46 protein-coding genes and 1 other RNA gene are annotated in these 50,819 nt (G+C 40.1%); 7 read left to right on the top strand and 40 right to left on the bottom strand.

Translation table 11 applies throughout. The annotated features are described in order from the left end of the window. Positions 1 to 80 precede the first annotated feature (80 nt). Positions 81 to 905: an ammonia-dependent NAD(+) synthetase gene (gene nadE / locus V7266_RS14530; RefSeq protein WP_335468605.1), complete on the bottom strand. Its 825-nt coding sequence runs from the start codon at positions 903 to 905 to the stop codon at positions 81 to 83. A gap of 124 nt (positions 906 to 1,029) precedes the next feature. Here nadE and V7266_RS14525 point away from each other — a divergent pair, with 124 nt between their 5' ends. Further along, a complete protein-coding gene (locus V7266_RS14525) occupies positions 1,030 to 1,542 on the top strand; it encodes an acyl-CoA thioesterase (RefSeq protein ID WP_335468604.1) in 513 nt (170 codons plus the stop codon). A 55-nt stretch (positions 1,543 to 1,597) separates the two neighbouring features. Here the strand turns inward: V7266_RS14525 and V7266_RS14520 are convergent, their stop codons facing one another. The 4 genes from V7266_RS14520 to V7266_RS14505 form a co-directional block, all read right to left on the bottom strand. Beyond that, positions 1,598 to 2,572, bottom strand: a complete 975-nt coding sequence (locus tag V7266_RS14520) for a cation diffusion facilitator family transporter (RefSeq protein ID WP_335468603.1) — start codon at positions 2,570 to 2,572, stop codon at positions 1,598 to 1,600. 15 nt (positions 2,573 to 2,587) lie between these two features. Then, the gene (locus V7266_RS14515) at positions 2,588 to 2,821 is read right to left on the bottom strand and encodes a hypothetical protein (protein ID WP_335468602.1); all 234 of its coding nucleotides are present in this window, start codon (positions 2,819 to 2,821) and stop codon (positions 2,588 to 2,590) included. Positions 2,822 to 2,955: 134 nt separating this feature from the next. Next, positions 2,956 to 3,957, bottom strand: coding sequence for an AI-2E family transporter (locus V7266_RS14510; protein WP_335468601.1), 1,002 nt, complete (start codon positions 3,955 to 3,957; stop codon positions 2,956 to 2,958). A 99-nt stretch (positions 3,958 to 4,056) separates the two neighbouring features. Beyond that, positions 4,057 to 5,082, bottom strand: a complete 1,026-nt coding sequence (locus V7266_RS14505) for a polysaccharide deacetylase family protein (RefSeq protein WP_335468600.1) — start codon at positions 5,080 to 5,082, stop codon at positions 4,057 to 4,059. 312 nt (positions 5,083 to 5,394) lie between these two features. On the opposite strand from V7266_RS14505, the gene V7266_RS14500 reads away from it, so the two are divergent. Then, a complete protein-coding gene (locus tag V7266_RS14500) occupies positions 5,395 to 5,613 on the top strand; it encodes a hypothetical protein (protein ID WP_335468599.1) in 219 nt (72 codons plus the stop codon). A gap of 76 nt (positions 5,614 to 5,689) precedes the next feature. Next, entirely contained in the window at positions 5,690 to 6,331 is a 642-nt protein-coding gene (locus tag V7266_RS14495; protein ID WP_335468598.1) for a DUF2085 domain-containing protein, read from the top strand. Positions 6,332 to 6,373: 42 nt separating this feature from the next. On the opposite strand, the gene V7266_RS14490 is transcribed toward V7266_RS14495, so the two are convergent. The 7 genes from V7266_RS14490 to V7266_RS14460 form a co-directional block, all read right to left on the bottom strand. Further along, on the bottom strand, positions 6,374 to 7,558 hold the full coding sequence (locus tag V7266_RS14490) for a CaiB/BaiF CoA transferase family protein (RefSeq protein WP_335468597.1): 1,185 nt from the start codon (positions 7,556 to 7,558) through the stop codon (positions 6,374 to 6,376). A 96-nt stretch (positions 7,559 to 7,654) separates the two neighbouring features. Continuing rightward, the gene (locus V7266_RS14485) at positions 7,655 to 9,223 is read right to left on the bottom strand and encodes a fatty acid--CoA ligase family protein (RefSeq protein WP_335468596.1); all 1,569 of its coding nucleotides are present in this window, start codon (positions 9,221 to 9,223) and stop codon (positions 7,655 to 7,657) included. A gap of 48 nt (positions 9,224 to 9,271) precedes the next feature. After that, complete coding sequence (locus tag V7266_RS14480; protein WP_335468595.1) at positions 9,272 to 10,705, bottom strand: NAD-dependent succinate-semialdehyde dehydrogenase; 1,434 nt, start codon at positions 10,703 to 10,705, stop codon at positions 9,272 to 9,274. Between the two features lie 2 nt (positions 10,706 to 10,707). Further along, entirely contained in the window at positions 10,708 to 11,913 is a 1,206-nt protein-coding gene (locus V7266_RS14475; RefSeq protein ID WP_335468594.1) for an iron-containing alcohol dehydrogenase family protein, read from the bottom strand. A gap of 266 nt (positions 11,914 to 12,179) precedes the next feature. Next, entirely contained in the window at positions 12,180 to 13,808 is a 1,629-nt protein-coding gene (locus V7266_RS14470) for a flavin-containing monooxygenase (protein WP_335468593.1), read from the bottom strand. Between the two features lie 75 nt (positions 13,809 to 13,883). Further along, positions 13,884 to 14,819 (bottom strand): alpha/beta hydrolase, encoded by a 936-nt coding sequence (locus V7266_RS14465; protein WP_335468592.1) that lies wholly within the window; start codon positions 14,817 to 14,819, stop codon positions 13,884 to 13,886. 355 nt (positions 14,820 to 15,174) lie between these two features. After that, on the bottom strand, positions 15,175 to 17,154 hold the full coding sequence (locus tag V7266_RS14460; RefSeq protein WP_335468591.1) for a sigma-54-dependent Fis family transcriptional regulator: 1,980 nt from the start codon (positions 17,152 to 17,154) through the stop codon (positions 15,175 to 15,177). Positions 17,155 to 17,415: 261 nt separating this feature from the next. On the opposite strand from V7266_RS14460, the gene V7266_RS14455 reads away from it, so the two are divergent. Further along, complete coding sequence (locus V7266_RS14455; protein ID WP_335468590.1) at positions 17,416 to 18,306, top strand: LysR family transcriptional regulator; 891 nt, start codon at positions 17,416 to 17,418, stop codon at positions 18,304 to 18,306. Between the two features lie 474 nt (positions 18,307 to 18,780). On the opposite strand, the gene V7266_RS14450 is transcribed toward V7266_RS14455, so the two are convergent. Further along, positions 18,781 to 19,650 carry an MFS transporter gene (locus V7266_RS14450; RefSeq protein WP_335468589.1) on the bottom strand — a complete coding sequence of 290 codons (870 nt, stop codon included), beginning with the start codon at positions 19,648 to 19,650 and terminating at the stop codon, positions 18,781 to 18,783. 128 nt (positions 19,651 to 19,778) lie between these two features. Continuing rightward, complete coding sequence (locus V7266_RS14445) at positions 19,779 to 20,204, bottom strand: carboxymuconolactone decarboxylase family protein (RefSeq protein WP_335468588.1); 426 nt, start codon at positions 20,202 to 20,204, stop codon at positions 19,779 to 19,781. Positions 20,205 to 20,542: 338 nt separating this feature from the next. On the opposite strand from V7266_RS14445, the gene V7266_RS14440 reads away from it, so the two are divergent. Then, positions 20,543 to 21,379: an NAD(P)-dependent oxidoreductase gene (locus V7266_RS14440; protein WP_335468587.1), complete on the top strand. Its 837-nt coding sequence runs from the start codon at positions 20,543 to 20,545 to the stop codon at positions 21,377 to 21,379. 153 nt (positions 21,380 to 21,532) lie between these two features. Here V7266_RS14440 and V7266_RS14435 read toward each other — a convergent pair whose 3' ends face one another. The 7 genes from V7266_RS14435 to V7266_RS14405 form a co-directional block, all read right to left on the bottom strand. After that, complete coding sequence (locus V7266_RS14435; RefSeq protein WP_335468586.1) at positions 21,533 to 22,309, bottom strand: enoyl-CoA hydratase/isomerase family protein; 777 nt, start codon at positions 22,307 to 22,309, stop codon at positions 21,533 to 21,535. A gap of 116 nt (positions 22,310 to 22,425) precedes the next feature. Then, positions 22,426 to 24,498, bottom strand: a complete 2,073-nt coding sequence (locus V7266_RS14430) for a (Fe-S)-binding protein (RefSeq protein ID WP_335468585.1) — start codon at positions 24,496 to 24,498, stop codon at positions 22,426 to 22,428. 220 nt (positions 24,499 to 24,718) lie between these two features. After that, entirely contained in the window at positions 24,719 to 25,690 is a 972-nt protein-coding gene (locus tag V7266_RS14425; protein ID WP_335468584.1) for an electron transfer flavoprotein subunit alpha/FixB family protein, read from the bottom strand. Between the two features lie 25 nt (positions 25,691 to 25,715). Continuing rightward, complete coding sequence (locus V7266_RS14420; RefSeq protein WP_335468583.1) at positions 25,716 to 26,480, bottom strand: electron transfer flavoprotein subunit beta/FixA family protein; 765 nt, start codon at positions 26,478 to 26,480, stop codon at positions 25,716 to 25,718. 27 nt (positions 26,481 to 26,507) lie between these two features. Then, positions 26,508 to 27,656 carry an acyl-CoA dehydrogenase family protein gene (locus tag V7266_RS14415; RefSeq protein WP_335468582.1) on the bottom strand — a complete coding sequence of 383 codons (1,149 nt, stop codon included), beginning with the start codon at positions 27,654 to 27,656 and terminating at the stop codon, positions 26,508 to 26,510. 17 nt (positions 27,657 to 27,673) lie between these two features. Beyond that, positions 27,674 to 28,525 (bottom strand): 3-hydroxyacyl-CoA dehydrogenase, encoded by an 852-nt coding sequence (locus V7266_RS14410; protein ID WP_335468613.1) that lies wholly within the window; start codon positions 28,523 to 28,525, stop codon positions 27,674 to 27,676. A gap of 162 nt (positions 28,526 to 28,687) precedes the next feature. Continuing rightward, positions 28,688 to 29,881, bottom strand: coding sequence for a thiolase family protein (locus V7266_RS14405; RefSeq protein WP_335468581.1), 1,194 nt, complete (start codon positions 29,879 to 29,881; stop codon positions 28,688 to 28,690). A gap of 225 nt (positions 29,882 to 30,106) precedes the next feature. Here V7266_RS14405 and V7266_RS14400 point away from each other — a divergent pair, with 225 nt between their 5' ends. Then, on the top strand, positions 30,107 to 30,922 hold the full coding sequence (locus V7266_RS14400; RefSeq protein ID WP_335468580.1) for an IclR family transcriptional regulator: 816 nt from the start codon (positions 30,107 to 30,109) through the stop codon (positions 30,920 to 30,922). 114 nt (positions 30,923 to 31,036) lie between these two features. Beyond that, positions 31,037 to 31,444, top strand: coding sequence for an LAGLIDADG family homing endonuclease (locus tag V7266_RS14395; RefSeq protein ID WP_335468579.1), 408 nt, complete (start codon positions 31,037 to 31,039; stop codon positions 31,442 to 31,444). Between the two features lie 333 nt (positions 31,445 to 31,777). Here V7266_RS14395 and ssrA read toward each other — a convergent pair. The 19 genes from ssrA to V7266_RS14300 form a co-directional block, all read right to left on the bottom strand. Beyond that, positions 31,778 to 32,112: a transfer-messenger RNA gene (gene ssrA / locus V7266_RS14390) on the bottom strand. 165 nt (positions 32,113 to 32,277) lie between these two features. After that, on the bottom strand, positions 32,278 to 32,745 hold the full coding sequence (gene smpB, locus V7266_RS14385) for an SsrA-binding protein SmpB (protein WP_335468578.1): 468 nt from the start codon (positions 32,743 to 32,745) through the stop codon (positions 32,278 to 32,280). A gap of 88 nt (positions 32,746 to 32,833) precedes the next feature. After that, positions 32,834 to 35,200 (bottom strand): ribonuclease R, encoded by a 2,367-nt coding sequence (gene rnr, locus V7266_RS14380; protein ID WP_335468577.1) that lies wholly within the window; start codon positions 35,198 to 35,200, stop codon positions 32,834 to 32,836. Between the two features lie 24 nt (positions 35,201 to 35,224). After that, complete coding sequence (locus V7266_RS14375) at positions 35,225 to 35,974, bottom strand: alpha/beta hydrolase (RefSeq protein ID WP_335468576.1); 750 nt, start codon at positions 35,972 to 35,974, stop codon at positions 35,225 to 35,227. Between the two features lie 156 nt (positions 35,975 to 36,130). Further along, complete coding sequence (locus V7266_RS14370) at positions 36,131 to 36,334, bottom strand: hypothetical protein (protein ID WP_335468575.1); 204 nt, start codon at positions 36,332 to 36,334, stop codon at positions 36,131 to 36,133. A 132-nt stretch (positions 36,335 to 36,466) separates the two neighbouring features. Further along, positions 36,467 to 36,700: a preprotein translocase subunit SecG gene (gene secG, locus V7266_RS14365; protein ID WP_335468574.1), complete on the bottom strand. Its 234-nt coding sequence runs from the start codon at positions 36,698 to 36,700 to the stop codon at positions 36,467 to 36,469. A gap of 106 nt (positions 36,701 to 36,806) precedes the next feature. After that, positions 36,807 to 37,358: a DUF6241 domain-containing protein gene (locus tag V7266_RS14360; protein ID WP_335468573.1), complete on the bottom strand. Its 552-nt coding sequence runs from the start codon at positions 37,356 to 37,358 to the stop codon at positions 36,807 to 36,809. Between the two features lie 143 nt (positions 37,359 to 37,501). After that, positions 37,502 to 38,800 (bottom strand): phosphopyruvate hydratase, encoded by a 1,299-nt coding sequence (gene eno / locus V7266_RS14355; protein ID WP_098530335.1) that lies wholly within the window; start codon positions 38,798 to 38,800, stop codon positions 37,502 to 37,504. A gap of 27 nt (positions 38,801 to 38,827) precedes the next feature. After that, positions 38,828 to 40,360, bottom strand: a complete 1,533-nt coding sequence (gpmI, locus tag V7266_RS14350; RefSeq protein ID WP_335468572.1) for a 2,3-bisphosphoglycerate-independent phosphoglycerate mutase — start codon at positions 40,358 to 40,360, stop codon at positions 38,828 to 38,830. Then, positions 40,353 to 41,114, bottom strand: coding sequence for a triose-phosphate isomerase (gene tpiA, locus V7266_RS14345; RefSeq protein ID WP_335468571.1), 762 nt, complete (start codon positions 41,112 to 41,114; stop codon positions 40,353 to 40,355). The genes gpmI and tpiA overlap by 8 nt, the downstream gene beginning before the upstream one ends. A 130-nt stretch (positions 41,115 to 41,244) precedes the next feature. Continuing rightward, positions 41,245 to 42,429 carry a phosphoglycerate kinase gene (locus V7266_RS14340; RefSeq protein WP_335468570.1) on the bottom strand — a complete coding sequence of 395 codons (1,185 nt, stop codon included), beginning with the start codon at positions 42,427 to 42,429 and terminating at the stop codon, positions 41,245 to 41,247. Positions 42,430 to 42,564: 135 nt separating this feature from the next. Then, on the bottom strand, positions 42,565 to 43,572 hold the full coding sequence (gene gap / locus V7266_RS14335) for a type I glyceraldehyde-3-phosphate dehydrogenase (protein WP_335468569.1): 1,008 nt from the start codon (positions 43,570 to 43,572) through the stop codon (positions 42,565 to 42,567). Between the two features lie 48 nt (positions 43,573 to 43,620). Next, a complete protein-coding gene (locus tag V7266_RS14330) occupies positions 43,621 to 44,643 on the bottom strand; it encodes a sugar-binding transcriptional regulator (protein WP_335468568.1) in 1,023 nt (340 codons plus the stop codon). Positions 44,644 to 44,776: 133 nt separating this feature from the next. After that, entirely contained in the window at positions 44,777 to 45,028 is a 252-nt protein-coding gene (locus tag V7266_RS14325) for a glutaredoxin family protein (protein ID WP_335468567.1), read from the bottom strand. Between the two features lie 14 nt (positions 45,029 to 45,042). Then, positions 45,043 to 46,368, bottom strand: a complete 1,326-nt coding sequence (gene rpoN / locus V7266_RS14320; protein WP_335468566.1) for an RNA polymerase factor sigma-54 — start codon at positions 46,366 to 46,368, stop codon at positions 45,043 to 45,045. A gap of 225 nt (positions 46,369 to 46,593) precedes the next feature. Then, positions 46,594 to 47,472, bottom strand: coding sequence for a transglutaminase family protein (locus V7266_RS14315; RefSeq protein ID WP_335468565.1), 879 nt, complete (start codon positions 47,470 to 47,472; stop codon positions 46,594 to 46,596). Then, entirely contained in the window at positions 47,469 to 48,473 is a 1,005-nt protein-coding gene (locus tag V7266_RS14310; RefSeq protein WP_335468564.1) for an alpha-E domain-containing protein, read from the bottom strand. The genes V7266_RS14315 and V7266_RS14310 overlap by 4 nt, the downstream gene beginning before the upstream one ends. A gap of 23 nt (positions 48,474 to 48,496) precedes the next feature. After that, positions 48,497 to 49,933, bottom strand: coding sequence for a circularly permuted type 2 ATP-grasp protein (locus V7266_RS14305; RefSeq protein WP_335468563.1), 1,437 nt, complete (start codon positions 49,931 to 49,933; stop codon positions 48,497 to 48,499). A gap of 59 nt (positions 49,934 to 49,992) precedes the next feature. After that, the gene (locus tag V7266_RS14300; protein WP_335468612.1) at positions 49,993 to 50,262 is read right to left on the bottom strand and encodes a MerR family transcriptional regulator; all 270 of its coding nucleotides are present in this window, start codon (positions 50,260 to 50,262) and stop codon (positions 49,993 to 49,995) included. Positions 50,263 to 50,819: the final 557 nt, after the last annotated feature.

The following is a 50,819-nucleotide window of genomic DNA, read 5'->3' as shown; positions in this document are numbered from 1 at the left end:
CTTCGAGAATTGTCCAGCTCCAGGCGCCATCGGCTCGAGGTCACAAGCCGATAGGCGGGCGCCTTGCGCTTTTCTGATAATTACTCTTTCCACCATTCATCAAACATGCTGGCCGGGAGTCTACGTTTATGCTCGGTGAGAATATAACGCTTCTCGACTTTATCGGCGATTTCCGGCGATACCGGCTTTCCTTCCAGATAATCATCGAGTTCATCATAAGTAATTCCTAATTCAGTCTCATCTGCTTGTCCTGGTTTTTGATCAAGAAGATCGGCAGTCGGTACCTTTAAGTACAGACGTTCATCTGCACCAAGCTCTTTAAGGAGAGCCTTCCCTTGCCTTTTAGTTAATCCGGTTAGCGGCAGGAGATCTGCACCTCCATCTCCATATTTAGTAAAAAAACCCGTTACGGCTTCCGCAGCGTGATCTGTGCCAATGACGAGCAGACCCTCCATGCCGCCAACCGCATATTGGGCAATCATTCTCATTCTCGCTTTGACATTGCCTTTATGGTAATCACTTAATGGATTTCCTTTAATACTGGCGTTATATTCCGTTTGGACCTCATCCACTGCACTTTTAATATTAAATACTTCCTCGCGGTCCGCCCTAATAAAAGCTAATGAACGCTTAGCATCTTCCTCGTCTTGTTGAACTCCATATGGCAGGCGGACAGCAATAAAGGCAGCCTCTGTTCCTTCTGTACGCAATTCTTCGACAGCTAGCTGAGCAAGACGACCCGCTAATGTGGAATCTTGTCCGCCGCTAATTCCCAATACAAAGCCCTTTGCCTTCGTTTTGACTAAATAACTTTTTAAAAAGTCGATTCGCTTCCGAATTTCTTCCTTTGGTTCGATGCTGGGATTCACATGTAATTCTTTCATAATTTCTGCTTGTAAACTCATTTGTTGACCTCCTAACCAATTAATTGATATATGTAATGTACCACATTTCACTTCATTTCACTAAAATGAAACAAGAAAAATCAGATTGTGGATAAAATAAATAGGACAAACTTGGAGGGATCATATGGAAGCAAAAACATGTAATGAAACAAGAGTGGTTCGAACAAGCAGAATTTTTCCAAACGATGTAAATAACCATAATACCCTGTTTGGCGGCAAGTTGATTAGTGATATCGATATGATTGCATCCATTTCAGCGGTACGTCATTCCAGGGCAGAGTGTGTAACGGCCTCCATTGATTCAGTGGATTTCCTTAGTCCAATTACACCGAAAGATTCTGTATGCATTGAAACCTTTGTATCGTCCACAGGAACGACTTCAATCGAGGTTTTTGCTAAGGTGATTGCTGAAAATCTTATGTCCGGCGATCGAAAAATCGCTGCAACAGCATTTTTAACCTTTGTTGCCTTAGACCAAAATGGAAAACCAACAAGAGTTCCCGCGATCATCCCTGAAACGGAAGAAGAGAAAAAGCTTTACGAAACTGGTAAAGACAGAGCCGAAAAGCGGAAAGAACATCGAAAAAGCAGCAAAGAATTGGCCAGCGTCTTTACCACACATAGACCATGGGAATAAGAATAGCGGAAGCGCAACATTTAAAAAAGGTTCACGATCGGCTCGTGAACCTTTTTTATGTTTGTTTTGAGGGTTCTGGCTTTTGCCACGTCATGATGTCATCTGCTTCATCAATTTCAATTGTGACATCAACGACGCCTTTTTCTGCCATAATTTTCTCATGTATTCTGTCCTTAATATCATCGGCGGCGGCAACCGTTAATTGAGGGTCAATCTCAATTTCCAGCTCCACATGCAAGTCTTCTCCCTCTTTGATAACTGTTATATCTTGAATATCCTTTACATCCGGGTCCTCCATCACGAGTACACCGATTTTATTTTCCATTTCCTCATCAGCTTGCCCAATAACCCCGGCTGCATTATCTAAAAACACCTTTCCAACTACAAAGAGCATCATCACACCAATTAGAACAGAGGCAACACCTTCTGATTGATGGAAAGGGGTATAGTGGGCTATAACTACAGCAATTATGGCTAACAAGCCGCCTAAAGTCGCTACCATATCCTCCATAAACACGAGCTTCGTGGCCGGCTTGGCTCGTCCCAGATTTGCAAATGCCATCGTAAATACGTTAAGACCTTTTGCCTCGATCTCTATTTCGTGTAAAATTTCTTTCATCGCTTTAAACAAGACAAAGGTTTCAAGCAAGGTGGCTAACACCAACACAAGAATATTAATCAGAAAACCACTGGACTCCGTTGGATGAACAATATGGTGGTAGCCCTCTTTTATGGTTTCAAATGCCATAACCCCTACAATTAACACTGCCCCTAAAAGAACCAGGTTAACTAAGCGGCCAAATCCATTTGGATATTTCTCTGTCGGTGCCTTTTTACTTAGTGCCGACCCCACAAACACAAAAAACTGATTGGCTGCATCGCCAAGGCTGTGCATCGTTTCGGCAAACATCGCCACATTTCCTGTAAAAAGAAAGGCTGCACCTTTGATAATGGCAATAATCGTATTGATAATTGCTGCAAGAAAGGCTGATTTATTTCCTCGTTTTAATAACTGAAATAGTTCTCCCATTACATCCTCATTTCTTTATACGTTTTTTAACACCAAGTATAAACGGTTGTTTCGTTCATTTTTTTCTGGAGCCGATGTTAAATCATATTTTTTCAATAAATGGAACACTTCATTCAGCAGTTCCTGTGAATGTTCTTGCGAAAAAAACCGTTGGAATAATTCTTTCATGTCCCCGGGTAAAAAAGCCATTTGGGATTCGTATTTATTTTTTACATCTTCCTGTGTGTGATTCAGTTTACATTCGCTCATTTTCTCTTCCCCTTCCGTATGTATGTACGTTTAGAATAACAGAAAAGATTCAAAGACAAAAAGCGGAAGCACCTTGAACCAAAGCGACAAAGCAAAATGGGCCTAAAAAAAAAGCCCATTTAATGGACTTTTGGTTACACCTTTTTATGATCGGTCACTTCTAATACATCCAAAAGGAAAACGAAGACTGGAATACCAATAATTAATCCCCAAACACCAAAAAAGTGCTCAGAAAAAATCAGGACAATAAAGGTATAGAAAACAGGAAGATTCGTTTTTGAACTCATTAAATTTGGATTTAAGATATAGGCCTCAATTCCATGAATGATAAAAATCGCGATCCCAACATAAAGAACTTTCATTAATCCGCCGATACTATAAGCGATGATCACGAGCGGAATGAGTGAAATAATAACCCCGGCAACTGGAATTAATCCTAAGATAAAAACCATAATAGATAAGCCGCCTAACTGAGGAAAGTCCAACAGCCAAAGGGAAATGGTGGTTAAAATACAATTGACCACCGCGATAATTAATTGTGCTTCGATCACCTTACCAAATGTCCCAACAAACTTCCGGGCAAAAAACTCTACTTCTTCATAAATGGAAGAGATTTTACTGTTTCTAAATTTCTTGGTAAATTCAATTAAACGCGGCTTTTCCAGTAAGCAGAAAATACTGAGCAGCAAGGCCAATAAGACTTGTAAGGTCACACTGCTAATATCGGTAAAGTACTTAATCAAAAATGTAAATCCTTGCTCTAAATAGCTGGAAATCTTAATTTCTTCCATCCTGTTCACGATATAATTCAGGATAATATTATCGTGCTTGGATGTGTAAAAAGCGGTTAACTGCTTGATTAAGGCCGTAATTTCTTGAATAATCATCGGTAAATACATGACTACACAATAGGAAAGCAGCCCGACAATGCAGGCATAAGATAGGATTACGATTAACCGCCGATTCAGCGGAATCTTTTTTTCAATGAATTGAACTAAACGATTCATTAAAAAGGTGAAAATAAAGGTAAGTAATATTAAATTAATCATCGATCTCATTGCATATAAAACGAGGGCAATGAGGACAAATATAGAAATTCTTTTAAATCCACTGCTCTGCATAAGTTTATTTATCATAGATACTGATCGAACCCCATTATGTTTACTAGTAAAAGTTTTTACACTTTTTTTAATTATATCAAATCTTTACCGTATTTTGTCGGTTTTAGTCTTCTTTTATGGTTTAAATTGTACCGGTGTCATCGAACTGTCAATAGCTTTACTCATCCAGCCCTGCTTCGATAGAATATCAAGCAGCTGCGGCAGATGAGCTAGCGTTTGCTGCCTTTCGTGCAGAAGAATAACAATGGGCCCTTTATGGTTAACCAGCTGATTTAATTGTGAAATGACACTGTTTACATATCTTGCATCTTTATAATCCCAATCCCTGCTGTCAATATTCCAATCCCACATCAAATATCCTTGATCATGGACAGCCTTTCGGTATTCCTCCGTCATATACGGAACACTGCCATATGGGGTTCTCATGATATAGGAATCTACCCCGGAAATTTCTTTTAACGTATTACGGTTTTGCGTTAATTCGGCAATGATTGATGCCGCAGATGCATAGAAAATCTTCGGATTATGTGATACGCTGTGCAAGCCTACCGTTTCTCCGGACTGCACCATTCGTTTTACTGCATTTGGATAACGGCGAATATTGCCATCTATCATAAAAAAGGTTGCTTTGTAATGATATTTTTCCAACAGAGCAATAATCTGAGCGGAATATACGGACGGGCCGTCATCAAATGTTAAATAAACGGTTTTCTGCGGAACTGGATTAGCTGGCGGTGTATTTGGTTGTTCAGACTGTGCTGGTTTTGATTCCTTTGTTGGCTGCTCGGAAGAAGCTCTAGCGTTTGTGGCAGGTATTGCCGCGGCAGGTTCTGTAGATGTCGTTTCGTTTACATTACTTTTCTCTTGTTCTTGTTGATTTCTCCAAGCAATCGCTTGCTCTTGCTGCTTGTGCATTCGTTCCTTTTCAAGTCTAAAATCATCGGTGTCCTTACTAATTTCCTCCGGTGCTGGTCCTTTTGCTTTAGCGCGGTTAATAGTTTCATTTTTTGAATGATTAATAGGTTTATTTACCGTTCTTTCCTGAAAATGATGGCTCAAGAATACCCCTGTGCATAAGAATCCAATAGCCAGCAGGACGACAAGTGTCCCTTTGGACCAACCTCTTTTTAGATTCCCCATTTTACAACCCTTCTTTGATGTTTTTTTCACTTCCCCCATTATAGACGAAATTTCCATTTATTTGTTTCAATTCTATTAAAAATATTACATTTCTATTAAATCGCACTTTTGTCTTAGGTAATTTGTCACTCTGAATATTACAGGTTTTACCAACACATTATACCAATTAAAATTCAAAAAGAGGAGATATATAGAAAAGAAATTTTCTTAAAGGAAGACAGGCAAATTACACTATCGTTTAACATACATATCATTGAAACAAGATTTTTCTCCTATTCCCTAATCATATGCATCTTGCTGGAGGTGAAATGAGTGTCAGGTGGACAAAAAGCACTTTTTTATATTCTATCGATACTTATTCCGATTGTTGGGATTATTGTCGGGATTATTTGGATGAATGATCAGGATCCGGAAAAGAAAGTTGTGGGGAAGAACTGTTTAATAATTTCAATTGTTGTGATGGTGTTAAGCTGTATTTGTTGGTTTGCTGCATCGGCCTTGTCTATTATGCCGGCATTTTCGGGATATTAATTCATTTTGTCGCCAAAAAGCTAAGAACCCAATTCAGGCGGTTTGAATTGGGTTCTTTTTAAGGAGTGATATTGGATTGCTGGATGAACTATTGCATTTTCTAGGCGGTGCGATTTGCCACCAAATAAAAGATCGGTCACTTTTGGCATCGGGAAAGACACTTTCCGTCTGCGCACGTGATACGGGTATTTATTTAGGAATTTTTTCGACTCTTGTTTATTTATTTCTTTTTAAACGGAATAAGATTATTACCATTCCGTCTATAAAAGTAAGCTTTTTTCTTCTATTATTTATGGTCCCAATGATGATTGACGGATTAGGGTCTTATGCTCATTTATTTGAAAGTAATAATGAACGGCGTCTACTAACAGGACTTGGATTCGGATTTATACTCCCTTACTTCATTTTTCCTATACTTTTTGGAAAGTCTCTTACTCCTGGTAGTAAACCAGTAGTAAAAAACACGACTGATATTTTAGTGCCACTGATTTTTTGTAGTCTTATAGGTTTTCTAGTTTATGGGAGTTATATTCCTTATTACATAATAGATATCTTAATTATATTTACAGTTGTTATCTGGTTTAGTTTTTGGACATCGCTTTTGTTCTTGTTCATTAAAAAGGGGCTACTTAAATGGTCACTTTCCGTCCTTAGCAGTGCAGCATTCCTTTCTATCCTCTCATGGCTGCACTTCTTCATAGTAATATCATTCGCCTAGACCTTTCATGATCAAAACCCGCCATATGTCTTACTTTCAAAATTATATTACATTCCCACTTTTTAGGTTTTCAATTTGTGCTCTGGAGTAACCAAGTTCCTCTAAAACTTCGTCTGTGTGTTCTCCAAGCAAAGGCGGGTGGCGTCGAACATTAGACGGAGTATGCGATAATTTAACTGGAAATCCCGGCACTTTCAAATTCTTTACATTAGGATGTTCGATGTCAATCATCATTTCCCTTGCACGAACCTGAGGGTGATTGAGAACTTGATCAATCGTGTGGATGGGACCACATGGAACCCCAGCATGATCCATCCTTTCGAAAATATCCTTGCTTTCCATCGTAATCAGTCTCTCCGACATACTATGAATAAGTTCTTGACGGTTGTCTACTCGCTTCGCATTTGTTTCAAAACGAGCATCTTCCATTATATCAGTCCACTCGAAAGCCTGGCAGCACTTTGTCCATAATCGATCATTGGCTACAGCCAGAATGATATCCATGTCTTTTGCCCTAAACGATTGGTATGGAACAATTGAAGGATGAGCTGATCCCATTCTTCCAGCCGGCTTACCCGTTGCCAGATATCCAGTTGCCAAATGATTCAACAAGACCACTTGTCCATCAAGCAAACTTACATCAACCAATTGTCCTTTTCCTGTTCTTTGTGCAGAGAATAATGCACTTAAAATCCCATAAGCTGCAAACATCCCTGTTGTTAAATCGACAATGGACATACCTGCTTTTGCCGGTCCTGAATTAGCATCACCTGTGATACTCATTAACCCCCCAAACCCTTGTAAAAGAAGGTCGTAGCCGGCCCTATTCTTTTCCGGGCCTGTTCTGCCAAATCCTGAGATAGAACAATACACCAAACGGGGATTTATTTTTTTCATAGTTTCATACCCATAACCCAGTTTATCTAGTGTGCCTGTTCGAAAATTTTCTACTAGAACATCAGCGTCTTTCGCTAATTTATAGATAATTTCTTTTCCCTCTTCACTTTTTAGATCGACCGTAATGCTTCGTTTATTTCGGTTTGAACTAAGATAATAGCAACTTTCATCATTCCATGTAGGAGGAGTGAAGCGCCTTGACTCATCTCCTTGCCCAGGCTGCTCAACCTTTATCACATCGGCTCCCATATCTCCAAGCAGCATGGTACTAAACGGACCTGCTAATGTTCTTGATAAATCGAGGATTTTAATTCCTTCTAATGCATGCATCGATGTCTACTCCTTACCCAGTCTTTTTTTGTAGAGGTTCTTATGGGAAAGTTCTTCTTTGGTCTAGGATTAATTTGCTCCTAGTCACCATCTAATTTAGCCAATTAACATCGCACCTCTCATTTTTTCAACCTGCTGTTCTTTTAAAACTCTTCTTAAAATTTTCCCCGTACCACTTTTCGGCAGTTCCTCGATCATTTCAATGACCGAAGGAAGTTTATATTTTGCTAGATGTTCCTTACAGTAGGCATGCAGTTGTTCCTCTGTTATAAAAGGGTTTTTGGTGACAACATAAGCTACCACTGCCTCACTGCGATCGGAATCAGGTATCCCAAAGACCGCTGCTTCCACTATGTCGGGATGATGATAGAGGGCTTCTTCGACTTCCCTCGGGTAAACGTTATACCCTCCTACTATAATCAAATCCTTTTTCCGATCGACAATATAGAAATATCCATCTTCATCCATTGTTGCCAGATCACCTGTATAAAGCCAGCCATCTTTAATCGCCCTTTTTGTCTCTTCAGGCATTTTATAGTAGCCTTTCATGACATTTGGACCGCGGACAATCAACTCTCCTACTTCTCCAACAGGAACTTCTTCGCCTAGCTCATTCACAACTTTGTTTTCCACATGGATGATGGATGTCCCAATCGAACCTGGCTTACGTTCACGATCAAGAGGGTTAAAGGTAGTTGTTGGCGATGTCTCGGATAATCCGTATCCTTCTAAAATAACCACATTAAATTTATCTTCAAAATTCCTTAACAAGGAGACAGGAAGGGAGGCTCCGCCTGAGAAGCAGAACCTTAGTGCTTCAAGATGCTCCGGGTTTCCTTCAGAGAATTGATAGAGAAAACTATACATCGTTGGTACGCCAAAAAATATAGTTGGTTTATACTTTTTACCTAAACGAAAAATTTCCTTAGGGCTGAACTTCGGTACAATCAGAATAGTTGCCCCGCATACAATCGGTGCATTCAAGCAATCAGTTAAACAAAAAGCATGAAACATTGGCAGTACTGTAATAATTCGGTCATCGCTGGTCATTTTTAAATCATGGCTTACATCCATGGCATTACTATACAAATTTTTATGGGTCAGCATAGCACCTTTGGGTTTTCCAGTTGTTCCGGATGTATAAAGAATAACAGCTACATCTTCCCCATGAATTTCAGGTTCTTGAAAGTTCAAATTCCCGGAAGCCATTAGATTAGTAAACGATTTCAATTTAGAGTAAATAGAAAGGCTTTCTAAATTCTCTGTCTTTTGCTCCGTCTCAACATAGACATAGTGCTCTACTTTTGACAGTAATGTTTGCTTTTGCTCCAGTAATGGGATAAGCGATTTCAAGGCAACAACAGCCTTAACATCACCATTATTTAGGATATATCCTATTTCGTTGGCCGTATAAATAGGATTAATCGGAATAACAGTCGCACCCAATCGGAACGCCCCATGCAAACTAATCACAAATTGAGGAGAGTTATCCAACAATAATGCAATATGGTCTCCTTTCTTGATCCCTAATTTTTCTAACCCCGAGGCAAATTGTGTAATCGCTTGATTCAATTCAGCATATGTACTTGATTGGTCCTTAAAGTAATAAGCAATCTTGCTGCCGGAGTATTTTGCATTTTCATGAAGCTTTGTTGAAAAACTCATCTAGCTTTCTCTCCTTTGCCAACTTATCTTATTAAAATCATTCGTTTTTTACCGATTTTCACTACGAATTGCTACTGAAACTAATTTGGTTTCAAGATAGTCTTCCAAACCATACCGACCGCCTTCTCTTCCTAATCCGCTTTGTTTAACTCCTCCAAACGGCGCTTGAACAGCAAATGGTGCCGGGTCATTCACACCTACCATTCCATACTCAAGTCTCTCTGAAACGCGATGCACTCTTGACAGGTCATTCGTATAAAAATAAGAAGCCAGCCCAAACTCTATGTTATTGGCCTTTTCGACAACCTCATCTTCATTGCTAAAGCGAATTATTGGCGCTACAGGACCAAATGTTTCTTCATAAGTAATTTTCATCTTTTCGTTTACCTCAGCCAAGACAGTTGGGAGATAAAAATAACCATCATTATATTCATTTTCAGTTAGTGCTTTACCGCCGCAAAGAATGGATGCACCTTTACCAACAGCATCCATTACATGATCATGTGATTTATCAACACCCTCCTGATTCACTAATGGACCTAACTGGGTATTTTCGTTTAATCCATCACCAATTCTCAAAGAGGCAACTTTATCCGCAAAGCGGCGTGCAAATGTGTCATAAATGGAATCATGTACGTAAATACGATTCGTACAAACGCATTGTTGACCAGCAGCTGAAAACTTACTGCTAATAGCGCCTTCAATGGCAAGGTCGATGTCTGCATCTTCAAATACGATAAACGGAGCATGTCCGCCAAGTTCCATCGACACTCGTTTTACAGTGTCTGCAGATTGACGAATTAATTTCTTGCCAACTTCTGTAGAGCCCGTAAATGTAATTTTTCGTACATCATTACTGGCCATCAGTTCTCCAACAATGTCAGAAGAATTCCCCATGACAAGGTTTACAACGCCTGCAGGAAGACCTGCTTCGTCAAAAATTTTAAAAAGCTCCAGTGATGACAATGGCGCCTCACGAGAAGGCCTTAAAACAACTGTACAACCAACCGCCAATGCGGGACCTAATTTTCTTGCTCCCATTGATAATGGAAAATTCCATGGTGTAATTGCCCCAACAACCCCAATTGGCTGCTTTAGAACAGAAATTCTTTTATTTGGTGCAGATGCAGGAACCAGATCCCCATATACACGGCGGGCTTCTTCCGCATACCATTTAAAGAAAGCAATCGTACTTCCTACTTCATAACGGGCATTATGAATCGTCTTCCCCATTTCTTTCGTAATCGTTTGGGCAAGGTGCTCTTTTTTTTCTACTAAAATATCAACTATTTTATGCAGGTAAGCAGCCCGCTGTTCCCCCGTTAGACCAGACCATGCCGGAAAGGCATTTTTGGCGGCTTCAATAGCGCGTTGTGTTTCTTCTTTTCCAACTAAAAATACTTTATCCACCACTTTACCGTTTGCAGGATTTTTGACTTCTAATACGTGCTCCGTTTCTATCCATTTTCCATTAATATACATTATTAAGCTGATTCCCCTTCTTGATATAATGGTAAAACCTTATTATAGATTTTAATAACATCTTCTTTGAAAACTTTTCGCGGATTATTTGGAATTGTCCCTTTATCTTCCATTGCATCATGCGCTAAACGATCGACCATTTCCTTTGTAAATTTAATTCCTAAATAACTAAAATCTTTTGGTATATTTAATGATTGATTAAAATCATTTAGTAAGTCTACTAGTCGTTCCGCTGCTGATTTATCATTTTCAAACGTTAAAGAAGGATCAAAGATTCTAGCAATATCTGCATATTTTTTATAGTTTGAGATTAGATTATGTTTCATAACATAAGGTAATAGAATCGCATTCGCCAGACCATGTGGAACATGGTAAATTGCAGACATCGGATGGGAACAAGAGTGAACAAGCGCAACACCCCCAAGACCAAAGGCCATGCCAGCGATGGTACTTGCTAGATGTACTTGTGATCTTGCTTCAAGGTTATTAGAATGTGCATAACTTGGCGGCAAATGATCTTTGAGCATTTTAATTGCCTGTAGTGCAAGACCATCCGTTATGGGGGTTGATCGCACTGAAGTATAGGCCTCTAACGCATGAACCAATGCATCAATGCCTGTAGATGCAACTACATGTCGTGGAAGTGAAGTTGTTAACGATGGATCAACAAATGCAATCTTGGGAGCCAATACTGGTGAAGCAACAACATATTTCCTGCCTGCCTCATGATCAGTGACTACAGAAACTGTCGTTACTTCAGAGCCAGTACCGACCGTTGTAGGAATTGCAAACAAGGTTGGAATTTCGTTCACAACCGGTTTTTCACCACGGCGATAATCAAGGATATGGCCAGGATGACTGACAATTACTCCAACAGCTTTTGAGAAGTCCATCGCACTTCCTCCACCAACTGCGAGAATCATGTCACACGATTCAGCCTTATAAACTTGAGCCCCTTTCATTACAGTTACTGCATGAGGATTTGGCTCGATCTCTGAAAAGATGATTGCATTAATTCCGTTTTCTTTTAAAAGAGATTGTATTTTATCTGGAATTCCAGCTTGAACAAGCCCTGGATCAGTGGCTATAAAAACGCTTGATTTATTGAATTCTTTAATTTTTACTGTTAAGCTTTCCTCGACACTGTTTACTCCAAAAATCACATTTGTAGGTAAAGCAGAATTAAAGGTTTGCTGACTCAAATACATAATTATTCTCCTATTCCACTCGTTTATTGATTGATAGTTAAGCAGGGACCGGGAATCAGGGGGATTCATTTTTATTCTCAGGATTGCGGCACCTTTAGGCTTAATTCAGTCATAACTATCATGCAGGTTTGGGTATAATTAGTTCATAACAGAAATTTATTGGGTGAAATAACAGTTCAATCACAGCAATCAGCTGTGTAATATCTGGTGAGTGTTATAGAGCCGGGCCGGACTGGGCCGTTCCAGGCTCTGTTAGTAGTACTAATTTATTTGACGTTAGCGATGGCACGGTCGAAAACAAAACCCTTATAACCAGCCTCTTCCAAGGCTTTTCTATAATTTCCTAAGCCTCCTAGATAGAACATGACCGTGTTCTTCTTGCCTGGGATGTTCGCACCGAATATCCACGATTCCCCCTTCGAAAACAGCGTCTGGTCCGAGATCATGCGGCATGTTGATATCCACTCGTCCTCCGCCTCTTGTGTTGGTTCGATGGTGGCAATGGCGTTATCGACCATGTACTTGACGGTGTCCGATATCCATTCGACTTGAGTTTCAATACTTGGCGGCAGGTTTGTGAAAGGGCCGTTTGGACCAAGAATCATGAAAAGATTTGGAAAACTGTTATTTGTCATGCCGAGATACCCAGCCGGTCCATCCGCCCACTTATCGCGCATCGTGACACCATCGCGTCCGCGAATGTCGATCTTGGTATAGTTCCCATCCACCGCATCGAATCCGGTTGCGTAGATCAGTACGTCTAATTCATACTCGCCATCCGTGGTGCGCACTCCTTTTGGTGTTATTTCCACGATTGGGTTTTCCTTTACATCGACGAGCGAGACATTGTCTCGGTTAAATGTATTGTAGTAGCCATTGTCACAAAGCGGACGTTTGGCATATAAACCGGTTGGTGTCAACTTGCGTGCCGTTTCAGGATCCTTTACAATCTCATGGATTTTCTTACGTATAAAATTGCAGGCAGCCTCGTTGGCCTCAGGATTTGTGGCAATGTCGCTAAAGGTAGCGAACATGAAGCGGAAGCCGCCTCCTTTATTCCATGCCTCCTCAAACACGCGCTCTTGTTCCTCTTTCGAAACCGACACCGCTGACACTGTGCTCTCTTCAAAGCCGAAAGCGACAGCCGAAGATTTGACTTGTTTCCAAATCTCATCATAGTTGGCCTTTATCTCAGCAATTTCTACTTCAGATTGCGGCCGTTTTCCAACTGGTACACTGTATTGCGGCGTACGCTGGAAGACTGTCAGATGCTCGGCCTCAGGGGCAGTAGCAATAATTACCTGAACCCCCGTTGAACCTGTACCAATTACGCCTACTCGTTTACCCTTCAGATCAACGCCTGATCTTGGCCATCTAGCAGTGTGATATTGTTCACCCTTAAAGGTCTCTTGGCCCTTAAAATTCGGCACATTCGTTGCTGAAAGAAGACCAAGCCCGGTAACTAGAAACTTCGCAGTGACAGTTTCACCCTTGTCAGTGGTTACCTCCCAATAGTTAGTCTCTTCATTGAAATAGGCCGCTGTAACCTTTGTGTTGAACTGGTAGCTGCGCCGTAAGTCTAAACGGTCTGCCACATGACCCAAATAGGATAGGATTTCAGGCTGTGTCACATAATTTTCTTTCCAATTCCATTCTTGAAGCAAATCTTTGTCAAAAGAATAACGGTAGACAAAGCTTTCTGTATCAGAAAGTGCTCCCGGATAACGGTTCCAGTACCAAGTGCCGCCGACATCAGAGCCATTATCATAGGCGCGTACATTTAGGCCTAGTTCATTGCGGAGTTTATGAACAGCGTAAAGGCCGCCAAACCCTGCCCCAACAACAACCGCATCAAATTCTAGCCCTTTTGTCTTATGATTATTGAGTTGATTCATAATGGTTCCCCCTAATATTGAGTTTCAGTTTTTTTTTCATCGGATCACATTCATGATTATTTGAAGGATTTTTCCTTATTTTTGCAATGCCCGATACCAAGCTGCAATTCTGCTAACTTCCTCATCCGCTTCAGGAGCACGTCCGGCTAGGAATGTGAAAACATGCTGCATTCCATCTACAACTGACAGTGTGGCTTGTACACCGGCCTCAGTGGCTCGGGCATGCAGACGGCGCGCGTCATCAAGCAGCATTTCAGCCCCCCCCGCGGCGATGTAGAGCGGCGGATAGCCGTTGAAATCAGCGTGCAGCGGATTGGCTAATGGATCACGTACCTTCGTACTGTCATTCCCAATGAACATTTCAATCATCCCTTGAAGCAATGGGACAGTGATTAGCGCATCGGTAGCGGCGTTACTCTCCAACGTGCTGCCGGTTAGTTCCATATCGAGCCACGGCGAGAAGGCAATGACGAAACCTGGAAGTTCAAGACCCAATTCACGGAATTTCAACACCGATGATACAGCAAGGTTTCCTCCGGCAGAGTCGCCGATGGTGCCAATATCCTTTGCCTTAATGCCAGACGCGAGCAAAGCTTCGTAAACAGCAGCAGCATCCTCCAATTGTGCTGGGAAAGGATTCTCCGGGCTGCGGCGATAATCCAATACCACAGAGGACACGCCGAGTGCTTTGGCCATATGACCAGCCAGCTTGCGGTGGCTTGTGGAAGATCCTACGGCAAACCCGCCTCCGTGAGTGTAGATTAATACTTTTGATTTGTCGCATCCGATTGGGTAGGCCCAGATCACATCAACATCGCCGACAGTGTCGCTCTTATACGTCACATCTTCAGGCTCTAACGTAGGTTTTTCCCATTCGTCAAAAAGACTGCGCAAGTCTGCCAGCGTCATGTTCGGATTGGCCTCCATACGATCGCTCCAATCCTGGTACAGTGCACGCAAATAATCCGCTTCCTTTGATACAAATTTAGTTTTTTGCTCCATTGAATTCATAATTGTTTTCCTCCCTCAATTTTTGGCTAATTTTAACTTTTTATTGAATACGGTTTCAATTTGAAGTTTTCTTAGCTGAATCACTTAATTAATATGCAAGTACCGTGCCAATCTAAATTTTGAGGTATTTTCCACTTTTTCTTTATGTGTGTGTGTTTAAGTGTAGTAATTTTGAGACAATGAATTTTGGAAATAAGGTCAGCAACCCATTACATATTCAGCAATTCCTAATTTTGCGACAACTTTTCTCAATTTTGCTCCATATAAGCGATGTATGAGGACAATTGCAAACCATAACAAAAAGGAGGCTTTTGAAAAGCCTCCTTTTTGTTATGGTAGGATTAAAAAGATTTACTTACTTTAAACTTTTGATATCATAACCCAATTTTTTTAATTTTCGATAAAGGGTGCTGCGGCTCATGTTTAATTCTTTCGCTGCATCCGTGACGTTCATCTGTGAACGTTTTAGCGCTTGCTTAATCCAGTCTAATTCAGCCTGATTGACGGGATTAATTTTCTTCACGTTATTATTAAGTAATGTCTGTTGTTTATGAATATGTTTTGGCAGGCTCTCAGGGGTAATGACACCGTTAGCTGAAAAATTGACTGCATATTCCATCGCATTTTCCAACTCACGAATATTTCCAGGCCAAGAATAATCTCTTAATAGTCTCATAGCTTCGTTAGTTATATGGTATGGACCGTGGTGTTTCTTCATGGTAAACTTTTGCACAAAATTTTCAGCTAGTAATGGAACATCTTCGGAACGATGACGTAATGCTGGTAATTCAATGTGAAAAACATTAAGCCGGAAATAAAGATCATTACGAAATTTCCCTGCTTGTATTTCTTCAGGAAGATTTTTATTGGTCGCTGCAATGACGCGAACATCTATAGGGATACGTGTTTTATCACCGATTCGGATAATTTCTTGCTCCTGAATCACCCGAAGCAGTTGTACCTGTGAATCCAGCGGCATATCCCCTAATTCATCCAGGAAAAGTGTTCCTTTATTCGCCAATTCAAACTTCCCTATGCTTCCTTTCGGATTAGCACCTGTAAAGGCACCCGCCACATATCCAAAAAGCTCACTAGGAAGCAAATCCTTGGGTATAGCAGCACAATTCAAAGCAATAAAAGGATAATCAGATCTGCTGCTTGCCTGATGTATGGCGCTAGCAACTAACTCTTTCCCCGTGCCGCTGTCTCCGGTAATCAAAACATTAGAATCACTAGTGGCCGCAACACGTGCTAATTGAATGGTGCTCTTAAATGCTTCAGATTTGCCAACTAAGCTTTGTAAAGAGTACTTTGCATAGTGATTGTGGTTAGCTGTTGAATGACTTATTCTATTCTTTTTCTCTAAAATACAAATGAAACCTATGAATCTATCGTACCAATGAATTTTTTTGTATAATGCCCGATATGGACTGCCCTGCAGCGTTACTTCTTCCTCCCATTCCTTATTCAGGGTTAATTCATTGTTTTCTACTGTCCGTGACATTAGTATTGATAATTCTTCGACCTGAGAATTACTGTTGATCCTTACAATTTCCCCTTTTGGGTTACATAAGATAACGATCTGGTTTTTCCATTTACTAATCGCTTCAATATAAATGTTTTGCATCATTTCACGTGCTTGATAGTAATTGTGAAATAGATGCCTTTCTATTTGATTCACGATTCCGACGGTTTTCATCATGCTAAGAGTATGGTAACTATCACTAGTTGTAGAGAGATTTATTATTCCTAACAACTCACTTGTAAGCGGATCCAAAATAGGGGCTGCTGAACATACCCATTCATGGCAACTATGAGAAAAATGTTCGGAAGAAAAAATTTGAACAGGCTGCTTTAAAAGGATTGAGGTACCAATTGCATTCGTTCCGGCCCAACGCTCTGACCACTGAGCCCCTTTATTCGCATTTACTGATTTTCCTATCTGACGAGCTACAGGCACATCCCCATAATGATCTAAAATGATGCCATCACTGTCACAAAACAAGAGTACATGTTTATCATCAGAAAGTTCTTGTCCCGCCTGTTTAAGTACTGGCTGCGCTAGATGAAAAGCTTCACTTTTCTCCCTTATTTCTTTGAGCTCTACATCCGAGATATTTTTTACTGACCCTTGAATCATCGGATTCAGATCCTTATATTGCTTACTACGATTCCAAGATTGTAAAATGACATCTCTTACTTCCAATTTTTCCGTAGGCTGCTGCTCGATTTGAAATGGACTAAAGAAGAAGTTTTTCCATCCTTCATGAAATTTTCTTCTGTGTAGAACAATATCTTCTTTTGATACCAGGTCTGTGAAAGGAACATGGGACATCTAGCGCTCACCTCTTGATTATTCTGAATATTATTAATTTATATTTTAATAGAGGGAAAATCAACTATCTCGATTTATGGAGAATGATGGAGATTTGAAAATGAAAGCCATAGGTAACCCACCTAAGCTTACAAAACCAATATCATTTATGTTATCGTTCACAATTCGTTCACACTTAGTATACATTGTCTATTTATATGAGTAAAATGAATTTTAGGAATAGAACATATGTATATATTTCATAGATTGGAGATTACATTCATGGACATACGTCACCTTACTTACTTTATTGAAGTTGCCAAATACAAAAGTTTTACGAATGCTTCAAGATCCCTCCATTTGTCACAGTCTACACTAAGTAAAGTAGTCAAAAGTTTGGAAGAAGAATTAAACGTAGAACTGATTGACCGTTCCGCAAAGAACATTGAATTAACGGAAGCAGGCGAAATCGTTTTAGCCGAGGGGGAGAAGATTATAGAATCGTTAAATGATTTATCTATCCACCTTTATGATTTAATGAACTTAAAAAAAGGCAAAATAAAAATCGGCGTACCGCCAATCATTGGTTTTTTATTTTTTCCAAAAATCATTAAAGGGTTTAATAATCTTTATCCCGATATCAAAATAAAACTCTTTGAAGATGATTCCAGAAAGGTTAAACAGGAAGTCAGAGATGGAATATTAGATCTTGGTGTGGTGATGCTGCCGGTCGATGAAAAGGAGTTTGATGTTGTTCCCTTTGTTAATGAAGAACTGTCCCTCTTCGTCCATCGTTCCCATCCATTAGCGAAGATGGAAAAAGTCGAAATGAAAGAGTTACAAAATGAAACCTTCATTCTATTTAATAAAGAGTTTGCTATACATGACATCATTATTCAAGAATGTGAACGAGCTGGTTTTCGTCCGGAAATTGCTTATGAAAGTTCTGAGTGGGATTTCATTAGTGGAATGATTAGCGAAAACTTAGGGATTTCGATTTTCCCAAGACCCATTGCAGGTAAAGTCGATCGAGATTTAATCAAGGCGATACCCATCGTCAATCCAAGCTTCCCTTGGAACTTAGGATTAATTTTCAAAAAAAAGAAGTACGCCTCACCTGCGGTTCGTGAATTTATCCAGTACATTTCAACTGAATTACCTCCCGAATCATGAAAATGATAAATGTAATAGAAGCAAAAGAAGCTCTCGATTTGATTAATCAAATCGAGAGCTTTGAATGTGAAAGTGAATCGCGGAGGGATCTATTTTTAATCAAAACTTTATTCCAAATGAACATTTTGAAATTAATTAGGCGATACCTCTTTTAAACGAATTTCATTTCTATTTAAGACTAAATGGTCTTTTCGGCCATGTAAAAGTAGATAAAAAATAATAAGGACAAACATTAAAATACCTAACCATACATACAAATTGCTATAGCCAAGGGCCGGTACTAAATATCCTAAGAAATAAGGACCGAAGCCAAGTCCTACATCTAATCCGATAAAGTAGGTGGAAGTGGCTAATCCAATTTTTTCTGGCGTCGTTACTTTAATCGAAGAGCTTGAAAGGCAGAAGATATATTACCAAAACCAATACCAATGATAGCGCCAGAAAGTAATAGAAGGAAAGCACTATGCGAGATACTTAAAAGAAGTAAACCAATTCCAAAGAAAATGGCACATGGATATACAAGTTAGCACCTTTTGTATCCATAATACGCCCTGTAAATGGACGTGTGAGTAGAACTGCTATAGCGTATGCTAAAAAGAAAAAGCTTGATGCACTTAATAAATCACGTTCTTCTGCAAAGAAGTTAAGGAAAGCAATAAGGCTTGCATAGCCTAATGCAAAAAATAACGTCAAAATGGCGATCGGAAGTGCTTTTCTATCAATAAATTGAGAAATATGAAAGCCTTTTTCTTCTTGAAGCGAATGAGCTTGGATTTTCGATATTTTTGTAAATAAGGCGCTGACTAGTGCTAAAATGGCAAAAACCATACATAACATGAAAATAACAAAATAAGTAGTGTGTTGGCTCAACAACAAACCGAAGAACGGTCCGATGGCTGTTCCAAGTGTTGAACTCATACTGAAGTAACCAATTCCTTCACCTTTACGAGAAGTTGGTAAAATTTGCGCTACGACTGTACTTACAGCGGTAGAAGCAATCCCAACTGCGAAACCATTTATCAGGCGGCTAATGATCAGTACGATAATCCCCGCTTGAATAAAATAGAATGACATGGTTATCGGGAATAGAATTAAACCAATCATTAATATTTTTTTTGTGCCGACTTTGTTAATAATTCGGCCTGTAACGATTCTGCCTAATAAGGTTCCGACAATATAAATTCCAGCTACAAGACCAGCTTGTGAAACAGAAGCATGAAACTCTTTTACAGCGTATGAAGCCATTGTAACCATTAATAAATAAAAAATAATCATAATGATGAAGTTAATGATAGACATAATAATAAAATCTTTTGTCCATAGTTTTTCACTTGCATTCCTCACTTAATATCCTCCTGCTCTCTTAATTAAACTCTGCTATATTTTTTAAATCTTTGTGCATTTTTTCACAATATCAAAGAAAATATATCCACCTGCGTTAGCAGGTGGTCGTTTTAGGTGTTTTAGGTGTTTTATTGCTGTGGCTGCATTTCTTTAACGTTCATTTTAACATTTCTTTGAGCAAAAACTTTTTTAACAATTTTTAGAGCATTCAAGACTTTAGGGAAGCCTGTATAGGGAATCAAGTGCACGACAGTTCCAACAATTTCTTGTGGAGTTAATCCAATTGTAATTCCTACGTTGATATGCAATTCCAATTGCGGCTCAGTACCTAGAGCTACAAGAGAAGCGATTGTAGCAATCGTTTTTTGTTGTGGAGTTGTGCCCTCTCTTGAATAAATATCTCCGAAGGCAAATTCAACAATATAACTTTCTAAATCAGGTGCAAGCTCTTTAAATGCGGCTACAATATCCATGTGTGTTCCAATTTCCTTGTTATCTGTTACAGTAATCTCATTTATAATATCTAATCCTCTTTGGTAACGATCTTTTTCCATGTTTTATTCCTCCCAAAATGTCCGTTGTTTTTGAAACATTAATAACTATACCGCAGCTTTTATTATTCGTAAAATACATATAACTCATAAAATGCATTCCTTTTTTTCATAAAAGGTTAATTTCGGACCTTTAGTAAAGCTTTTATATTTAGAGACAATAAAATAAGTTGGGTGATAATTTTGCATGAATATTATCTCCGAACCATGAAATATATACATACGTTTTATTCATATTATTCATTTTACTCATACAAAAGTGCGAGGTATACTAAGTGTGAACAAAATGTGAACAAAAATATAAAATTTCAACCAACAAGTTAATATAGGAGGAATGAATCATGAGTAAAAAAATTGGCTTTGTAGGATTAGGAACAATGGGCTTCCCAATGGCCGTTAACTTAAAGAAAGCTGGTTTTGAAGTAATCGGTTATGATGCCTTTAAAGGTGTTTATGAGAAGGCAACAGCTGCTGGTATAACAATGGTGGAAACTTTAAAAGAAGTAGCGGAACAAGCTGACGAAGCGATTATCTCCATGGTTCGTGACTATGCCCAAAATATAGACGTTATATTTGGTGAAAACGGTCTATTATCTGCCCAACCTAAAGATAAAACCATCATTGTCATGAGTACACTAGACCCTGATACCATGAATCAATTAGGTGAAAAAGTCGAAGAAGAAAGTGATTTCAAATTAATTAGCGCTGCGGTAAGTGGTGGTGCTTCAGGTGCTCAAGCTGGAACATTATCGATTATGACATCCGGTTCAGAAGAAATTGTGAAATCTTTCCGACCATACTTTGATGCCATTGGGTCCAATATATTCTACTATGGCGGTCAGCCAGGAAACAGCCAAGTAGCTAAATTAGTTAATAATATGATTCTAGGTATTAACATGAATGCTCTAGCTGAAGGACTTAAATTAGGAAAACACTATAACTTACCTCAACAAGAGTTATTAAACTTGTTACAAGTTAGCACAGGTGATAGCTGGGTAGTTAGAAATTGGAAGGATGTTTCTGAATGGACAGCAGACACTGCCTTGGCTGTTTTACTTAAAGACTTAAAGGCGGCTTATAACGAAGGACTTAAACACAATGTAACTTTACCATTCAATGCCTTATCATCTACACAATTATTTGACTCTATGGGGAAAGAGAAACCAGAAGTTAAATAATTAGGAATTAATGGAATTCTACTGTAACCAAGTACTAGAACCACCTTATCTACTTAAAAAAACAGTAAACGAAAAAGCAGCCCCAAATACAATCTAAAAATTGTTTTCGGAGCTGCTCTTTGTTTTCTTTCTTTCCTTTATGTTATGGTCCTCTTACATTCCTTTGAAGAGAGCCTGCCTTTTATCAAGAAATGCTTGTGTCCCCTCTTTTTTATCTTGAGACCCAAACAAGACTGCCTGTGCCAGTTTTTCAATCATAAGCGCCGTGTCCATATTTGCATCAAATCCATGATTAATAACGAGTTTGGCCATTCTGACAGCAAACGGTCCCTTTGATAAAATCTTTTCCGCTTTTGATTTTACCGCCTTCCACAATTCTTCCATCGGAACGGCCCTTGAAACTAAACCAAAATCCTCAGCCTGCTTTGCTGTTAACATTTCGCCAGTCAAAATCATATCTACTGCTCTTCCCTTTCCTATGATCCGGGCTAAACGCTGCGTTCCTCCCGCTCCGGGAATGATGGATAAATTAAGTTCCGGAAGCCCAAATTTTGCATGATCAGCAGCGATACGAATATCACAGGCCATTGCCAGTTCACATCCCCCACCCAATGCGAATCCGTTAATAGCGGCAATCGTTACTTTATTACAATTTTCGATTCTGCGGTAAACTCCGGACATCCCCGGAATAAGAGCATCTAAGGGCTGCTTTTCTCGTAGCTGCCTGATATCAGCTCCAGCCGCAAATGATTTTTCCCCAGCTCCCGTAATAACGATTACCCCTACTCTTTCATCATTTTCCAGAGTTTCCAAGGCAATCCTTATTTCCGTCAAGGTTTGAGCATCCAATGCATTTCTGACTTCCGGCCGGTTGAGCTTAATAACCCCCATTTGTTCTTCTAGTTCTACTAAAATATTTTGATATACCATTTTAATTTCCACTCCTTGATTGAAAAGGGACTTTAGAACAATCCAACAAGTTCACATTTCCTGTTGTATTGATAAAAATTGCTGCTCATCCTTATTTGAACACTCCTTGCAAACTTCTATCCCGCTAATGAACGTTCCACAATCTCCGCTATATCCATTGTTCTAACTTGATCTTCTGCTTCTTTTGCTTTCGTACCATCGGTTAACATGGTCAGGCAGTACGGACAATTACTTCCAATCATCGTTGGACTAAGTTGAAGCGCTTGTTCCACTCGTTCTACGTTAATCCGTTTCCCCTGGGTTTCCTCTATCCACATCCTGCCTCCGCCGGCTCCACAGCACATGGCATTTTCTTTATTCCGTCCCATCTCTAGTATTTCTACACCGGGAACAGATTTAAGAATTTTTCGTGGGATCTCATAGATATTGTTATATCGGCCTAGATAACAGGAATCATGATAGGCAATTGCTTCCTTGACTTCCTTCACTGGCTTAATCCTGCCCTCCTGGATCCACTTCCAAATCAACTCAGTATGGTGATAAACCTCTGCTTCCAAACCAAACTCGGGATATTCATGTTTAAAGGTGTTATAAGCATGAGGATCGATGGTGACGATTTTTCTCACACCATAGGCCTGAAAGTTAGCGATATTCTCCTGACATAATTGTTGAAATAAGAATTCATTCCCCATTCTGCGTGCCGTATCTCCGGAATTTCGCTCTTCATTACCAAGAATGGCAAAACTGATACCAGCCGTGTTCATAATTTTGGCAAAAGACTGCACAATCTTTTGACTTCGTTGATCAAAGGATCCCATCGATCCAACCCAAAACAGATATTCAAATTCTTCTACCTCATTGACCGTTTGAACATTGATATCTTTACGTTCCTCGCGCCACTTGATACGCTCCTTCCGGTTAATCCCCCATGGATTACTTTGCCGCTCAATATTATGAAAATAACGATTAGCCTCTTGAGGCATACTGCCTTCAGTCATAACCAAATAACGCCTCAAATCAATGATTTTATCCACATGTTCGTTAGCCACCGGACATTGGTCTTCACAATTTCGGCATGTTGTACAAGCCCATAATTCTTCCTCCGTAATGACATCTCCGATCAAATTAGGCATTTCAACCGTTGAAGCGGTTTCCTGTACAGCGGGCCCGGCAGTTAATGAAGGGGCTAATGCAGAAGTGCCGGAAACAAGACTAGGCATCCATGGACTACGGGAAGTAATAGAGGCCCCTGTTTCTGTCAAATGATCCCTCATCTTAACGATTAGATGCATAGGAGATAATGTCTTCCCGGTGACGGAAGCCGGGCACATATTTGTGCAGCGCCCGCATTCTGCGCATGCATACAAATCGATCAGCTGCTGCCGGGTAAAATTCTCAATTTTCCCGACCCCGTATTCCTCTACTGCTTCGTCTTCAAAATCAATCTTACTCAATTTTCCAACAGGACCGACCTTCTTGAAAAAGATGTTAAACATCGCGAACAACTCATGTGCTTGCTTCGACTGGGGTACAAACACCATGAATGATAACACGGTTAACAGATGCAGCCACCAAAATACGTAGAACAATACTGTACCCGCTGTTTTACCAATACCGGAGAAAGCTGCAGTAATCACTCCGGAGAATGGAGCATGGGAGAAATCGGGGCTTTGCCCCAGCATAACCTTTTCAAATCCCAACGTAAGCAGGATCGCTAATGTCAGCGTAATGAGGGCAATAATTACAAACGCAGCTTTGGCATCCCGTTTCAATTGCAGCCGCTTTAACTTTTCAATATAACGGCGATAAAAAGCATATACCATCGCACACAACATGAGGAATACAGTCCACTCCTGCAAGAGACTGAAATATTTATAGGCGCCGCCGAAAGGAAATTCATAACCTCTGATAAATCCCTTAATAATGATTTCAACGAGTCCTACCTGAATGATAAAAAAACCATAAAACAAGATTAAGTGCATAAGACCGCTTTTCTTGTCCTTAAATAATTTTCGCTGGCCAAACCCATTCACTAATACCGCATTGATTCGTTCTTTGAGGCTCGGCTCAAAATCAACCTTTTTCCCAAGCTTCACAAATAAATACCGGCTGTAAACGAGTTGAGCAAACAAGTAAACCGCATATCCTGTCACAGCTAGGAAAGCAAGAAAATTCAGCAGTAATAACATCCTGTTCCCTCCATTGTAAATTCTTAGTCAGTTCGATTACGTTCCAGAGTTAATAATAATAGAATAAAAGATTAGAACTATATTATTGGTGGGAAATTATTCTATTTCCCATATCATATTGTAAGGAGATACTAGGCCTGAGGATAGGCCCCCTCTTATTTTTCAAGAGAGGACCTAGATAACCGGCATATTTTAACATTCAAATATTGTAGTTTGATAGTTAACAGGGAAGCAATACTTTTTTAAATTCTTCCGTTAAAAGAGGCACTACTTCAAACAAATCGCCTACAATTCCGTAATCCGCTACTTGGAAAATTGGAGCTTCCGGATCCTTGTTGATGGCCACAATCACTTTAGAATTAGACATTCCGGCCAAATGCTGAATGGCACCGGAAATCCCGCAAGCGATATATAAATCGGGAGTTACCACTTTTCCCGTTTGTCCAATTTGTAAAGCATAATCACAAAACTCAGCGTCACATGCTCCTCGGGAAGCTCCAACTGCGCCGCCTAAAACTTCAGCTAATTCCTGAAGAGGTTGGAAGCCATCCTTGCTTTTCACGCCGCGGCCGCCGGATATGATCACTTTTGCTTCACTCAGATCTACTCCACTTGTCGTTTTGCGGACGATTTCTTTAACAATAGTTCTTAAATCCTTAATAACAGGTTGGAATGGAACAACCTCAGCAACGACAGGGTTTTCTTGTATTTCAAAGTTATTAGGCCTTAGTGTGGCAAACACCTTCCCCTGGTTAAATGCCTTCTTTTGGAAAGCCTTCCCTGCATAAATGGGACGAGTAAAGATGATCTCGCCATTCTCCAAATCTGCCCCTGTGCAGTCTGAAGCGAGTCCAGCACCTAATCTTGCAGCCACTCTTGGGGCCATGTCTCTCCCGATTGCTGTATGTCCCATGAGAATGACCTCGGCCTGCACTTCCTCAATGACCTGACATAATGCCTGGGTGTATGCATCGATTGTATAGGTTACTAGGGATTCGTCTTCCAGAACATATACTTTATCGGGTCCGTATTGGCTAACTTCCTTTATAAATTCAGCTGCTTCTGTAGCAAATAATGCAGTAATGACTTCACCTCCATCAGCCAGCTTCCTGGCTGATGTCAAGGCTTCAAAAGAGACATTGCGAAGCTTTCCATCGTTGCTTTCTACAAAAACAAGTACTTTTTTACTCATGTGATTTACCCTCCTTAATAAATAATCAGACTACCTTTGCTTCACTGCGAAGCAGATTCACAAGGTCTTGAACCTGTTGGCCCATTTCGCCTACTAACACTTTTCCTGCTTGTTTTTTGGGAGGCAAATATTGATCTTGAACAGTTGTTCGAGTAGTTAAGTCATCTTCAGATAACTCCAAATCCTCTAATGTGAAACGTTCAAGAGGCTTTTTCTTTGCTTTCATCATTCCAGGCAGGGAGGGATAACGCGGCTCGTTTAATCCTTGTTGAGCTGTTGCCAGGAATGGAAGATTCACTTCAATCACTTCTAAGTCTCCCTCAATATCACGTTCAACGATTGCCTTACTGCCATCAAGAGAGAGTTTGGTAATCGCAGCTACTTGAGGGATACCTAATTCTTCCGCCACCCGAATGGCGACTTGGCCGGATCCGGAATCGACCGCCATATTTCCAGCGAGCACTAAATCGAACTCCTGCCCTTTAATTGCCGCTTTAATGAATTTGGCGATAGCATACTCATCTGCCGCTTCCTCTAATTCTACGATAATCCCCTTGTCTGCTCCCATAGCAAGTGCTGTTCTCAAAACGTTCTCAGATCGAGTCGGTCCAACCGTTAATACAGTTATTTCTGCCCCTGAATCTTCCTTGATTTTGACGGCTTCTTCCACTGCATACTCATCGTAAGGATTAAGGATAAACCCTACATTTTCCTCATTAATTTGTCCATTTTGGATCACAATTTTCTCTTCCGTATCAAAGGTCTGTTTCACTAAAACTAAAATATTCATATTCTGAAATCCTCCTATTCTACCAATTTAGAGATATTCCCGTTTTAACTGCGCTGCAATAATATTTTTTTGGATTTCGGATGTTCCTTCATAGATTTTGGTTATTCTTGCATCCCGATAGAAACGTTCCACAGGGAATTCAGCAATATAACCAATTCCTCCATGAATCTGCACGGCTTTATCTGCGACACGATTATAAACCTCGGAACCAAGCAGTTTTACCATGGCCGCTTCCTTAATGACCTTCATCTCTTGGTCTACCATCCAGGCAACTCGGTAGGTCATACTTCTTAAGGCTTCTATATCAAGAGCCATGTCAGCCAAATAATGTTGAATAATTTGTTGTTCAAAAATCGGTTTATCAAACTGAATTCTAGTATTTGCATGTTGAATAGACATCTCTAAAAGCTTATCGCAAGAACCTAAGTTTCTTGCTGCAAGTCCTGCCCGGCCATTGGCAAGTATTTTCAAAGCGTTGACATATCCTTGTCCTTCTTGACCAAGCACATTTTCAACAGGGACTTCACAATCTTCAAAGAAAATTTCAGCGGAATGGGACCCGTGAAGACCCATTTTCTTTTCCTTTTTCCCGACTGTGAACCCAGGAAAGTCTTTTTCTACGATAAAAGAGGTAATGCCCTTTGCTCCTTTGGATGGATCTGTAACTGCCATAACCGTAAATACATCTGCGATAGGCGCGTTTGTAATGTAATGTTTGCTTCCATTTAAGATATATTTATCTCCTTTTCTTACCGCAGTTGTTTTCAGGTTCGTTGCATGGGAACCTGCACTAGGTTCTGTCAAAGCAAAGGCACCGATCAATTCCCCTCTTGCCATTCTTGGCAAATATTTTCGCTTTTGTTCTTCATTTCCCATCTCTACGATCCCCACAGAACCGATCCCTGTATGAGCACCGATGACGGTGGTATAGCCATTATGTGTTCTTCCTAATTCCTCGTAAATCGCACACTTGCCAACCATTCCGATTCCCGTTCCGCCGTATTCTTCCGGGATGCTTAATCCAAACAAGCCCATTTCCTTAGACATGTTCATAATTTTTTCAGGAATTTCATCCTTTTCTTCAATTTCCATTGCAAGCGGATCTACTTCGTTATCAACAAAATCACGAATACTTTGTTTTAAAAAATTAATATCTTCCGATAATTGAAAATCCATAATCTCCACTTTCCTTCCTATTTATTAGAGTAATCAAAAAATCCCCGGCCAGATTTCCTTCCTAATCGTCCTGCTTTAACATATTTCACAAGCAAAGGGGATGGACGATACTTTTCTCCTAATTGATGATACAGATATTCCATATTTCGTAAGCGGCTGTCCAATCCTACAAGATCTGCCAATTCCAGTGGACCCATCGGATGATTTAAACCATACTTAAGAGCTTTATCAATGTCCTCAGCTGAAGCCACGCCTTCCATTAACATGTTCATGGCTTCATTTCCAATTAGGCAATTCATTCGGCTTGTTACGAAACCAGGAAACTCATTAACTTCAACTGTTACTTTTCCCAGCTTTTCCGCTACTTGTTTGACCATCTCAACTGTCGCATCAGATGTATCCAATCCTCGAATAACCTCGATTAATTTCATTCGATGAACTGGGTTAAAGAAGTGCATGGCGATACATTGATCAGGTCTTCCCGTTGCGGCTGCAATTTCGGTCGGACTCATTGTGGATGTATTGGTTGCAAGGATAGCGTGTGCAGGTGCCAATTCATCTAGCTGCTTAAAAATACTGATTTTCAACTCCATAATTTCTAAGGCCGCTTCGATGACCAGGTCGGTTTGACTTACGGCTTCCTGCAGCTCCGTGGTATAAGAAAGATTTTTCTTTGCGTCAACGCCCTGTTCGAATTGGACATATCCTTTTTCCACGTTTTTCTTTAACAAAGCTTCGATATATTCTCTTGCGTTTTCAATCGACTCGTTTGATATGTCTTGTAAAGTTACTTCAAACCCAGCTAATGCAGCGGTATAGGCGATCCCTCGTCCCATAGTGCCACCGCCAATCACTGTGATATGATTAATCATTCTAAACCCTCCCTGTATTTCTTTATACAATCAGTTCCGTATATAATATATCAATTCCATATACGGAACAATATTTCCAAAAAAATTTATCCTAACTATTTATATTATCTCGGCCTGGCATATTTGCTGCAGATCTTCCACTTCTATCATTAATTGACACTAAACTTGCATATTTTCCACGATCGTTGTGATCCCCTGACCTCCTCCGATACAGAGTGTAACTAATCCATACTTTTCTTCTCTTCGTTCCATTTCGTGCAATAGTTTTGTCATTAGAATAGCACCTGTAGCTCCAAGGGGATGACCTAATGCAATGGCCCCGCCATTGACATTTACTCTTTCCAAATCCAAATTAAGTTCCTTTATCACTGCAAGAGCTTGAGCCGCAAAGGCTTCATTCAATTCAATCAAACCGATCTCGTCCATAGTGAGTCCAGCTATAGACAGCGCTTTCTTCGTAGACTGCACTGGGCCGATTCCCATAATTTCTGGAGAAACCCCTGAAACAGCCTGAGCAATAATTTTCGCTTTTGGTATAAAACCATACTTGTTTGCAGCGTCCTCTGACATCATTAAAACGGCTGAAGCTCCATCATTTCGTCCACTGCTATTTCCTGCCGTTACTGCACCGTTCTCTTTAAACACTGGTTTCAAATTCCCTAGCTTTTCCAGACTAGTTAATCGCGGGTGCTCATCGATCTCAAAAGTCTTTACTTCTTTTCGCTGCTTAACTTCATAAGGAACAATTTCCTTTCGAAACCGCTCATTCTGAATTGCTTTTTGGGCAAGTTCCTGACTGCGAAAAGCAAATTCATCCTGTTCTTTCCTCGATATTTTATACTGCTCTGCTAAATTTTCCGCTGTATAACCCATGGTGAGATTCCCATAGATTTCAATTGGCTGTGAACGAGGTTGGCTTTCTGTATTAGGATCGACAATCTCTCCATTTCCTGAACCGAATCCATAGCGTGCCTTTCTTATATAGTAGGATGCTGTACTCATCGATTCGGCGCCGCCAGCTATAATTACATCTGATAACCCACTCATAATTTGCAGTGTTGCATTATTAATGGCCTGAAGTCCTGAACCGCATTGTCTGTGAACGGTATAACCCGGGACCTCAACAGGAAGTCCTGCACGCAAAAGAGCTAATCGGGCAAGATTAGGGGTATCCGCACTTTGTTTGGTCTGTCCCATAATCACCTCTTCCACTTGATTTTTGTCAATTCCTGTTCGTGATACAATTTCTTCGATGACTTTTGCAGCAAGGAAGTCTGCTTCTACATCCTTCAAGCTTCCGCCAATTCGTCCTACCGCAGTCCGTACTGCATCAATAATAACAACATTTCTCAATTTTCATCCTCCTCTTACTTTTAGGCATTTAGGAATGAGTCTCTATTTTATGTTCCACATAAGGAACGATGTTCCTTGTTTGAAACAATAATACTATCCATTTGCTCCATATGTCAATAGAATTTTTAGAAAATTATCAATATTGACAAACAGTATGGTGAAAATTATAATATAACCCAACTAAAACCTGTAAAGTGTACAGGAATTTTGGATAGGAGCTTGCTCATGCAAAAACAAAATGAAAAAGAAAAATCAGAGGTTCCTGCTCTAGAAGCATCCATTAAAATTCTCGAATATTTAAGTCGTTATAAAAGTAAGGAACGTTCCCTGTCCCAAATCTCTAAGAATTTATCAATCAATAAAAGTACTTGTCATAGAATACTAAAACTATTAAATCATTATCGTTATGTCTCATACGACGAGGCTTCTAAACAGTATAATCTTGGGCCATATCTCATCATCTTGGGATCTAGAGCTTCAGAGTTTATCGATTATCTCAATCTTGCTAAACCATACCTCAAGTGGGTATGCGAACAAACAAGACTAACAAGTGTTTTGCTTGAACCTTTATCCAATGATCGATTAATGTATGTTGCCAAGGAGGAACTTGATTTGCCGGATAACCCTGTTCAAGTGACAGTAAAATTAGGACAGCATTTCCCGGTAACCAGTGCTTCTTTTGGTAAGTGTTACTTAGCATTTCTTGAAGAAGAAAGAAGGAAAGAAATTATTGAGAAAGTTAATTTTAAACAATTTACCGATAAGTCCATTACTGATTTTGAAACATTTCAGGAGAGTTTAAATGAGGTTAAACGAAAGGGGTATGCAGTAAGCTACGAAGAGCATACATCGGATGTTTTCGGTGTGGCCGCACCGATCTTTGACCTTTATGGTGACATAAAAATGGTTATTGCCTGTATCGGCTTTGCTTCAAACATTAGTGAAGAACATATTTCATTCTGTGGAGAAAAACTCAAAGAAGCAGCGAAAAGGATAATGGAAGTAATTGGCGGGAGAGAACCCGTATATAATAAAATTTAAAATAATAATACTCCTTCTTGATTTTTCAAGAGGGTTTTTTTTGATTTGTATTTAATTAACAAATATAATAAGCTTAAAGGAACATACGTTCTAATTTAGAATAGGAGGATTTTTATGGAAACTTGGGAAGCAGCATATATCGCAGGAATTATTGATGGAGAAGGAACCGTAACATTTACTAGATTGCATGAAAAAGAACATCGCCGCCCCTGTATTACTATTGCGTCAACAGATAAAGAACTTTTAGACTATGTTCAAAAATTAACTAAAGGAACTATTAATAACAAGAAGAACTATAATCCCAAACGCCATAAAGACTCCTATACTCTAACTATAAAGAACAAAGAAAACGTTCTAAATCTATTAATGGATGTTACTCCCTTTTTAAGAGTAGATAAGAAAAAGAATCGTGCTCTTTTGATATTAGAGAATTACGAAAAGGTTACGCCACGTAATGGAAAATACAACGAAGACTTACTAAAGAGGAAATTAATGTTCGAGGAATGTTTTTTTCAAATATAAAAAAGACCAGCATTTATCTGCTGGTCTGTTATCCACCTATGTATGGTGGAGACGGCGGGACGTGCTCTTCCATGCTTTCGACATGGCACTGACTATATCTTGAACCTGTCCTTTAACAGGCCCTCTGGCGTCTTATGCGAAACATAAATTTACCTCTACAAGGCAGGAATCGCATCCTAGTACTACCTTATTTCAAGGCAGCCTATAAGTCGATACACGGCTGTTGAATTACTTCACATACCGCTCGGCATTGCCCTATCGCTAAAGCGACTTAGGTTTCACCGATAAAGCCAGATTATCACTTGTATGTTACCATACAAGGCGACTAATAATTAATCGAACCCGCGTCCAAAGATATCGGCACTTAAGCATCTACGAGTGTAGTCGATATATTGGCGTTTCACTGATCCTTTTGCCTATCGACCGGCGTCCGGTCAGCTAGCCTGGTTGTTCTCTTCCTTCATCCTCAGGCGGTGGAATCCGGCGTAGCCCACTTAAAGTGAGTCCGCTACCCTACCACATGGGCGATGGAGGGGCGAACCGCTAAGCGCTATTAAGCAGCTAAAGCGAAAGTTTTGTTAGTTTTGCCAGTTATGGCTTTGACGTTTTAACGAGGCCGATCCCCTCGACTCGCAACCTAAGCTCAAACTACCCCTGTCGAATCCGTAGCGTCCCCATTATAAAATGTGCAAAATCTACTTAAAGATTTAGCAGCAGACGTTAGGAATTGCTCAGGTACAGAGCAAAAGATTGTGCCGCTTCATCAGCGACAAACTTATTATAACACACTCAGAGCATTTTTCAATTGTAACTATCTGTAAAATAATTTCCAGTTACATTTTTTGCCGATCACGGAAAGCTCGTTCAATTTCACGCTTTGCTTCTTTCTGCTTTAACGATTCACGCTTATCATAATTCTTTTTACCCTTTGCTAAACCAATTAAAACCTTACAGAAACCATTTTTCAAATATAACTTTAACGGCACAAGGGCATAACCTGCTTCTTTTGTTTCTCCAAGCAGTTTATTAATTTCACGTTTATGAAGTAACAATTTGCGTGTTCGCAATGGATCGTGATTAAAAATGTTTCCCTGCTCATAAGGACTAACGTGCATTCCAAACAGAATTGCTTCTCCATTTTGGATACGTGCATACGCATCCTTCAGATTGACTTTCCCGGCGCGAATCGATTTAATTTCTGTCCCCTGAAGAACAATTCCCGCTTCGTATGTTTCTTCAATAAAGTAGTCATGATACGCTTTTTTGTTTTGCGCGACTACCTTTCCTTCACCTTTTGGCATTGGTTTCACCTCAACTCTATGGACTATATTTTAGCAGAATTACTGAAGTCGTACAATGAAAAGGGGCCTTGCTTTAAGGCCCCTTCTATTATTTATTTCGGCGCTTCCGGCTCTTGGATTTTGGTACATTGTCGTAAAATTTACGTTTCTTTTTCGAATTGCCGCCCTGACCTCCGCCAGATTCAGATTTTTGACCATTCCGGCTGCGACCTTGTCCTTGTTTACCGTCGCCTTGCTGCTTATTTCGTCGCGGCTTGCGTGTATCACTGCCAGTACTGAAGACTCTTGTTGTATCAGATCGTTCACGGCGAGTCCCTTTCATCCCGACGATTTCAAAATCAATCGATCGCTCGTCCTTATTCACTTTTACGACACGAACAGTAATCTCATCACCAATTCGGAACACATTTCCGGTACGTTCTCCAATCATTGCATAATGCCGCTCGTCAAAACGATAATAATCATCCGTCATATAGCTGACATGAACAAGGCCCTCAATGGTGTTAGGAAGTTCCACGAACATTCCAAAGTTCGTTACAGAGCTGATGATCCCATCATACTCGACACCAACCTTATCCTCCATATACTCCGCTTTTTTCAGTTCATCCGTTTCGCGTTCCGCATCCACAGCACGTCGTTCCATTTTCGAAGAATGGTCAGCAATTTCAGGCAGGCGTGCATTCCATTTTTCCCTCGTGGTCTCATCCAGCTTTCCTTCAATTAAATACGTACGGATTAAGCGATGGACAATCGTATCCGGATAACGTCGAATCGGTGAGGTAAAATGAGTATAAAACTCAGTCGATAAGCCAAAATGTCCTAGGCTCTCAGGGTCATATTTTGCCTGCTGCATGGAACGCAGCATAACAGTCGAAATCACCATTTCTTCTGGTTTGCCTTGCACCTCTTCAATAATTTCCTGCAGTGCACGAGGATGAACATCGTTAGCAGTTCCTTTTACGATATAGCCAAAATTTGTGATAAACTCGAAAAATCTTCGTAATTTATCTTCCTTCGGGTCTTCGTGAATACGGTAAATAAACGGTACTTCCATCCAGTGGAAATGCTCCGCTACGGTTTCATTAGCCGCTAACATAAATTCTTCAATTAAGCGCTCAGCAACAGAACGTTCACGTAAGACAACGTCAGTTGGTTTTCCCTCATCATCGACTAAAACCTTCGATTCTTTAAAATCAAAATCAATGGCGCCGCGCTTCATTCGTTTGCTTCTGAGAACTTCTGCAAGTTCTTCCATTAATTCAAACATAGGCACAAGCGACCCATACCTTGCACGTGTTTCTTCATCTCTGTCAGTAAGGATGCGATTTACATCATAGTACGTCATCCGCTCCGTTGTCTTAATGACACTTTGAAAAATCTCATGCGAAACAACGGTACCCTCCGATGAAATTTCCATTTCACAAGATAATACCAAGCGATCCACCTTAGGATTCAAGGAACAAATTCCATTAGAGAGGCGGTGCGGAATCATCGGAATCACTCGGTCTACTAAATAAACACTTGTCGCGCGCTCCTCTGCTTCCACGTCAATGGGTGTACCCTCTTTAACGTAATAACTAACATCAGCAATATGGACACCAAGCTTATAGTTGCCGTTCTCTAATTTCGTAACGGTGACCGCATCATCTAGGTCTTTAGCATCTGCCCCATCTATTGTCACGATGGTTTCATTCCGTAAATCACGGCGATTCGCTAGTTCGCTTTCATCAATCGTATCAGGTGTCTCGTTGGCCTGTTCTAAAACATCTTCCGGAAATGCCATTGGAAGCCCGTGCTTATGTATTACTGAAAGAATGTCTACGCCCGGGTCATTTTTATGCCCAAGGATTTCAATAACTTCGCCTTCCGCACTTTTTCGTCCTTCTGGATACGTAAGAAGTTTTACGACCACCTTATGCCCTTCCACTGCCCCTTTAGAGGCATTCTTAGGGATAAAAATATCGCTGGCAAACTTTTTATCGTCCGGGATCACAAAACCAAAGCTTTTGCTTTCGACATAGGTCCCAACAATTTGCTGAACGCCTCGTTCAATAATCCGGATAATGCTGCCTTCCCTGCGAGTTCCTGATGATTCCGTCGATACACGGGCAAGGACCGTATCCCCATGCATAGCGGTATTCGTTTCATTTGGCGGGATAAAAATATCATCCATCCCTGGTTCATCAGGGACAACAAATGCGAATCCCTTGGCGTGTCCAATTAACTTACCGCGGATTAAATTCATTTTTTGCGGAAGCCCGTAACGGTTGCTGCGTGTTCGTACAACAAGACCTTTCTCTTCCATTTGAACGAGAGCCTTGACGAATTCTTTAAAGTCCGCGGAATCCTGGATCCCAAATGCTTCTTCCAATTCCTGAACCGTCAATGGTTTGTAGGCTTCGTCTCTCATATATTGCAAAAGCTTATCTATGTGCTTTTGAATGTTTTCTTCCAAGCTATTCCCTCCTTTTTGGGTGCTTTATTGAACTTGCCAATCTAGACTCTCTAAAAAAGCATAAACATCTTCATGAAGCTGTTCCCGCTCTTTATCTAGCGTAATGACATGTCCTGATTCTTCATACCACTTAATTTCCTTTATGGTAGATTCAATTTCGTTGTAGATGATGTTGGCACTGTCTGTATTAATCATTTTGTCATGACGTGCTTGAACAACGAAGGTTGGGGCATAGATCATATCAACATGCTCACGTACTTCAGCAATTAATTGCTGGAGTGCTTTTAATGTATTCATCGGTGTTTTTTGGAATTCTTTCATTTCCATTTCGATTTGCTCGTCTGTTTTTCCTTCATATCTTTTATATTCGCGGGCATATTCAAGAATTCCTTGGTACATGACCTCTTCACTTTTTATATACATGGGAGCACACATAGGTACAATACCCTTTATAGGTACAGTGTATCCCAATTTCAAGGAAAATACGCCGCCAAGTGAAAGGCCGGCGACTGCAATTTCATCATGTCCTTTATTTTTTAAAAAATGATAGCCGTTTATAACGTCCTGCCACCAATCTTCGGGACCGGTGTGAACGAGTTCTTCTGGGGGGACTCCATGGCCTTTATAGTGAGGGGCATGACAAGTGTAGCCTTTTTTTTCTAAAAAACGGCCCAGCATTCGGACATCTGCTGAGTTTCCGGTGAAACCATGGAGCAGCAGGACGGCCCGTTTTCCTCCTTCAAAGGTAAATGGTTTTGGTGGTGCAACTTTCATTTTTAAAAACTCCTTTTCATTCGATTAGCTTCTATTAGTTTAAGCATTAAAGGAGGTAACATTCCAGAAAAAAGCCTTGTGTGGTGTGATTTAGGAGATTGGGGTGAAGGATGAGTATGGAATTCGGCGGAGTGAGAGAGGAATTCCGCACGTTTCCTAGTTTAATCCGCCTGTTTTTCTATTATTTCCGCCAGTTTCTATGATAATTCCGCCAACTCTATTTTCATTAGGGTCTGCTGCTGTTTTAATTGGGAGGGAACTGTTCATTTTGGCAGACAAGAGACCTAGCATTTCCGCCGGTTTTCTGATTAATACCGTCAAATTGAGCACTTTATCCGCACTTTTTCTTAATTTCCCCACCTGTTTCTCTATTATTTCCGCCAGTTTCTACGATCATTCCGCCAACCCCGTCCCTGGAACAAATTAATCGGCAACGATCCTTATATAAAAACAAAAAACCCAGCCAGATGGCCAGGTTGTATGCTTGTTTGATTAAATTTTAAAATAAGTAACCGCAAGGGCAAGCAGGAAAAACAATACAGATAATACAATCGTAATGCGATGTAGAATCAAGTCAATTCCTCGAGCTTTTTGTTTACCGAATAATGTTTCAGCACCACCAGAAATGGCACCCGATAATCCAGCACTCTTACCAGACTGTAATAAAACCACTACAATAAGAGCAATACTTACGATCACTAATAATGTTACGACTAATGCATGCATGTAAGCCACCTCCTGTTAGACGTACAGTTCACAGTATCTTAAATTTACCATACTATTGACCTTTAGACAATAGTCGTAATTGTGAAAGATCGAAGGGAAAGTCCCCCTAATCCTCTTGTTTAACCCTAAAATGATCCTCAATATACGCCTTTTCCTCTTCTGCCGATAAAATCCCTACTGCCTTTCCAACCGTCCCTCCCTGCAGATTCCAGATTTTATTATGATCTTTGTCTACAGAGGAAAAGTCGCCCTCAGACCAGCGCTCTAAAATGTCTAGATAGACAGAGGAATGAACATAGTCCCTCTCATTTTTTTTGACTACTTTGAGTAATTGATTGACACGTCCAGGTGTCAGTGGGATCGCCCCCCACTTCTTTCTGGACTCCACTTTTTGATGAGACATCTGATGGATTGCATCCATTACCTCTTTTTCTGTCATATTCATAGGAAATTCCTTTTCAATTTCTTGGCTGTTTGGGTCATCCATTTTAATTACGGATTGGCCGTCATCCGATTTTTGTACCGAGACCATTACAGTATCTTTATGCAAAGGCAACGATCCTGTAGTCTGATAATAGTAGAAGACCCCCAAAACAATAACTGCAAAAATAATCATCACACGCTGTGGCCATGATAATTGTTTAAAATACCTTTTCATATTTTTACCTCAGTTCTTGGTTGTTTTTTTTAATATTAAACACAGTGGTGTGATTTCCCTGCTTGATTTATCCAAGAATTTCGTGATTGAAAATAATAAGCCCCAGTTCACTGAGTGAACTGGGGCTTTGCATGTCTATAAAATTACTTCTTCAAGTTATAAAAAGATTTAAGACCATTGTATTGAGCTGTTTCAGCCAATTGATCTTCGATACGAAGCAATTGGTTGTACTTCGCTACACGGTCAGTACGTGATGGTGCACCAGTCTTGATTTGACCAGCATTTGTTGCAACAGCGATGTCAGCGATTGTGCTGTCTTCTGTTTCACCAGAGCGGTGAGAGATAACAGCTGTGTAACCTGCACGCTTAGCCATTTCAATCGCATCAAAAGTTTCAGTAAGCGTACCGATTTGGTTAACTTTGATAAGGATGGAGTTGCCGATTCCTTTTTCAATACCTTCAGCAAGTTTCTTAGTATTCGTTACGAATAAATCGTCACCAACTAATTGAACTTTTTTGCCAAGACGCTCAGTTAAAAGCTTGTGGCCTTCCCAGTCGTTTTCATCTAAACCGTCTTCAATAGAGATGATTGGGTATTTAGCAGAAAGCTCTTCGTACCAGTCAACCATTTCTGCAGATGTTTTTACAACACCTTCGCCAGCAAGATGATATTTGCCATCTTCTTTGTTGTAGAACTCAGATGAAGCAGCATCCATTGCTAGGAATACTTCTTGACCTGGCTTGTAACCAGCTTTTTCGATTGCTTCAACGATTGTTTGAAGAGCTTCTTCGTTTGAACCTAGGTTTGGAGCAAATCCACCTTCGTCACCTACAGCAGTGTTAAGGCCTTTGCCTTTTAATACAGAACGTAATGTGTGGAAGATTTCAGCGCCCATGCGAAGTGCTTCTTTGAAGTTTGGAGCACCAACAGGCATGATCATGAATTCTTGAATATCTACGTTGTTATCAGCGTGCTCGCCGCCGTTCACGATGTTCATCATTGGAACTGGAAGCTGCTTCGCATTGAAACCGCCAAGGTATTGGTATAAAGGTACGCCAAGGTAGTCAGCAGCAGCACGAGCTACAGCAAGAGAAACACCAAGGATTGCGTTTGCACCTAATTTACCTTTGTTTTCAGTACCGTCTAATTCGATCAACGCACGGTCTACAGCCACTTGATCAAGAACGCTTAATTCTTCTTGAACTAAGTGTGGAGCGATGATTGTGTTAACATTCTCAACAGCTTTAAGAACACCTTTACCAAGGTAACGTTCTTTGTCGCCATCACGAAGTTCAACTGCTTCGTATTCACCAGTTGAAGCACCACTTGGAACTAGAGCGCGGCCAAATGCGCCAGAATCAGTTGTTACTTCTACCTCGATAGTAGGGTTACCGCGGGAATCTAATACTTCACGAGCGTATACATCTAAAATATATGGCATTTAATTTCTCTCCTTAAAAATAATAATTTATTTGATTAATGAAGTTCCAGTCATTTCAGCTGGTTTTTCTACATTTAATAAGTCTAACATGGTTGGCGCTAAGTCGCCAAGAATACCGCCATCACGTAGTTCGACACCCTGTTTTGTTACAATCACAGGAACTGGGTTCGTGGTGTGGGCTGTCATTGGTTCACCTTCGAGTGTTACCACTTCATCCGCATTACCGTGGTCAGCTGTGATAATGGCAGTACCGCCCTTTTCAAGGATTAAATCAACAATTTTACCTAAACATTCATCAACGGTTTCAATCGCTTTAACAGTAGGTTCAAGCATTCCTGAGTGTCCAACCATATCTGGGTTAGCAAAGTTCAACAGGATAGCATCAAACTTATCATTTTGGATTTCATTCATTAACGCATCGGTTACTTCATAAGCGCTCATTTCTGGCTTAAGGTCATAGGTTGCAACCTTTGGAGAATTGATTAAAATTCGTTCTTCGCCAGGGAATTTTGCCTCACGTCCGCCGCTCATAAAGAAGGTCACGTGCGGATATTTTTCCGTTTCAGCAATTCTAAGCTGCTTTAAGTTATTTTGTGAAAGGACTTCACCTATTGTGTTGTCCAGATTCGTTGGCTTAAAGGCCACATATCCGTCAACAGATTCACTGAAGTGTGTTAAGCAGACAAAGAATAAATGCTTTGGATGCTTAGGTCCGCGGTCAAAGTCGCGGAAATCTTCATTTGTAAATGTGTTCGAGATCTGAATGGCACGGTCAGGACGGAAGTTATAGAAAATAACGGCATCATTGTCTTGAATCGTAGCCACAGGCTGTCCATCTTCTTTTGTAATCACAGATGGGATGACGAACTCATCAAAAATTCCGTGCTCATAGGAATCCTTGACAACGTCTAAAGGATTGGTGTAAGCAGGGCCCTCACCATAAACCATTGAGCGATATGATTTTTCAACACGCTCCCAACGTTTGTCACGGTCCATTGAATAATAGCGCCCGGAAATGGTTGCAAATTCACCAACGCCATACTCCTTCATTTTGTCCAGTGTTTGCTGAATATATGATTCAGCTGTTTTTGGACCAACATCACGGCCATCTAAGAATGCATGGACATAAACCTTTTCCACACCTTCTTCTTTTGCCAATTTTAATAAGGCAAACATATGCTGAATATGGCTATGAACACCGCCATCTGATAGTAAACCAAATAAGTGCAGCGCAGTGCCATTCTTTTTCACATGCTCCATTGCTCCAGTAAAGGTTTCATTTTTTTCAAATTCGCCTTCACGGATCGCAATATTAACACGTGTTAAGCTTTGGTACACAATTCGGCCAGCCCCAATATTCAAGTGGCCAACTTCTGAGTTACCCATTTGTCCTTCTGGAAGGCCAACAGCCTCACCAGATGCAGTTAAATGGGAATGCGGATAATTACTCCAAAAGCGGTCAAAGTTCGGCTTTTTCGCATGGGCAACCGCATTTCCTTTTGTTTCGCCTCTGCATCCAAAACCATCAAGGATGATCAGCGCAACTGGAGATTTACTCATACTGACCTGCCTCCAGTAGCTTTAAGAATGATTGTGCTTCAAGGCTTGCTCCGCCTACTAACGCACCATCAATATCCGGCTGTGCCATGTATTCTTTGATGTTTTCTGGTTTTACACTACCGCCGTACTGAATACGTACTGCATCGGCAACATCTTGCGAGAATTGCTGTGCCACAACTTGACGGATATGGGCACAAACTTCATTCGCATCTGCAGAAGTAGAAGATTTTCCTGTTCCGATGGCCCAGATTGGTTCGTAAGCAATAACGGATTGCTTTACTTGCTCATCTGTTAAACCAGTAAGCGCTTTTGCTACTTGATCGCCAACTAATTGGTTTGTTTCACCATTTTCACGCTGCTCCAGTGTTTCACCACAGCAAATGATTGGTGTTAAGTTATAGTTAAAAGCTGCAAGAGCTTTTTTGTTAACAGATTCGTCTGTTTCGTTGAACATTTCACGACGTTCAGAGTGTCCGATAATGACATATTGAACACCAAGGTCCGCGATAGCGTTCGGGCTGATTTCACCTGTGAATGCTCCGCTTTCTTCGAAGTGCATATTTTGAGCACCAATTTTTACGTTCGTACCTTCTGTTACTTCGACAAGGCTTTGTAAAAATAAAGCCGGTGCACAAATAACAGATTCCATTGTGTCAGTTGGAGGTACAAGTCCTTTTACTTCTTCAGCAAAACTTTTTGCCTCAGAAAGGGTTTTGTTCATTTTCCAGTTACCTGCAATGATAGGTTTACGCATTGTGGCACATCCTTTCATAATTACGTTCGTCGCCAATTATTAATATCTATCAAAAAATTGTTAATATCTATCGTAAATTTGTAAATATATTAAAAAATTTGTTACTATCTCATTTCCTGAGATGTCAGACTTATTTATCGTTCAATGCCACTACGCCAGGAAGTGCTTTACCTTCCATAAACTCAAGAGAAGCGCCGCCGCCAGTAGAGATATGGCTCATTTTGTCTGCTAAGTTGAACTTTTCAACTGCCGCTGCTGAGTCTCCGCCGCCAATGACAGAATATGTACCTTCTGATTCAGCAAGTGCTTCAGCCACCGCTTTTGTACCGCCAGCAAATGCATCAATTTCAAATACGCCCATTGGTCCATTCCAGATCACAAGCTTTGAATTTTTGATAACATCACTATAAATTTCTCTTGTTTTTGGTCCGATATCAAGAGCTTCCCAATCAGCTGGGATTTCTTCGATTGAAACGACCTTTTTATTGGCATCATTAGAGAAGTCATCCGCTACTACAACATCAACCGGCATAAGGAAATTAACACCTTTTTGCTTTGCTTTTTCAATGAAAGAATTCGCAAGATCAATTTTGTCTGCTTCTAATAATGATTTACCAACCTCATGGCCTTGTGCTTTAACGAATGTATAAGCTAAACCGCCGCCAATGATTAGGTTATCAACTAGTTCAAGAAGGTTTTCAATAACGCCGATTTTGTCCTTTACCTTTGCCCCGCCGATGATCGCTGTAAAAGGACGTTCAGGATTAGAAAGAGCCTTACCAAGAACATCAAGTTCTTTTTCCATTAAAAAGCCGGAAACTGCAGGCAAGTTATGAGCAATACCTTCTGTTGATGCATGTGCACGGTGAGCGGCACCAAATGCATCATTTACATAGACATCAGCAAGTTCAGCAAATGCTTTTGCTAATTCAGGATCATTCTTCTCTTCACCAGGATAGAAGCGAACATTTTCAAGAAGAAGAACATCGCCTTCATTCATGGTATCGATGATAGCTTTAACAGAATCACCATATGCCTCGTCAGCCTTCTTCACTTCTTTGCCAAGAATTTCAGAAAGTCTTACGCCAACTGGAGTAAGGCGCATTTCTTCTACTACTTGACCTTTCGGACGGCCAAAATGGCTTGCTAAGATTACTTTTGCACCTTGTTCTACTAGGTATTGAATGGTTGGAACTGCTGCACGAATACGTGTTTCATCTGTGATTTGTCCATCCTGCATGGGAACGTTAAAATCTACCCGGCAAAATACGCGTTTGCCTTTTACATCGATATCCTTAAGTGTTTTCTTGTTCATGTGTAAAGGACCTCCATTATGCGCGGTGTCATGGCAGCCGCTCGAATATTGTCGAAAGCTCATAAATCAAAGAAAAAAGGAGGGGGAATCTTCCCCGCTCCCCATTGGAAAACATTAAATTATTAATCTTAAGGATTAGAGTCCTTTTGAAGCGATGTAATCGCAAAGGTCAACTACGCGGTTAGAGTAACCAACTTCGTTGTCATACCAAGATAATACTTTAACCATGTTTCCTTCAAGAACCATTGTTGATAATGCATCGATTGTTGAAGAAACAGTTGCACCATTGTAGTCAGTAGAAACTAATGGAAGATCGCTGTATGCTAGGATGCCTTTTAATGGACCTTCAGCAGCTGCTTTTAATGCTTCGTTAACTTCATCAGCTGTAACGTCTCTTTCTAATTCTGCTACTAAGTCAACAACTGAAACGTTAGGAGTTGGAACACGCATTGCCATACCGTTTAATTTACCTTTTAATTCAGGCAATACAAGAGCAACAGCTTTAGCAGCACCAGTTGAAGTTGGGATCATGTTTTCTGCAGCTGCACGTGCACGACGGTAGTCTTTGTGTGGTAAGTCAAGGATTTGTTGGTCATTTGTATATGAGTGAACAGTTGTCATCATACCACGCTTGATTCCGAAAGTATCATTTAATACTTTAGCAAATGGAGCTAAGCAGTTTGTAGTACATGATGCGTTTGAAAGTACATGGTGGTTAGCTGCATCATATTTATCTTCGTTAACACCCATAACGATTGTGATATCTTCGTTGTCTGCTGGAGCAGAGATGATAACTTTTTTAGCGCCTGCTTCAAGGTGTTTCGCAGCATCTTCACGCTTTGTGAAACGGCCAGTAGATTCAACTACAACTTCTACACCAAGGTCGCCCCAGCCAAGTTGTGCAGGGTCACGCTCAGCGATAACCTTTACTTTGTGGCTTCCGATTACTAGGTATTCACCGTCAACTGTTACTTCTTCAGCTAGTGTTCCGTGAACAGTGTCATATTTTAAAAGGTGAGCAAGCATTTTTGCATCTGTTAAGTCGTTGATTGCAACGATTTCCACATTGCTATTGTTTAAAGCCGCACGGAATACGTTACGACCAATACGTCCAAATCCATTAATACCAACTTTTACTGTCATGATAAATTTCCTCCTTTGTTTGGGTAAAGCTATATTTTTTAAAAGGAATTACCCTTTCAATAACTTTTTTGCTGCACCTTCATCGGTAATTAAAATGGTCGATTTCGGTGCTTGTTTTAAATAAGCTTTAATCGCCTTGGCTTTTGATGTCCCGCCTGCAACCGCAATTACATTTGGGATGTGCTCAAGATCTTCGAGTTGCAGTCCAATGGTTAGAACCTTATGGACAATTTCGCCTTCTTCGTTAAAATAATACCCAAATGCCTCGCCGACAGCCTTCCCCTCTTCAAGCTTCTTCTTGATTTCAGGGTTGGTTTTTCGCCGTTCAGCCATTGTAATAGCATCTCCAATACCATGGAGAACCATGCTGGCTGATTGAATTAAAGTTAAGACCTCGTGGATATCTGGCTCTTTAATCAGGGATTCGTAAATTTCCGAACGAACCTGATCAGGAACATATAAAACTCGATGTCGGGAATCAGTATTATGTGCCATATTCGAGCAAATGGTATTTGCTTGATTTTGCACATCTTCACCAACCCCTCCACGTGCTGGTACAAATAGTAAATCTTTTTGGGTTAAATCGGGTGAAAGTCTTTCCGCAACGGCAGCCATGGTTGAACCGCCAGTCACAGCGATTATATTTTTTCCGCCAAGAAGCTTTTTCATGCAGATTGCTGTCGCCTTGCCAAGTTCACCTTTAACCATCGGTGATTCGTCACCATCACCCGGGACAATGATTACCTTTTTAATGCCGAGCCGGTGTTTTAATTCTAGTTCCATCACGTCAATACCCTTTAACTCACGCATTAAACCTTCTAAATCTTCAAGTAAATTTTTCCCTTCCGAAGTTAAACTCATTCCCACATTATTTGTCTGAATAAGATTTTGTTCTTTGAGGAAGTCTACTTCACTGCGAAGTATTCTTTCGGTAAGTCCAAGGCTGACAGCTAAGCTCCTTCTTCCTACTGGCTGCATGTATCCTATGTAACGTAAAATCGTGTGTCGTTTCTGCAGGACTAGAAGGAGATCGGGTAATAATCTTTTTTGTATATCAATAAATGACTGCATGAACTTCATGCTCCTTTATTATATGTAGTTGGTCACAAAAAGTCCACCCTAGACATATTATGTCCCACCTACGCTAAAAAAAATCACCCCTATTACGTTTTTTATTGTAACAGGAGTGAAAATCGATTTCAACTTATTTAATTTTGTTTTTTTTTTGTAAACGAATACTTATGTCCATTTTGTCAACATATCCATATCCTACCTCTTCGCCGTCCAAATGAACAACTGGAATCATCAGACCATAGCGCTCTGTTAACTCATCGCTGGTTTCAATATCTATTTCTTCAAGCTGAAACTTCCATTGCTCTTGCATTTCTAAAATAGCCGTCTTCGCTTTGTCGCAAAGCGGACAGCGATTCCTCGTATATAACGTGATCGTATGCATTTTTTCTATCCTTTCTAGACAAACCGTTTCCTTTTCGATGACGATGGAATACCAAGCTGCTCGCGGTACTTAGCTACCGTCCGCCTCGAGACCAGGATTCCCTTTTGCAGCTTTAATTGCTCCACCATCTCTTGGTCCGACAGCGGCTTTTGTTTATTTTCCTCAGCCACTAATGATTGGATTTCATTTTTCACCTGGGTAGAGGATGTACTTTCTTCATCTGTAAGAGTTTGAATCGTGCTAGTGAAGAAGGTTTTTAAAGGATAAGTTCCGATTGGTGTTTGCACATATTTTTCACGAACAGCCCGGCTAACGGTCGATTCATGAACATCAAGTTCGCTTGCTATTTCTTTCATGGTCATGGGAACTAGATACTGGCTTCCTTTTTGAAAAAAAGCTGGCTGCTTCTCAACAATCTTAGCCACTACCTTTGTAAGGGTTTCTTTTCGCTGCTCAATACTTTTTAAAATCCATTGATAGTCTTGAACTTTATCATGTAAAAAACGACTGACCTGCTTGTTCTGATTTTGAAACTTTTGATAGTAGGAATCATTAAAGCGAACCCTTGGCAAGGATTCGTCAAACATACGAACGGTTAGTCCCTCAATCGTTTGTTCCACGATGGCATCAGGAATAATGTAGGTAGTTGGTTCATTTCGCAGTAATGCTCCTGGTTTTGGGTTTAACTGCTGAATTTCATCAAACACATCTTGTAAATCCTTCATGCTTGCACCCAATTCTTTTGCAATCGGCTTCCACTTCTTTTCCGCAAATGGAATGAAGTAGTTTGAAAGAATCGTTTGCGCTAGTTCGTTATTCGGATTTTTATAATAACATTGCATTAGTAAGCATTCTTGCAGGTCCCTTGCCCCAATGCCGGCTGGCTCGAGGGTTTGAATAATAGCTAAACACTCATCCACTACATCATGCTCAACTCGCATGTTTTGTGAAATTTCAATAAGCTCCCCTTTAAAGTAACCGTTTTCATCTAAATTTTTAATTAAATGGCGAATCACTTTCATCTGCTGTGCTGTTAAGTTAGTAATCTTAAGTTGAGAAAGTAGGTATTCTTCCATCGAAAATGGTTTGTCGGCAATCTGTTCAATCCAATCTTTTTCCGATTTCTGATGGTTCCGGCGGTTACGGTCCATCAGTGGATTCATCGGTTTGATATTGACATTTTCGATTTTAAGCAAAGGATTTTCCAATGCTTTTTCTTCTAAGAAAGCAGACAACTCCTGTGCTGAGTATTGTAATAAGGCAATCGCCTGAGACAATTCTTGTGTCATAGCCAATTTTAATGTTTGCTGCTGCCATAAACCGGCTTTTAAATCCATCATGCCCACCCCTCCATAATTATTTTACACGATGAAAAGGTTTTCGTGTTAAATAATTTGGTTTCTACTGCGTGGGAACGTTTAAAAAAATGGCTGTGTTACATTTGGATGTTGATTTCCGCTCCAATCAACATCGTTTCAAATCAACAATAACCTTATACATCCAAAAATATAAAAACAGTGTTGAAGTTGTTTCAACACTGTTTTCCGTTTTTTATCAATTAGTTTTCACTCTCCTTGCCCGTCCCAAACCTTCACGTCTACCTCTACTGTTAAGACTTGAGCGGCTGTGCCATTATACACTCCTTTTACCGGTACAATATCGCGATAATCACGTCCATGGCCTATTTTGACATAACGCCAGTTGACCATCCCATTATTTGTTGGGTCATATCCTACCCACCCTTTACCAGGTATATATCCTTCTACCCATGCATGGGAAGCCTGCTCGTAATCAGCATGTCCACCCTGTAAATCACCAATAAAGTGATAGCCGCTGACATATCTGGCGGGGATTCCTTTTGACCGGCACACAGCAATCATTAGATGAGCAAAATCCTGACAAACTCCCCGTCTCAGCCTTAGAGTCTCTTCGACCGTGGTATGTACGTCTGTTGCTTTCGGATCATAAGTAAAATTCAAATAGATGCATTCCGAAATCTTTTTTAAATGGAGAAAAATTCCCCCAGATGAATCTAAATCTTCCATATCTTGAACGAAGGCACTTAATTCTGGTGACATTTTCGTATACGCAGTCCCGTTCAAATACTCTGTAAAGTGATTTTGAAAGGTGTTGCTTCGAATAATCTTTTTTTCAGTCGAAAGAGGCAATGGTCTGCCTTGCTGGAGTTCCTTTTCATTTGTGAGCACAATCGATTCAGCCTTGATTAATAATTCCTGATGCGGTTCAGAAACAGAAAAGGAATGGACCTTATTTGCAAAAAAATCCTCATAAGAAAAAAGTGATACTTCAGGGTTCACACTAATTGAATGTTCATAGCAAAATTGCCGCGAGTCGGTCTGAGGAGTCAACCGAATTTCATTGACACTGTACCTTATGGGCTCCTCGTAGGTATAGTGAGTATAATGGGATATCTTCAGTTTCATAACACCGCGACCTTCTTTTGTAATGAGCTTTCGGAGAACTCTTCTCCTCCTCCATAAAAAAAGCAATACTCAATTTCCGCCCCAATCTCGTTCACCATCCCTTGAAGTCCCTTTAGCAAAGATGGATAGTCACTGCTTGATTTTGCCTCTATGTGAAGATTGGCCGACAAATTGACTTTCATGTCCGTCATCAAGCGATTTAATTTTGTATACCTGACAGTGTAGAAATCATTTTGAATGATTTTTAAAAACATTTCTAGGTTAGTAAAGGAGAAAGAAAGCGAACTTGGAAAGGCTTTGTTTAGCACCAAAAACTCGATTAAATGATCCGCTTTAATCTCGTCAGCGTGATATCTCCGGAAGGCTTCAAGACCATCTACGCTCTCTAAAATAGAAGCGAACTGATTAAATTCATCGCGTTTTTGCCCCAACTCCGTTTCTACTTTATTCTGTTCAAAGGATAGCTGCAGCGTGCGCACAGTATTGCCCGCTCTCTCCATATATCTGCCAGCTTGAATAAAGTTCCATTCATTCCCGCGAAGCATCGTTAAATCGGTTATACCATTGAAGATAGATACATGTTGAAGGATTTTTTCAAAAAAGGAATAAGGCAATTGCTTCCTGCCTTTTTGGACATTTTGTTCCTTAAGCCAGAGGTAAAAAGAATTAATCGAATCCCATATCTTTTCCGGAATTTGCCCCCTTACGATCCGGATATTATGCCTTGCTTTCCCTAAACAGGAAAGAATTGAATTTTTATAAGTATCCTCAAATATTATATAGTGAAGAAAATCATTATAATGAATGGCTGATAGCTGTTCGGTAAAAGGATGGTCACCAAGGGAGCCTATTACTCTATTTTTAAAATATTCCAGGTTATGCTCGTTCTCTAGCAGTACATGTTGTGAATGGTAGTTTATATCGAGTAACCTGGCTGTAAAGTCTACCCTTTCCATGTAGCGTCCAATCCAATAAAACGATTCAGCGATTCGATTTAACATGCTTTATCCTTCTTTCTCATAGATTAATATAAAACCCACGTATCCTTGCTTCCGCCACCTTGTGATGAATTAACAACAAGAGAACCTTCTTTAAGCGCCACCCTCGTTAATCCACCCGGAGTTACATCCATCCTATCCTTGCCAAGGAAAGTAAAAGGACGAAGATCGACATGCCTCCCCACAATTTGGCCATTTACTAACGATGGTGTACGTGAAAGCTGGATGGTCGGCTGGGCGATATATTTTTCAGGAGAGGTTATGATCTTTTCTCGAAATTGCTGTATTTCTTCTTTAGAAGCATGAGGTCCAATTAACATGCCATATCCGCCTGAAAGCGAAGTTTCTTTTACTACCATCTCCGAGAGATGTGCTAATACATATTCGAGATCCTCTTTCTTAGATAAAAGATAGGTCGGGACATTTTTTAAAATAGGTTCTTCATTTAAATAAAATCGAATCATTTCCGGGACATAAGAATAAATAGCTTTATCATCTGCTACACCTGTCCCCGGCGCATTAGCAAGGACGACATTCCCAGCCCGATAAGCATTCATAATACCAGGTACTCCGAGTAATGAATCCGGCCGAAAGGCAAGGGGATCCAGGAAATCATCATCGATGCGCCTGTAAACCACATCCACTTGTTTAAGGCCCTTCATTGTTTTCATATAGACTTTATTCTCTATTACAACTAAATCAGTACCTTCTACTAAATCAATTCCCAGTTGCTGCGCTAAAAAGGCGTGTTCAAAATAGGCAGAATTATAGCTTCCCGGAGTAAGTAAAACGATAACAGGATCTTTTTGAGAAGGGTGTGCTAAGCTTCTCAGATTAGATAAAAGCAAGTTGAGAACTTCGTCCATCGGGCGGATCTTATGTTCAAAAAACAGCTCTGGAAATAAACGGATCATCCAAGAACGATTTTTCAGGATATAAGATAAACCAGAAGGTGTCCTCAAGTTATCTTCTAACACAAAATATTGACCAGAATCATCCCGGATTAAATCAACACCTGATAGTGAGATATAAACATCTCCAGGAACATCCACTCCCATCATTCCTGGTAAAAAGTAGGGATTGGATACAACCATTTTCCGCGGGATGATTCCCTGCCTCAGGATTGCTTGTTCATGGTAAATATCCCGGATAAATTGATTTAACGCGGTAATCCTCTGTTTAATCCCTTGTTCAACCACTTCCCATTCATTCGCTGGAATGATTCTCGGAATCACATCCACTGGGATCGTTCTTTCTAAGGGATCTTGTTGAGTTTCATTGTACAAGGTAAACGTAACTCCTTGTTTCATCATTTGGAATTGCATCGATTCATGAAGGCTGTTCAACTCATCGCTGCTTATCCGGGATAATTGTTGATACACTTGTTCATAATGATCCCTTACTGCTCCATTTTCATTAAACATTTCATCAAAATACGGAAGGTGCTCGTAATCAAAAAACATGCCAATCCTCCTAAAGCCTTTTTTTGTTTTGATAATTGTTACAACCTTCACATTTCTAATTACTTAAACCCATTACGCTGAAAATGGGAATTGATTTGACCAATGATCATCTTATGCTTTTCCTTTTTGACTATATCTTTGCGAATCTCATGCGTCTGAACACCATCTTCAATCTTCTCGGCAATCTCCATAAGTCTTTCTACATCTGAAAAAGAATACTTACGAGTCCCTGATGGGGTTCGTTCCGGAAAAATCAATTTCCGCAATTCATAATAGCGGATTTTGCGATTGGATAATCCCGTTATTTCAGTTACAATTCCGATTCCCATCACCTTTTTATCACGATATGATTGATTATTGTCCAACAATATCCCTCCTATCTAGGATGATTAAAAAGTTTTCTAATTATCTTTTGTTACAATTCCTAACATCAAACGACTCCCACACACTCAGTTTTGTGGATATTTTTCCTGAAACTTTAAATATAAAATTCAGAAAACTTATTCATGTTAAATATTCTAACATGAAATGTTATGAAATCAACACAAAAATTAGGCGCCGATTTCCATGGAAGAGATTTGAAAAATTTTTATATGTGAAACTATAAACATGAAAATAACGTTAGGAAGGATCGACTTAATACTCAAAGTTTTATTAGTATGGAAGGCGTAATTAAGATGACTATTGGGTTTGTCATTTGGAAGAAATATTGAAGAAGAAGAGGCAATCGTTTTCATTTGTCCTAGTTATTTATCTATATTGCTACTAATTTCTATATTACAATTTTAATGCTGCTATCCCGTTATTTTCTTACAATAATCATTTTTTATTTTTTTGTCTCTACTCACTAAAAATAAGCAAAAAAAATATCACCACGCTTTAGGAA

This window comes from Neobacillus drentensis (genome assembly GCF_036965645.1).
Lineage (GTDB): Bacteria > Bacillota > Bacilli > Bacillales > Cytobacillaceae > Neobacillus > Neobacillus drentensis_D.
This window is presented reverse-complemented; position numbering and strand designations above follow the sequence as displayed.

What these genes read in the sequence shown, in the direction of transcription:
- nadE (WP_335468605.1), bottom strand. Translation starts at nt 905, where the DNA reads ATGAGTTTACAAGCAGAAATTATGAAAGAATTACATGTGAATCCCAGC.
- V7266_RS14525 (WP_335468604.1), top strand. Translation starts at nt 1,030, where the DNA reads ATGGAAGCAAAAACATGTAATGAAACAAGAGTGGTTCGAACAAGCAGA.
- V7266_RS14520 (WP_335468603.1), bottom strand. Translation starts at nt 2,572, where the DNA reads ATGGGAGAACTATTTCAGTTATTAAAACGAGGAAATAAATCAGCCTTT.
- V7266_RS14515 (WP_335468602.1), bottom strand. Translation starts at nt 2,821, where the DNA reads ATGAGCGAATGTAAACTGAATCACACACAGGAAGATGTAAAAAATAAA.
- V7266_RS14510 (WP_335468601.1), bottom strand. Translation starts at nt 3,957, where the DNA reads ATGATAAATAAACTTATGCAGAGCAGTGGATTTAAAAGAATTTCTATA.
- V7266_RS14505 (WP_335468600.1), bottom strand. Translation starts at nt 5,082, where the DNA reads ATGGGGAATCTAAAAAGAGGTTGGTCCAAAGGGACACTTGTCGTCCTG.
- V7266_RS14490 (WP_335468597.1), bottom strand. Translation starts at nt 7,558, where the DNA reads ATGCATGCATTAGAAGGAATTAAAATCCTCGATTTATCAAGAACATTA.
- V7266_RS14485 (WP_335468596.1), bottom strand. Translation starts at nt 9,223, where the DNA reads ATGAGTTTTTCAACAAAGCTTCATGAAAATGCAAAATACTCCGGCAGC.
- V7266_RS14480 (WP_335468595.1), bottom strand. Translation starts at nt 10,705, where the DNA reads ATGTATATTAATGGAAAATGGATAGAAACGGAGCACGTATTAGAAGTC.
- V7266_RS14475 (WP_335468594.1), bottom strand. Translation starts at nt 11,913, where the DNA reads ATGTATTTGAGTCAGCAAACCTTTAATTCTGCTTTACCTACAAATGTG.
- V7266_RS14470 (WP_335468593.1), bottom strand. Translation starts at nt 13,808, where the DNA reads ATGAATCAACTCAATAATCATAAGACAAAAGGGCTAGAATTTGATGCG.
- V7266_RS14465 (WP_335468592.1), bottom strand. Translation starts at nt 14,819, where the DNA reads ATGAATTCAATGGAGCAAAAAACTAAATTTGTATCAAAGGAAGCGGAT.
- V7266_RS14460 (WP_335468591.1), bottom strand. Translation starts at nt 17,154, where the DNA reads ATGTCCCATGTTCCTTTCACAGACCTGGTATCAAAAGAAGATATTGTT.
- V7266_RS14455 (WP_335468590.1), top strand. Translation starts at nt 17,416, where the DNA reads ATGGACATACGTCACCTTACTTACTTTATTGAAGTTGCCAAATACAAA.
- V7266_RS14445 (WP_335468588.1), bottom strand. Translation starts at nt 20,204, where the DNA reads ATGGAAAAAGATCGTTACCAAAGAGGATTAGATATTATAAATGAGATT.
- V7266_RS14440 (WP_335468587.1), top strand. Translation starts at nt 20,543, where the DNA reads ATGAGTAAAAAAATTGGCTTTGTAGGATTAGGAACAATGGGCTTCCCA.
- V7266_RS14435 (WP_335468586.1), bottom strand. Translation starts at nt 22,309, where the DNA reads ATGGTATATCAAAATATTTTAGTAGAACTAGAAGAACAAATGGGGGTT.
- V7266_RS14430 (WP_335468585.1), bottom strand. Translation starts at nt 24,498, where the DNA reads ATGTTATTACTGCTGAATTTTCTTGCTTTCCTAGCTGTGACAGGATAT.
- V7266_RS14425 (WP_335468584.1), bottom strand. Translation starts at nt 25,690, where the DNA reads ATGAGTAAAAAAGTACTTGTTTTTGTAGAAAGCAACGATGGAAAGCTT.
- V7266_RS14420 (WP_335468583.1), bottom strand. Translation starts at nt 26,480, where the DNA reads ATGAATATTTTAGTTTTAGTGAAACAGACCTTTGATACGGAAGAGAAA.
- V7266_RS14415 (WP_335468582.1), bottom strand. Translation starts at nt 27,656, where the DNA reads ATGGATTTTCAATTATCGGAAGATATTAATTTTTTAAAACAAAGTATT.
- V7266_RS14400 (WP_335468580.1), top strand. Translation starts at nt 30,107, where the DNA reads ATGCAAAAACAAAATGAAAAAGAAAAATCAGAGGTTCCTGCTCTAGAA.
- V7266_RS14395 (WP_335468579.1), top strand. Translation starts at nt 31,037, where the DNA reads ATGGAAACTTGGGAAGCAGCATATATCGCAGGAATTATTGATGGAGAA.
- smpB (WP_335468578.1), bottom strand. Translation starts at nt 32,745, where the DNA reads ATGCCAAAAGGTGAAGGAAAGGTAGTCGCGCAAAACAAAAAAGCGTAT.
- V7266_RS14375 (WP_335468576.1), bottom strand. Translation starts at nt 35,974, where the DNA reads ATGAAAGTTGCACCACCAAAACCATTTACCTTTGAAGGAGGAAAACGG.
- secG (WP_335468574.1), bottom strand. Translation starts at nt 36,700, where the DNA reads ATGCATGCATTAGTCGTAACATTATTAGTGATCGTAAGTATTGCTCTT.
- V7266_RS14360 (WP_335468573.1), bottom strand. Translation starts at nt 37,358, where the DNA reads ATGAAAAGGTATTTTAAACAATTATCATGGCCACAGCGTGTGATGATT.
- eno (WP_098530335.1), bottom strand. Translation starts at nt 38,800, where the DNA reads ATGCCATATATTTTAGATGTATACGCTCGTGAAGTATTAGATTCCCGC.
- gpmI (WP_335468572.1), bottom strand. Translation starts at nt 40,360, where the DNA reads ATGAGTAAATCTCCAGTTGCGCTGATCATCCTTGATGGTTTTGGATGC.
- tpiA (WP_335468571.1), bottom strand. Translation starts at nt 41,114, where the DNA reads ATGCGTAAACCTATCATTGCAGGTAACTGGAAAATGAACAAAACCCTT.
- V7266_RS14340 (WP_335468570.1), bottom strand. Translation starts at nt 42,429, where the DNA reads ATGAACAAGAAAACACTTAAGGATATCGATGTAAAAGGCAAACGCGTA.
- gap (WP_335468569.1), bottom strand. Translation starts at nt 43,572, where the DNA reads ATGACAGTAAAAGTTGGTATTAATGGATTTGGACGTATTGGTCGTAAC.
- V7266_RS14330 (WP_335468568.1), bottom strand. Translation starts at nt 44,643, where the DNA reads ATGCAGTCATTTATTGATATACAAAAAAGATTATTACCCGATCTCCTT.
- V7266_RS14325 (WP_335468567.1), bottom strand. Translation starts at nt 45,028, where the DNA reads ATGCATACGATCACGTTATATACGAGGAATCGCTGTCCGCTTTGCGAC.
- rpoN (WP_335468566.1), bottom strand. Translation starts at nt 46,368, where the DNA reads ATGATGGATTTAAAAGCCGGTTTATGGCAGCAGCAAACATTAAAATTG.
- V7266_RS14315 (WP_335468565.1), bottom strand. Translation starts at nt 47,472, where the DNA reads ATGAAACTGAAGATATCCCATTATACTCACTATACCTACGAGGAGCCC.
- V7266_RS14310 (WP_335468564.1), bottom strand. Translation starts at nt 48,473, where the DNA reads ATGTTAAATCGAATCGCTGAATCGTTTTATTGGATTGGACGCTACATG.
- V7266_RS14305 (WP_335468563.1), bottom strand. Translation starts at nt 49,933, where the DNA reads ATGTTTTTTGATTACGAGCACCTTCCGTATTTTGATGAAATGTTTAAT.
- V7266_RS14300 (WP_335468612.1), bottom strand. Translation starts at nt 50,262, where the DNA reads ATGGGAATCGGAATTGTAACTGAAATAACGGGATTATCCAATCGCAAA.